50 protein-coding genes, 6 pseudogenes and 1 riboswitch (2 of these 57 cut by a window edge) are annotated in these 57671 nt (G+C 62.6%); of the genes and pseudogenes, 21 read left to right on the forward strand and 35 right to left on the reverse strand.

The window, feature by feature from the left end:
• Nucleotides 1–32 carry the start of a hypothetical protein gene (locus P7644_RS20715; protein WP_404303279.1) on the reverse strand. The gene continues 340 nt to the left of window position 1, outside the view, so the window shows 32 of its 372 coding nt (coding positions 1–32); its start codon is at nucleotides 30–32; its stop codon lies beyond the left edge, outside the window.
• Between the two features lie 1210 nt (nucleotides 33–1242).
• Here P7644_RS20715 and P7644_RS20720 point away from each other — a divergent pair.
• Nucleotides 1243–1396, forward strand: a pseudogene (locus P7644_RS20720) (DUF6691 family protein); the annotation flags it as partial.
• A 7-nt stretch (nucleotides 1397–1403) separates the two neighbouring features.
• Here the strand turns inward: P7644_RS20720 and P7644_RS20725 are convergent.
• On the reverse strand, nucleotides 1404–2765 hold the full coding sequence (locus tag P7644_RS20725) for a chloride channel protein (protein ID WP_404303306.1): 1362 nt from the start codon (nucleotides 2763–2765) through the stop codon (nucleotides 1404–1406).
• Complete coding sequence (locus P7644_RS20730) at nucleotides 2735–3685, reverse strand: LysR family transcriptional regulator (RefSeq protein ID WP_008902878.1); 951 nt, start codon at nucleotides 3683–3685, stop codon at nucleotides 2735–2737. The genes P7644_RS20725 and P7644_RS20730 overlap by 31 nt, the downstream gene beginning before the upstream one ends.
• 120 nt (nucleotides 3686–3805) lie before the next feature.
• Between P7644_RS20730 and P7644_RS20735 the strand changes: the two genes are divergently transcribed.
• The 10 genes and pseudogenes from P7644_RS20735 to P7644_RS20780 all read left to right on the forward strand — a co-directional run bounded on the left by P7644_RS20735 (nucleotide 3806) and on the right by P7644_RS20780 (nucleotide 12300).
• Complete coding sequence (locus tag P7644_RS20735) at nucleotides 3806–4921, forward strand: YeiH family protein (RefSeq protein WP_008902879.1); 1116 nt, start codon at nucleotides 3806–3808, stop codon at nucleotides 4919–4921.
• 66 nt (nucleotides 4922–4987) lie between these two features.
• On the forward strand, nucleotides 4988–6040 hold the full coding sequence (locus P7644_RS20740; protein ID WP_008902880.1) for a YncE family protein: 1053 nt from the start codon (nucleotides 4988–4990) through the stop codon (nucleotides 6038–6040).
• 50 nt (nucleotides 6041–6090) lie between these two features.
• Nucleotides 6091–6820, forward strand: a pseudogene (locus P7644_RS20745) (substrate-binding domain-containing protein).
• Nucleotides 6821–6857: 37 nt separating this feature from the next.
• Nucleotides 6858–8129: a molybdopterin-dependent oxidoreductase gene (locus tag P7644_RS20750; protein WP_404303307.1), complete on the forward strand. Its 1272-nt coding sequence runs from the start codon at nucleotides 6858–6860 to the stop codon at nucleotides 8127–8129.
• Nucleotides 8130–8138: 9 nt separating this feature from the next.
• A complete protein-coding gene (locus P7644_RS20755) occupies nucleotides 8139–8819 on the forward strand; it encodes a c-type cytochrome (RefSeq protein WP_404303283.1) in 681 nt (226 codons plus the stop codon).
• A 64-nt stretch (nucleotides 8820–8883) separates the two neighbouring features.
• Nucleotides 8884–9204, forward strand: a complete 321-nt coding sequence (locus P7644_RS20760) for a high-potential iron-sulfur protein (protein WP_404303284.1) — start codon at nucleotides 8884–8886, stop codon at nucleotides 9202–9204.
• Nucleotides 9183–9605, forward strand: coding sequence for a DUF305 domain-containing protein (locus P7644_RS20765; protein WP_404303285.1), 423 nt, complete (start codon nucleotides 9183–9185; stop codon nucleotides 9603–9605). Before P7644_RS20760 ends, P7644_RS20765 begins: the two co-directional genes overlap by 22 nt.
• 31 nt (nucleotides 9606–9636) lie before the next feature.
• Nucleotides 9637–11031, forward strand: coding sequence for a hypothetical protein (locus P7644_RS20770; RefSeq protein ID WP_404303286.1), 1395 nt, complete (start codon nucleotides 9637–9639; stop codon nucleotides 11029–11031).
• Nucleotides 11028–11618, forward strand: coding sequence for a hypothetical protein (locus P7644_RS20775; RefSeq protein WP_404303287.1), 591 nt, complete (start codon nucleotides 11028–11030; stop codon nucleotides 11616–11618). The genes P7644_RS20770 and P7644_RS20775 overlap by 4 nt, the downstream gene beginning before the upstream one ends.
• Nucleotides 11563–12300 (forward strand): hypothetical protein, encoded by a 738-nt coding sequence (locus tag P7644_RS20780; RefSeq protein WP_404303288.1) that lies wholly within the window; start codon nucleotides 11563–11565, stop codon nucleotides 12298–12300. The genes P7644_RS20775 and P7644_RS20780 overlap by 56 nt, the downstream gene beginning before the upstream one ends.
• 15 nt (nucleotides 12301–12315) lie before the next feature.
• On the opposite strand, the gene P7644_RS20785 is transcribed toward P7644_RS20780, so the two are convergent.
• From P7644_RS20785 to P7644_RS20835, 11 genes and pseudogenes are all read right to left on the reverse strand, one after another.
• Nucleotides 12316–12930 (reverse strand): class I SAM-dependent methyltransferase, encoded by a 615-nt coding sequence (locus tag P7644_RS20785; RefSeq protein WP_404303289.1) that lies wholly within the window; start codon nucleotides 12928–12930, stop codon nucleotides 12316–12318.
• Between the two features lie 57 nt (nucleotides 12931–12987).
• Nucleotides 12988–13785, reverse strand: coding sequence for an anti-sigma factor family protein (locus P7644_RS20790; protein ID WP_404303452.1), 798 nt, complete (start codon nucleotides 13783–13785; stop codon nucleotides 12988–12990).
• Between the two features lie 38 nt (nucleotides 13786–13823).
• A pseudogene (locus P7644_RS20795) lies at nucleotides 13824–14352 on the reverse strand (RNA polymerase sigma factor).
• Between the two features lie 36 nt (nucleotides 14353–14388).
• Nucleotides 14389–14766: a hypothetical protein gene (locus tag P7644_RS20800; RefSeq protein WP_404303295.1), complete on the reverse strand. Its 378-nt coding sequence runs from the start codon at nucleotides 14764–14766 to the stop codon at nucleotides 14389–14391.
• Nucleotides 14767–14845: 79 nt separating this feature from the next.
• Nucleotides 14846–15571: a 2,3-diphosphoglycerate-dependent phosphoglycerate mutase gene (locus P7644_RS20805; RefSeq protein ID WP_404303296.1), complete on the reverse strand. Its 726-nt coding sequence runs from the start codon at nucleotides 15569–15571 to the stop codon at nucleotides 14846–14848.
• 186 nt (nucleotides 15572–15757) lie between these two features.
• Entirely contained in the window at nucleotides 15758–16549 is a 792-nt protein-coding gene (locus tag P7644_RS20810) for an ABC transporter permease (RefSeq protein WP_404303308.1), read from the reverse strand.
• On the reverse strand, nucleotides 16546–17208 hold the full coding sequence (locus P7644_RS20815) for an ATP-binding cassette domain-containing protein (RefSeq protein ID WP_404303298.1): 663 nt from the start codon (nucleotides 17206–17208) through the stop codon (nucleotides 16546–16548). Before P7644_RS20815 ends, P7644_RS20810 begins: the two co-directional genes overlap by 4 nt.
• The gene (locus P7644_RS20820) at nucleotides 17195–17554 is read right to left on the reverse strand and encodes a DUF190 domain-containing protein (protein ID WP_404303300.1); all 360 of its coding nucleotides are present in this window, start codon (nucleotides 17552–17554) and stop codon (nucleotides 17195–17197) included. The genes P7644_RS20815 and P7644_RS20820 overlap by 14 nt, the downstream gene beginning before the upstream one ends.
• 58 nt (nucleotides 17555–17612) lie before the next feature.
• The gene (locus tag P7644_RS20825) at nucleotides 17613–18053 is read right to left on the reverse strand and encodes a hypothetical protein (RefSeq protein ID WP_404303309.1); all 441 of its coding nucleotides are present in this window, start codon (nucleotides 18051–18053) and stop codon (nucleotides 17613–17615) included.
• Nucleotides 18053–18481, reverse strand: coding sequence for a hypothetical protein (locus P7644_RS20830; RefSeq protein WP_404303301.1), 429 nt, complete (start codon nucleotides 18479–18481; stop codon nucleotides 18053–18055). Before P7644_RS20830 ends, P7644_RS20825 begins: the two co-directional genes overlap by 1 nt.
• Nucleotides 18478–19815, reverse strand: coding sequence for a voltage-gated chloride channel family protein (locus P7644_RS20835; protein ID WP_404303451.1), 1338 nt, complete (start codon nucleotides 19813–19815; stop codon nucleotides 18478–18480). Before P7644_RS20835 ends, P7644_RS20830 begins: the two co-directional genes overlap by 4 nt.
• 81 nt (nucleotides 19816–19896) lie before the next feature.
• Nucleotides 19897–19969, reverse strand: a riboswitch (Fluoride riboswitch).
• A gap of 500 nt (nucleotides 19970–20469) precedes the next feature.
• Here P7644_RS20835 and P7644_RS20840 point away from each other — a divergent pair.
• The 5 genes and pseudogenes from P7644_RS20840 (at nucleotide 20470) to P7644_RS20860 (ending at nucleotide 26013) form a co-directional block, all read left to right on the forward strand.
• Nucleotides 20470–21720, forward strand: coding sequence for a site-specific integrase (locus P7644_RS20840; RefSeq protein WP_235516236.1), 1251 nt, complete (start codon nucleotides 20470–20472; stop codon nucleotides 21718–21720).
• Nucleotides 21717–22718, forward strand: a complete 1002-nt coding sequence (locus P7644_RS20845) for a tyrosine-type recombinase/integrase (protein ID WP_008903160.1) — start codon at nucleotides 21717–21719, stop codon at nucleotides 22716–22718. Before P7644_RS20840 ends, P7644_RS20845 begins: the two co-directional genes overlap by 4 nt.
• Nucleotides 22711–23731, forward strand: a pseudogene (locus P7644_RS20850) (tyrosine-type recombinase/integrase). Before P7644_RS20845 ends, P7644_RS20850 begins: the two are co-directional and overlap by 8 nt.
• A gap of 202 nt (nucleotides 23732–23933) precedes the next feature.
• A pseudogene (locus tag P7644_RS20855) lies at nucleotides 23934–24376 on the forward strand (IS3 family transposase); the annotation flags it as partial.
• A 98-nt stretch (nucleotides 24377–24474) separates the two neighbouring features.
• Nucleotides 24475–26013 (forward strand): IS3 family transposase, encoded by a 1539-nt coding sequence (locus tag P7644_RS20860; RefSeq protein ID WP_404303311.1) that lies wholly within the window; start codon nucleotides 24475–24477, stop codon nucleotides 26011–26013.
• A 139-nt stretch (nucleotides 26014–26152) separates the two neighbouring features.
• On the opposite strand, the gene P7644_RS20865 is transcribed toward P7644_RS20860, so the two are convergent.
• Nucleotides 26153–26809 carry a hypothetical protein gene (locus P7644_RS20865; protein ID WP_404303313.1) on the reverse strand — a complete coding sequence of 219 codons (657 nt, stop codon included), beginning with the start codon at nucleotides 26807–26809 and terminating at the stop codon, nucleotides 26153–26155.
• 1911 nt (nucleotides 26810–28720) lie between these two features.
• Between P7644_RS20865 and P7644_RS20870 the strand changes: the two genes are divergently transcribed.
• From P7644_RS20870 to P7644_RS20885, 4 genes are all read left to right on the forward strand, one after another.
• Complete coding sequence (locus tag P7644_RS20870) at nucleotides 28721–29155, forward strand: DUF4279 domain-containing protein (protein WP_404303314.1); 435 nt, start codon at nucleotides 28721–28723, stop codon at nucleotides 29153–29155.
• Nucleotides 29156–29639: 484 nt separating this feature from the next.
• On the forward strand, nucleotides 29640–30674 hold the full coding sequence (locus P7644_RS20875; protein WP_116750462.1) for a tyrosine-type recombinase/integrase: 1035 nt from the start codon (nucleotides 29640–29642) through the stop codon (nucleotides 30672–30674).
• A gap of 208 nt (nucleotides 30675–30882) precedes the next feature.
• Nucleotides 30883–32391, forward strand: a complete 1509-nt coding sequence (locus P7644_RS20880; RefSeq protein ID WP_116750463.1) for a hypothetical protein — start codon at nucleotides 30883–30885, stop codon at nucleotides 32389–32391.
• Nucleotides 32392–32577: 186 nt separating this feature from the next.
• Nucleotides 32578–33486 (forward strand): zinc finger-like domain-containing protein, encoded by a 909-nt coding sequence (locus P7644_RS20885; RefSeq protein WP_133246264.1) that lies wholly within the window; start codon nucleotides 32578–32580, stop codon nucleotides 33484–33486.
• Nucleotides 33487–33510: 24 nt separating this feature from the next.
• Here P7644_RS20885 and P7644_RS20890 read toward each other — a convergent pair whose 3' ends face one another.
• The 6 genes and pseudogenes from P7644_RS20890 to P7644_RS20915 all read right to left on the reverse strand — a co-directional run bounded on the left by P7644_RS20890 (nucleotide 33511) and on the right by P7644_RS20915 (nucleotide 38447).
• On the reverse strand, nucleotides 33511–34071 hold the full coding sequence (locus P7644_RS20890) for a tyrosine-type recombinase/integrase (RefSeq protein WP_404303316.1): 561 nt from the start codon (nucleotides 34069–34071) through the stop codon (nucleotides 33511–33513).
• Between the two features lie 158 nt (nucleotides 34072–34229).
• Nucleotides 34230–35900 (reverse strand): annotated as a pseudogene (locus P7644_RS20895) (Tn3-like element IS1071 family transposase); the annotation flags it as partial.
• A 38-nt stretch (nucleotides 35901–35938) separates the two neighbouring features.
• The gene (locus tag P7644_RS20900) at nucleotides 35939–36400 is read right to left on the reverse strand and encodes a hypothetical protein (protein ID WP_404303318.1); all 462 of its coding nucleotides are present in this window, start codon (nucleotides 36398–36400) and stop codon (nucleotides 35939–35941) included.
• Between the two features lie 49 nt (nucleotides 36401–36449).
• Nucleotides 36450–36833, reverse strand: a complete 384-nt coding sequence (locus tag P7644_RS20905; RefSeq protein ID WP_404303320.1) for a DNA-binding protein — start codon at nucleotides 36831–36833, stop codon at nucleotides 36450–36452.
• Between the two features lie 265 nt (nucleotides 36834–37098).
• Nucleotides 37099–37416 (reverse strand): peptidyl-tRNA hydrolase, encoded by a 318-nt coding sequence (locus P7644_RS20910; protein ID WP_404303322.1) that lies wholly within the window; start codon nucleotides 37414–37416, stop codon nucleotides 37099–37101.
• Nucleotides 37417–37460: 44 nt separating this feature from the next.
• Nucleotides 37461–38447 carry a DNA-binding protein gene (locus P7644_RS20915; RefSeq protein ID WP_404303324.1) on the reverse strand — a complete coding sequence of 329 codons (987 nt, stop codon included), beginning with the start codon at nucleotides 38445–38447 and terminating at the stop codon, nucleotides 37461–37463.
• A 138-nt stretch (nucleotides 38448–38585) separates the two neighbouring features.
• On the opposite strand from P7644_RS20915, the gene P7644_RS20920 reads away from it, so the two are divergent.
• Nucleotides 38586–39755, forward strand: coding sequence for a tyrosine-type recombinase/integrase (locus P7644_RS20920; protein ID WP_404303325.1), 1170 nt, complete (start codon nucleotides 38586–38588; stop codon nucleotides 39753–39755).
• A gap of 320 nt (nucleotides 39756–40075) precedes the next feature.
• Here P7644_RS20920 and P7644_RS20925 read toward each other — a convergent pair whose 3' ends face one another.
• From P7644_RS20925 to P7644_RS20990, 14 genes are all read right to left on the reverse strand, one after another.
• Nucleotides 40076–40873, reverse strand: a complete 798-nt coding sequence (locus P7644_RS20925; protein ID WP_404303326.1) for an ABC transporter ATP-binding protein — start codon at nucleotides 40871–40873, stop codon at nucleotides 40076–40078.
• Nucleotides 40870–41859 carry a FecCD family ABC transporter permease gene (locus P7644_RS20930; RefSeq protein WP_404303327.1) on the reverse strand — a complete coding sequence of 330 codons (990 nt, stop codon included), beginning with the start codon at nucleotides 41857–41859 and terminating at the stop codon, nucleotides 40870–40872. The genes P7644_RS20925 and P7644_RS20930 overlap by 4 nt, the downstream gene beginning before the upstream one ends.
• On the reverse strand, nucleotides 41856–42827 hold the full coding sequence (locus tag P7644_RS20935) for a FecCD family ABC transporter permease (RefSeq protein ID WP_404303328.1): 972 nt from the start codon (nucleotides 42825–42827) through the stop codon (nucleotides 41856–41858). The genes P7644_RS20930 and P7644_RS20935 overlap by 4 nt, the downstream gene beginning before the upstream one ends.
• The gene (locus tag P7644_RS20940) at nucleotides 42824–43741 is read right to left on the reverse strand and encodes a Fe(3+) dicitrate ABC transporter substrate-binding protein (protein ID WP_404303329.1); all 918 of its coding nucleotides are present in this window, start codon (nucleotides 43739–43741) and stop codon (nucleotides 42824–42826) included. The genes P7644_RS20935 and P7644_RS20940 overlap by 4 nt, the downstream gene beginning before the upstream one ends.
• A gap of 465 nt (nucleotides 43742–44206) precedes the next feature.
• Nucleotides 44207–45034 carry an HpcH/HpaI aldolase/citrate lyase family protein gene (locus tag P7644_RS20945; protein WP_404303330.1) on the reverse strand — a complete coding sequence of 276 codons (828 nt, stop codon included), beginning with the start codon at nucleotides 45032–45034 and terminating at the stop codon, nucleotides 44207–44209.
• Nucleotides 45018–46244: a type III PLP-dependent enzyme gene (locus P7644_RS20950; protein ID WP_404303331.1), complete on the reverse strand. Its 1227-nt coding sequence runs from the start codon at nucleotides 46242–46244 to the stop codon at nucleotides 45018–45020. Before P7644_RS20950 ends, P7644_RS20945 begins: the two co-directional genes overlap by 17 nt.
• Nucleotides 46235–48067, reverse strand: a complete 1833-nt coding sequence (locus P7644_RS20955; protein WP_404303332.1) for an IucA/IucC family protein — start codon at nucleotides 48065–48067, stop codon at nucleotides 46235–46237. The genes P7644_RS20950 and P7644_RS20955 overlap by 10 nt, the downstream gene beginning before the upstream one ends.
• Before the next feature lie 23 nt (nucleotides 48068–48090).
• Nucleotides 48091–49272: an MFS transporter gene (locus P7644_RS20960; protein WP_404303333.1), complete on the reverse strand. Its 1182-nt coding sequence runs from the start codon at nucleotides 49270–49272 to the stop codon at nucleotides 48091–48093.
• Nucleotides 49269–51068 (reverse strand): IucA/IucC family protein, encoded by a 1800-nt coding sequence (locus P7644_RS20965; RefSeq protein WP_404303334.1) that lies wholly within the window; start codon nucleotides 51066–51068, stop codon nucleotides 49269–49271. Before P7644_RS20965 ends, P7644_RS20960 begins: the two co-directional genes overlap by 4 nt.
• Nucleotides 51065–52261, reverse strand: a complete 1197-nt coding sequence (locus tag P7644_RS20970; RefSeq protein ID WP_404303453.1) for a siderophore biosynthesis protein — start codon at nucleotides 52259–52261, stop codon at nucleotides 51065–51067. Before P7644_RS20970 ends, P7644_RS20965 begins: the two co-directional genes overlap by 4 nt.
• A gap of 33 nt (nucleotides 52262–52294) precedes the next feature.
• Nucleotides 52295–54376 (reverse strand): TonB-dependent receptor family protein, encoded by a 2082-nt coding sequence (locus tag P7644_RS20975; protein WP_404303336.1) that lies wholly within the window; start codon nucleotides 54374–54376, stop codon nucleotides 52295–52297.
• A gap of 526 nt (nucleotides 54377–54902) precedes the next feature.
• Nucleotides 54903–55379 (reverse strand): bacterioferritin, encoded by a 477-nt coding sequence (bfr, locus tag P7644_RS20980; RefSeq protein WP_404303337.1) that lies wholly within the window; start codon nucleotides 55377–55379, stop codon nucleotides 54903–54905.
• 127 nt (nucleotides 55380–55506) lie between these two features.
• The gene (locus P7644_RS20985) at nucleotides 55507–56544 is read right to left on the reverse strand and encodes an IS30 family transposase (protein WP_404303339.1); all 1038 of its coding nucleotides are present in this window, start codon (nucleotides 56542–56544) and stop codon (nucleotides 55507–55509) included.
• A 385-nt stretch (nucleotides 56545–56929) separates the two neighbouring features.
• Nucleotides 56930–57671: the 3' portion of a Tn3 family transposase gene (locus tag P7644_RS20990; RefSeq protein WP_404303340.1), read on the reverse strand. The gene runs 2201 nt beyond the window's last position; only the last 742 of its 2943 coding nucleotides appear in the window; the start codon falls outside the window, past its right edge; its stop codon occupies nucleotides 56930–56932.

The raw sequence follows: 57671 nt of genomic DNA on the forward strand, positions 1-57671 counted from the left end.
ACGCATTGATCGCGATTGTCATAGGTGACCAAGACGTTCAAATGGTTGCGGAACCGACGAAGCTCGTCACTTGTGCTGTCGCTCCACACCTCACGTCGCCTGTCTTCAATTCGGACTCCTACCGTCCCAACACCTGCATAAAAGTATTCAGTGTGCCCAGTGCATATCAGCCTTCTTGCGCAAAAATACAGGACGATATCGCCCGGATACAACTTCTCGCGCACGTTCGGCCGACACACGCCCCATGCTGCCAGCTCTGGGCGCCCGTCGTGGTACTCCGCACTGAAGAACGAAGGGTCGTCACCCCAGTCATAAACAGACCGCTCCGATCTGTATCGCTTTAATAGCTCCGCTAAATCTGGGTACCGCGTGGCAGCATCATTGACAACGTCCCAAGCGCGCGTTGCGTTTGGCAAGACCTGCCGATACACACACACGTAGACGAGAGGGGCACGGTTTGGCCTTGCTCGCACCACCGTTTCTCTGGCCAATGATCGGCGGTTACGTCCTCTGCCTTCTGAACCTGTAACTTGAGCGGCGTCTGCGACGTAACTGGATCGGGCCGGGACCGCGCTTTTCCGCTCCCTAATAGGACCACATGACGACATGCTGATTTTCCCTTTGGTTCTACCCGCCTGCACAAGCAGAGCACCTCTCGGTGTGTGAATTTCAAGGCCAATTTGGTTCGCAGAATAGCGCGCTTACCAAACGTTGAAATGGTACCCAGTGTTTCTGATCATGGCGCAGAGCCGCAAGTCCGGGAGGGGAGCGCTTTTCTTTTTTTGCCGTTTAGCGCTAGTAGGTCGCATCCCTTTGACTGGCCGCAACCGCTGCTGAGTCGGCTGTGCGGCAGGTCTGCTTCAGGCTGGTTGCGGTCAGTCGGTCTCGAGCATCGACTGACCGCTTGCACTGCAAGCGGAAATTGCGACGCGGCAAACGTATGCAAATCGAGAGCGCGCGGGCCCGAAGTGCTCCAGACCCCCTTGCGGGCCGCCGTTATCGCTCGCTTCGATTGATTTCAAGCGATGGCCTCAGGTCGGCGGCCGAGTTCAACCCGCGCGAGGCGAGCGTCCACCATTTTGGGAAGGAATCGCAGCGTCGATCGACGGAGAAGAGTGCGGGCGCACCCTCGGCGATCGAAACCCATCAAGCGGGGGAGAAAAGTCGCAGTGATGGCCATCCGTTCCGCCAATGTATCGCCGGCATCCTCCTTGGCATCAAGCAGCACCACGCTTCGCTCGGGGATTTGCGGGTTTCTGTCCCGGACCGGGTCGGGTGGCGCTCGGAATAGGGGAAAAGCAAGGCGCTTGTCTTCACGGCTGCGATGCTCACTGGAATGATCGTCTTCGAAGGCATTGAGCGTCGCAAGTCGCTGCGTGCAGAACCCGCGATCTAACACAGGCTCAGGGATTCGGCTTCTGCGCCATCGGCGATTCGATCGGATTTCCATAGAGCGGTCGGGCGCCGAATTGTGTGCTGATGGCGTAGGCCACGCCGCAGGCCAGCATCACTGGAACGGTGAGCTGGAATTGATTTGTCATCTCCAGCACCATCACGATCGCCATCAGCGGCGCATGGGTGACTGCGGCCAGCACCGCCGCCATGCCGACCACCGCGAGCAGACGCGGATCGCCCACCCATGCCGCCGGCAACCAGAGCGCTGCCACTTGGGCCAAGACACTTCCAGCGGTCGCCCCGACGAAAAGCGATGGCGTGAACACACCGCCGATCGCGCCGCTGCCAGAACTCAGTGTCGTCGCCACCACTTTTGCGAGCAGCACCCACGCGAGCCATTGCCAGGCGTGGTCACCGTGAAGCACCTGCGACACCACGCTGTAGCCATTGCCCCAGACCTGCGGCACCCAAGCCGACAACAGCCCCACGAGCAAGCCCCCGAGTCCGAGGCGCAGGACTGGCGTACGGATGCGCGCGAACCAGCTTCGCCCCAATTCGAGCAGCGCCAGCAACCCCCAGCCCAACCCGCCGAACAGCACGCCGGCGAGCAAGGCGATGCCGAGGCTCGTCGGTGCCATGACGACAGGCGGAACGTCGTAGAGCGGTTTGGGTTCGACCAGCCAGTAGATCAGTGAACTGGCCGTGGCCGACGCGATCAGCACTGGCGCGACCGTGTGGCGCGCGAGAAAACCGAGCGCCAGTTCCAGAACAAAGACAACGCCGGCGATGGGTGCGTGGTACGCCGACCCGATGCCTGCGGCGATGCCGCACACCAGCAGCGTGTTGCGTTGCTCCGGCGCCGTCGCGACGAGTCGTGCCAGCCGCGCACTGACCCAGGCAGCCAGTTGGATCATCGGCCCTTCGCGTCCGATGGAAGCGCCCGTGCCGACGGAAAAGAGCGAGGACACCGTGCGTGTCAACGTCGTTCGATCGTTCAGGTCGACTCTTCCGGCGCGCGCGGCATCGATGTAGTCGAGGTTCACCGCTCCGCCTGGCCCCCGCCTGGCCCAGACCGTTCCGCCTTGCAGGACCAGCCCTGCGATGAAGCCGCCCGCGGTGCAGACCAGCGCGCGGTGCCAGGGCGACAACGACAACGCGGCTACGACCAGTCCGCCGCGTTGTCCGGTAGCCAGTTCTTCGACCCATTGCGTCAACCACCGGAAGCCCACGACGGCAGCCGCAGCGAGCGCGCCCGTCACGCCCGCCCACGACCAGACGCGCAGCGTCTTGGCGGCCGGCCCCATGCCCCACAACCGGGCAAGGCTGCGTTTCGCTGGCACTAATTCGTCGGGTTTTTCGTTGGCAGCCACGGGGATTCCATTTCAAGACGCTCGCAGTGCGCCACAAAGCGCTGCAGGTTGCCCGAAAGGCGCTTTTTCTGATGGTGCACCAGATAGAAGCGGCGTGTCAGGCGAGGCAACGTGGTTCGCAGAATGACCAATCTGCCGAGCGTGACCAAGTCCTGCACCGCGCACAGCGACAGGCAGGCTAGCCCGAGGCCCTCGGCCGCGGCCTGCTTGATGGCCTCGGTGCTGCCCGGCTGCATGTCGCCGTTCAGGTGGTACAGGTGCGGCAGCAGCGCATGCTCCACCGCCTCGCGCGTTCCGGAGCCGGGTTCGCGAAGCAACCAACTCGCCTGACGCAAAGCCTTCAACGAGACGCGCGCCTGCGCACCGGGCTGCACCAGTGCATGCGTCGGTGCCGCCACGATGACCAGTTCGTCCTGCAGCCACGGCGAGACACGTAGCTCCGTTTCGTGGCACGGTCCCTCGATCAGACCGATGTCGACCTCCAGCCGCGCCACGGCGGCGGCGACGTCGCGCGTGTTGCCGATGACCACGTCCACCGTGGCACCGGGCCATGCCTTTCGGTAGGCCGCGACCAACGCCGGCAGCACGTAGTTGCCGATCGTCGTGCTGGCACCAACGCGAAGGCGCGTGACCAAGGGCTCGGTTGCAGGTCCCGTGCTGCCGAGCCCGAACCAGCTTTCGATCTCCTGCGCGCCGTCGAGCAAGGCCCTTGCCTGCGGAAGCAATGCACGACCGTTGTCGTTCAGAAGCAAGCGCTTGCCGATGCGGTCGAACAGTCGGGCGCCGAGCAGGCTTTCCAGCTCGTTCAGCGCACCGCTGGTCGCCGACTGCGACAGTGAGACCCGCTCTCCGGCGGCGGTGGTGCTGCCGGTGTCGGCCACGGCCGTGAAGATCAGGAGTTGACGCAATGTCAGACGCATCCAAACGCTTTCGTTACCTGTTCGACGACTAGGTTATAGCGGAAGTATCCGTTTGCCGGATAGATCGCATCGGTTCAAAGTTCGTCCATGCCTTCCGAAAACGACGCGATGGAGAAAACGATGCACACCGCCACCCTTACCGCTCAACCGATGCGCACCCCTGCTGGCATGCAGCGTGTGCGCCAGTTGGCTCCCGGCCTCGCACTGACGGGTGTCCTGGCATTCGCGTCGATCCAGCTGGGCAAGATCGGCTGGCTGCAATCCAACGGCATCAGCGCCCTGACCCTGGCCATCGTGCTGGGCATGGTGGTCGGCAATACCGTCTACCCCCGCATCGGCGCCACGGCCGGCGCCGGCGTGACCTTCTCCAAGGCCAGCCTGCTGCGCCTGGGCATCATCCTGTACGGCCTGCGCCTGACCTTCCAGGACATCGGCGACGTCGGCTGGACTGGCGTCGCGATCGACGCGACGGTGCTGTGCAGCACTTTCGGCCTAGCCTGCTTCCTCGGCACGCGGGTGTTCGGCCTCGACCGCAAGACGGCCATGCTGATCGGCGCCGGCAGTTCGATCTGCGGCGCGGCGGCGGTGATGGCGGCCGAACCCGTCGTGCGCGGCCGCGCCGAGCAGGTGATGGTCGCGGTGGCCACGGTGGTGGTGTTCGGGACGCTGGCGATCTTCCTGTATCCGGTGCTGTATCACCTGATCGCGCAATACCGGCTGTTCGACCTGTCGCCGACCGCCTACGGCGTGTTCGCTGGCTCGACGATCCATGAAGTGGCACAGGTGGTCGCTGCCGGTCGTGCCGTCGGCGAGCAGGCCGCGAACACCGCCGTCATCGCCAAGATGGTTCGCGTGATGATGCTGGCGCCGTTTCTCATCATCCTGTCGGCTTATCTCTCCCGCTCCGCTGCCAGGGACGCGGATGCGGTCGATCGCGAAGTGGAAGACAAGGCCTCGCCACGCGGCGGCATCGTGATTCCCTGGTTTGCCCTCGGGTTCGTGGCGATCGCCGGGCTCAACTCGCTCGCTGTGCTGCCCCACGCGGTGGTGAGGCAGGTGATCGACATCGACACGGTGCTGCTGGCGATGGCCATGGCCGGGCTCGGCTTGACGACGCACGTCTCGGCCCTCCGCAAGGCCGGCATCAAGCCGCTGGCGCTGGCGGCCGTGCTCTTCGTCTGGCTGGTGTGCGGCGGCTTCGCCATCAACGCGGGCATCACGTCGCTTCTGAATTGACAGGGCGGACCTGGAATAAATCGGCTCCGCCATTCGTCCACCCCTCCAGACCACCGAAAGATCCTCATGAAACTCCGTGCCCTCGCACTCTCGCTGTGCCTCGCCCTCTCGACACTCGCCTCGATTCCTTCGGCAGCTTCGGCACAACCTGCACCTGTCGCTGCATCCGCAAGCGCGACGCAGCGCTGGACCTTCGACGGCGCCATCCGCAACAACTCGCTGGCGCTCAGCCCGGACGAGGGCACGGCCGTGGTGTCGTACAGCGAACGCCCGGACGTCGTCGTCTACGACCTGAAGGCGGGCAAGGTGCGCGCGGTGCTGAACGGCTTCGTGACGCCGCGCAACATCGTGTTCGCGCCGTCGGGCGAATTCTTCTATGTCTCGGACAGCAGCCTGGGCACCGTGGCCAAGATCGCCACTTCCAGCCTGACGACGGTCGGCACCTTGCCCGCAGGCCCCGGCGCCTTCGGCACCGTGCTGAGCAAGGACGGCGCCACGATGTACGTGAACAACCAGGCAGCCAGCACCGTCACGCGCTTCGATCTCGCGAGCGGCGAGCCGCGTGCCGTCATCACGGGCTTCGCGCAGCCGCGCCAGGGCGTGCGCCTGAGTCCCGACGGATCGGCCTTGTACGTCACCAACTTCATGGGCGACAAGATCACCATCGTGAACACGGCGACCAACAAGATCGACGGGGAGATCACCGGCTTCAACAAGCTGCGCGCGATCTCGGTCACCGCCGATGGCAAGACCCTCTTCGCGGCGAACAGCGGCAGCAACACCATCGCGGTCGTCGACCTGGACAAGCGCGCCATCGATTCGACGATCGCCGTCGGCAAGGACCCGTACGGCGCGGCGCTGTCGCCCGATGGCCAGCGCATCTACGCCGGCAACCTGGGCGACAACTCGCTCTCCGTCATCGACGTCGCGAGCAGGAGCGTGGTCGCCACCATCACGGGTTTCAAGGAGCCGCGGCAGGCGATCGTCTTCACGCGCGACGGCAGGACGGCCTATGTGCTGAATGAAGACCTGGGCCTGGCCAAGGTGGACCTGGCGAGCAACCGGGTGGAGGCGACGCTGGCTGCGCCGGCGGCGAAGATGCAGAAGGCCGCACCATGAAGTGGGTGTCGCGAAGAATTGCGGTCCATTTGCTGGCCTGCGCGTCCGCGATGCTGCTGGCAGTCGGTCCAGCCTGGGCCGGTTCAACGCTCAACGTCTATGGCCCGGGCGGTCCCGCTCCCGCCATGAAGGAGGCAGCCAAGACCTTCGGCGCGCTTCAAAAACGTGGAAGTTAACGTTACAGCAGGCCCGACTCCCCAATGGGTAGAAAAGGCCAAACAGGATGCAGACGTCATTTACAGCGGCGCTGAAAACATGATGAGCGACTTTGCGAAGGCACTGCCCGGTGCGTTCGATCTGAAGGAAGCTGAACCACTGTACCTGCGACCGTCCGCCATCCTCGTTCGCCCTGGAAATCCCAAGCGCATCCGGGGATTTCGCGACCTTCTGGCCCCGGGCATCAAGGTGATGGCCGTTGCGGGCGCCGGGCAGACCGGGTTGTGGGAGGACGTGGCCGGCCGTACGGGCGACATCGCCATCGTTCGCGCATTCCGCAAGAACCTGTTGTTGCCCGAAGCCGCCAACAGTGCGGAGGCGCGTCAACGCTGGACCCAGGAGCCTGACATCGACGCCTGGTTGATCTGGAACATCTGGCAGGTGTCCAACCCCGATCTGGCGCAACTGGTGGAGATGGATGAACCCTTCCGCATTTACCGAGACGTTGGCGTCGTCATCACCCATCGCGGCGGGGCAGCGCCTCAGGCGAAAGCGTTCGTGGACTACCTGAAATCGCCTGCTGGACAAGCAATCTTCGCAAAGTGGGGTTGGAAGACACCCTGAATCGCCGCTGTATTTATCTAACAAATGGAGACAACCCATGAGATCAGGTCGCGAAACCGTACCCACCGCGCAGCAAGACGCCCAGCGCGCTTCATCCCGTCGGCGCTTCGTCCAGAGCGCCGGTCTTCTCGCGCTGGGTGCGTCGCCGCTTGCCGCGCTGGCGGCCGGTCGCGACACCGGTGACGGCGTAACCTTTGCAGACGGACCGCGGCCGCTGGTGACCTACCCGCAGAAGCGCCCGCTGATCCGCGTGACGACGCGGCCACCGCACCTCGAGACCCCGTTCTCGGTCTTCAACGAAGGGCCGATCACTGCCAACGACGCCTTCTTCGTGCGTTACCACCTGGCCAACATCCCGCTGGCGGTCGACCCTGCCACCTACCGGCTCACCGTCAAGGGAAAGGTCAACACGCCGTTGAATCTGTCGCTGGCCGAACTGAAGGCATTGGCCGAGCCGGTGGAGGTGGTGGCGGTCAACCAGTGCTCCGGCAACAGCCGCGGGTACTCGTCGCCTCGCGTCTTCGGCGCCCAGCTCGCCAATGGCGCGATGGGCAACGCCCGCTGGGTCGGCGTGCCGCTGCGCAAGGTGCTCGAGAAGGCGGGGGTGGCCGCAGGTGCGCGGCAGGTGACCTTCAACGGCCTCGATACGCCGGTGCTGCCCGCCACCTCGGACTTCCGCAAGGCGCTGGACATCGAACACGCGCTGCAGGATGAACCGATGCTCGCGTGGGACATGAATGGCAAGGACCTTCCGTTCCTCAACGGCTACCCGGTCAAGCTCATCGTGCCGGGCTACTTCGGTACCTACTGGGTCAAGCATCTCTCGGAAATCGAGGTCATCGACCATGTGTTCGACGGCCATGACGCGCTGTTCATGACGACCGCCTACCGCGTGCCCGACAACGACTGCCAGTGCGTGGCACCGGGTTCCGCAGCGGCGAAGACGCGGCCGATCTCGACGCTGCCCGTGCGCAGCTTCATCACCAGCGTCCAGGCCGGTGGCATCCTGCCCTCCGCCCGATCGATCGAACTCAAGGGCATCGCCTTCGATGCCGGTGCCGGCATCAAGACGGTGGAGGTCTCCATCGACGGCGGCCAGAGCTGGAAGGCGGCGACGCTCGGCCAGGATCTGGGGCGCTTCTCCTTTCGTGAATGGCGGGCGCCGGTGAGCTTCGCGAAGAAGGGCCGAGCCGTGCTCATGGTCCGCGCGACCAACCAGAAGGGCGAAGGCCAGCCTGCCACGGTGGACTGGAATCCGGCGGGTTACCGCCGCCATGTGGTCGAGTCCACGCCGGTCACCATCGCCTGAGGACGCGCCATGACAACCACCACTTTCCTGGCCCGCGCCGTTCTTGGCTGCTGCGTGTTGATCGCGTTCAACGCGTTGGCCGCGCCGCCCGACATCAAGCTGCAGCCCGATACGTCGAAGCTGCGCCCATCGAAGCTGCCGGGCTACGCCATCGCGATGCAGAAATGCGCGATCTGCCATTCGGCGGACTACGTCAACTACCAGCCACCCGGCATGACGCAGACGCAGTGGACCGCCGAGATGGCCAAGATGCAGCACACCTACGGTGCGCCGATCAGTGACGATGAGGTCAAGCAGGTGGGTGCCTACCTGGCGGTCGCCTACGGGTCCGCAAAGGCCACAGACGCCAGTGTGATCGCCGCATCCACACCCGCGCCAGTGCCGCCCGCTCCGCCAACGTCACCGGGTGCTGCGGCCACGCCACCGGCCGGTGGCGCGAGCGTCAATGTGCAGGCGCTTCTGGCGAGCAACGCCTGCCTGAGTTGCCATGGCCTGAACCAGAAGATCGTCGGCCCGGGCTATCACGACGTCGCCGAGAAGTACAAGGCCGACCCGCAGGCGCAGTCGAAGCTGGAGGCCAGCATCCGTGGCGGCAGCGTCGGCAAATGGGGCAGCGTGCCGATGCCGCCTTTCGCCGCATTGAAACCCGAAGAGGTGAAGGCGCTGGCTGCGTTCGTCTTGAAGCAATAAACACGTCCCCAACCACCGGAGCAAAGATTCCGGCACCTTCGAAAACCCTCACGAGATCCAAAAAATGACCCCCACGAATCGCCGCTTTTTCATCATGCAAGTTGCCGGCGCGGCAACTGCGCTGTCCGTCGCCGCCGCACACGCACAGTCCGGCGGCCCGAAGCTGGCGGAGACCGATCCTCAGGCCATGGCGCTCGGCTACAAGGAAGACACCACCAAGGTCGACGCCAGGAAATTCCCGAATCACGCGGCCAGCCAGAACTGCGCGAACTGTCAGCTGTTTCAAGGCAGGCCCAAGGAAGCGATGGGTGGCTGTCCGTTGTTCGCCGGCAAGCAGGTCGCCGCCGCGGGCTGGTGCAGTGCATGGAACAAGAAAGCGGCATGAGCCGCGGCTTCGTTCGCGCCGCTGTCATTGGGTTGATGGTCGCAGCCAGCTCGTTGGCACAGGCGGCCGATCAGCATGCGCACGGCATGGAGGCCGAAGATGCCGCACCGGCCAGCTTCGTGGCCAGCACAGCCAAACCCTTCGATGCGCTGATGAAAGACGCGATGACCGTGATGGACCGCGACATGCGCGCCGCGCCCATGAACGGCCAGCCCGCGCACGACTTCATGACCATGATGATTCCCCATCACCAAGGCGCCATCGACATGGCCAAGTCGATCCTGCTCAACACGCAAGACCCGGAAGTGCGCAACCTCGCACAGGGAATCATCACCGAGCAGGCCAACGAGATCCGGCTGATGAAGGCCTGGCTCGCACGCCACGCCTCACCCGCCAAGTAGTCGCTCGAGACACGTCGAAGAAGGACCTTCCATGAATTCACTCAAACCCCTGGTCCTTGCCACTGCGCTGGCCGTTTCATCTTTCGCTGCATCGGCCGCTTCCAATCCCGGCGACCGTGTCTACACCGCTGACCAGAACACCAACACGGTGTCGGTGATCGACCCGAACACCAACACCTTGCTCGGCCAGATCAAGCTGGGCAACCAGCGCCCCGACGTGCTGTCGCCGATCTACAAGGGCGAGATCAACGTTCATGGCCTCGGCTTCTCGCCCGACCACCGCACGCTGGTCGCCATTGCCAACGGCTCGAACTCGGTGACCTTCATCGACACGGCCACCAACAAGGTGAAGGGCGTGACCTATGTCGGGCGCTCTCCGCATGAAGCCTTCTTCACGCGCGACGGCAAAGAGGTCTGGGCCGTGGTGCGCGGAGAGAACTACGTCTCGGTGATCGATGCGAAGACCTTCAAGGAAAAACGCCGGATCGAGACTGCGCCCGGCCCCGGCATGGTGCTGTTCACGCCGGACGGTGGGCGTGCTTTCGTGGTGTCGAGCTTCACGCCCGAGGTTGCGGTGATCGACACGCGCGCGTACAAGATCGTGAAACGGATTCCGGTCGTGAGTCCGTTCTCGCCGTTCCTGCAGTTCACGCCGGAGGGCAAGGAAGTCTGGATGGGCCACAAGGACGTCGGCAAGGTCACACGCATCGACGTAAAGTCGATGAGGGTGACCGGCGTGATCGACACCGGCTTTATCACCAACCATCTCGGCTTCGCCAAAACATCGCGCGGCACGCTGGCGTATGTCGCGGTAGGTGGCGAGAACGTCGTGAAGGTCTATTCGACCGATGGCGAGGCGAAGCTGCTCAACACCATCGCGACCGGCGCGTTGCCGCACGGCGTCTGGCCGTCGGACGACAGCGAGCGCATGTACGTCGGCCTGGAAAACGGCGATGCGGTCCAGGTGATCGACACCGCCAGCGACAAAGTCACGGCGACGGTGCCGATCGGACAGGCTCCGCAGGCGCTGGTCTACGTTTCGAACGCCGTGCCTTCAGGGTCCGGCACAGACAACCTGAAGCCGCTGGCGAACGCGGTGCCGGTCAACATCCCGCTCATGCCCGATTCCGGCGACGCCAAGGGCTTCGTGGTGGCGCGAAATTTCGGCGTGGTCGATGCGCTGGAACTGTTCCTCTACAAGCTCAAGCCGGAGACGGTCTACAGCATCTATGTGGGCGATCAGAAAGTGCCCGTCGCCAGCTTCAAAACCAATCCGATGGGAATGGCCGACGGCACGGCGATCGGCGAAATCCGCGAGGTCACTCGTCTGCAGTCGGAAGCCAATCCTAAGACCGCATCGATCGTGGTCATCGAAGGCGATGGGCCGATGGATGCAGCCAAGGTGGTACTGCGCAGCCCGAAGTGATCGAAGGCCCGCGCATCTTTCGGTACGTCGTGCGGCAAGACCGCGGCGGGTCGCCGAATCCTTTTCACGGCTGGTGCTCGCTCGCGGTGTGCAAGCCGCAGATTCGTCGCTCGGCACGCGTCGGCGACTGGATCCTCGGCCTGCGCAGCCGTCACAACGACCAGCTCATCTACGCGATGCGCGTCGATGAAGTCATGGCGCTGGGCGACTACTGGGCGGACCCGCGTTTTGTCGCCAAGCAACCTGGCGGCGACGGCCCCCCGGACAATTTCTACCGTGCGATGGCGAACGGTTCGATGAAGCAGGTGGCCAACACGTTGCACGACGACAGCGAGGCCGCGCGAGACATCGCGGGCCTCAACGCACTGGTGTCATGGCATTTCTGGTACTTCGGCGACCAGAGCCCGCCGCTGCCGACCGATCTGGTGCACCTGACGCATTCGGGCCAGGGACACTCGCTGCACCGGCAGCGGCGGGCTGATGATGTCGCCGTGCTGCAGCACTGGCTGGACCACTGGCCGATGGGCCGCAATGGAGCGCCTGTCGATGCCTGGCGGCCGCGCGTGGTCGCCACGAGGCGGGCCTGAAGCCGCGGTGGTCAAGCGCTGCTCTTTTTCAATTTTTCTGATGAGACTCTCGATGACCTTCCAGCCATTTGTTGCAGCGGCATTCGCCATCGCCATCGCAGCCGGTGCCCCGCCCGTTTTTGCACATGGCGACGACAGGCCGGCCGCAGTCCCCGGTGGTGCCGAACTGCTCATACAGGGCGGGCAACTCGGCAAGTCCGTGTTTCCTGACGGCAATACCGCCCGTGGCGGCCAAGGCCAGCCGGTGGATGGCATCGAAGGTTCAAGCCAGGAGATGCTCAAGACCCATTTCCATGCCCACCTGGCCATTTACCACAAGGGCGAACAGATCGCAGTGCCACGCGGCATCGGCATCATTGCGCCGCTGCGCATCGATCGCGGTTTTGTCAGCGGCGGTAAGGGCTACTACTGGCTGCACACGCATGATGCCAGCGGCATCCTGCATGTCGAATCGCCAAACGACCGGGTGTACACGCTGGGCAACTTCTTCGACGTGTGGGGACAGCCGTTGGCGGCCGACAACGTGGCGGGGTTCAAGGGCGCGCTGCGGGTGTATGTCAACGGCAAGGTGCAATTCACGCCGGTGCGCGACCTTCCGCTGAAGCCGCACGACCAGATCGCGCTGGTGATCGGGCAACCCTCGGCGTCTCCTGTGATCTACACGTTTCCCGATGGACTGTGAAGTACGGGCCAAGCTTCAGTGCATCACGCAGTGGCAATAGACAAACTGCTGCTCCACGCCTGCGGGTGTCCGATGGGCTTCCGACGCATGTTCGACGAGTTTGAAGGCGTCGCCGAACTCGGCGTGCAGCGCATCGGGCGCATACCGCATCACCGGGAGCCCGCTGCACTGTATCGGCCCGTCCGGCCCGAACACCGCGACGATGACGTGACCGCCCGGGCGCACGGCCTGGCGCATTTGCGCGATGTAGGCATGGCGTTGCTCGGGCGTGGTCATGAAATGAAAGACGGCCCTGTCGTGCCAGATGTCGTAGGCTTGTGCGGGCAAGGCAAGCTGAGTGATGTCTCCCACAAGCCAGCGCACGAGGCCAGCGTTTGAGGCAAGCCGTTGACGGGCCACTTCGAGAGCCCGTTTTGAGATGTCGAGCACGGTGACGTCGAAGCCATCCAGTTTCAGCAGGTCGTCCGCCAGTGTCGAAGAACCGCCTCCGACGTCGATGATCCGAGTCTGCTCGCCAGCGACAATTCGCTGAATAAGGCCGAGAGACTGGTCCGCGCGCGGTTGAAACCAGCTCAACGCACTGGACGACTTTGTGCTGTAGACACGCTCCCAATGCGACTTGTACTGCATGGTTCCAATTCCTGAAGATTTGCGGATCGAAAAGATCTCGCGCGTCGAAAGACCAAATTACTTGCGCGCTTCAAGCTGGCTGTAAACCGCCTCGGCAACGCGCAGCATCTCCTGCTTGCTGTTGCCCGACGAGATGGCGTAGCCGAAGTCCTTGTCGACCCAATAGAAGACATTCACCGGACCGTCCTGACCGAACTTGAAAGCCGTCTCGCGTCCGGCGTCCTCGCGGGTGACATACAGCGTCAGGCGCTCTCCCTTCGCGCCGCCGAACATGAACTGTGCCACCGGCCCCTTGTCGCCCGGCAGCAGCCGCCCGCCGATGAGCTCGTAGCCCAGGGCGCGCAAGTCGGGCGGTTTCACTTCGGCGCCCATGCGTTTGGTCAGCCAGGTGACGAGCGCCTGCTCCTGGTCGGCGCCGACTTCCACCGGGCGACGCACGTCCGGGCTGTAGACCACGTGAGCCACGGCGGCGCGGTGGGCGAAACCATTGAGCGTGCCGGCCTTCGCAGCGGCCAGCGTGGCGCTGCGCTGCAACTGCCCGTCATAGGCGCCGCGGCCCCACCAGGCCGACCCGGTGCTGACGACCGCGATCGCCACGCCGGCCGCCAGCGATCGCCATGGCCAGTCCTGCCAGCCGGCCCCCGGCGCCGGCTTCAAAGGCAGGCGCAACGGCAAGGGCTCGGACAGGACCGGGTCGAGCATCTGCTTGAGCGCCAGGTTCTGGGCGCGCCAGTCGTCCACGCGCTGGCGTTCGGCCGGGTGGGCATCCAGGAAGGCATCGATCTCTACATGCCGCGCAGGGTCCAGAAGCTGATCCGCATAAGCATGCAGATCGGCTTCGGTCACCGGCTTGATGGTCGGAGGAAATGGGTTTGAGTGGGGGAGCGTCCATGTCACTTGATCCTACGCAGGGGCGCGGCAACTTGGGCTGATGGCGCACGGCCTTGCAGTTCCTGTCGCAGCCTGTCGCGGCCGCGCGCCAGCCGCGACATCACCGTGCCGATGGGCACGCCCAGCGCTGTGGCGGCTTCCGCATAGCTCATTTCCTCGACCGCGATGAGCAGCATCACCTCGCGTTGCTCCACAGGCAACCGCTGCAGGACACGGTCCAAATCGCGGACCTCGATGCCGTCGGACTGGCTGGCGCGCTGCGGGATGTCGGGCAGGTCGTCGCCCGCGCTGTCCTCGGGTCGGCTACTCCTGGCGCGTACGCCGTCGATGAAGTGGTTGTGCATGATGCCGAACATCCAGGCGCGGATGTCGCCGCGTTTCTGCCAGAGCGATAAGCGGCTCCAAGCCCGCTCCAGCGTGTCCTGCACCAGGTCGTCGGCCCGCGCGGTGTCTGCCACCAGCCATCCCGCGCGCGTAACGGCGCAGGCTGGGAATGCAGGCGACGATCGCGGCTTCGTCCTGTGCGCGCATGGGCTGAGGCGTTGTGCTCTCTGCGGTTCTGGTCGATCAGGGCTTGATGACGTGCCAGACGTTCTTAAAGTTGTCGCCAGTCATGTCGCCGACCTTCATGTCGGACTTGTACAGGTACACCGGCTTGCCCTTGTAGGCCCATTGCTTGGTGCCGTCGTCGCGGGTGACGATGCTCATGTCGCCTTCGGGCTTGGCATCGGCCTCTGCCATGACCGGCGGCCACAGGCCGGCGCACGGGCCGTTGCAGGCGCTCTTGCCGCTGCCCGCGACGTCGTTGTCGAAGGTGTAGAGCGTCATGCCGCTGGTGTTGACCAGCATGCCGCCGGCCGTCTTGACCGGAGCGGCGGCCATGGCGGCGCCAGAGGCGAGTGCGGCGAGCGCAAGAATCACGGTGGGCAGAAGGGAAGATTTCATGGGAAGTCCTGTGGAAGATGGAATTGATCAGAGCTGACATCCATACAGACGCTTAGCCGCCTGCGTTTATTCCGCTGTCTCAAAGAATTTTTGAGATAGGCGCCAGCACAGATGGCTGCCAGATGCATTGCAGATGCAGTGTGCGACCAGCGCCTGACTCATAGGCACGCATTTCGCCGTTGGCGATCTCCAGACACGAGACCGCGTGTTCACTGAGTTCTTCAAGCTGCATCACCAGCGCCCGCAGGCTGTTGCCATGACCAACGACAGCTACCGTTTGGGCCGACGCCAATGATGGTTCGATCAGCTCCTGCCAGAGCGCGGTCACCCGCAGAACGGTTTGCGCGAGTGATTCCGCCAAGGGCAGGGGTTCCAGCCCTGTGCAGGGTGGTTCCATCGATGGATCCATCGCCACCCGACCGACATTGTTCTGAGTCCACGGCGGCGGTACCGCGCGGTAGGACCTGCGCCAGGCTTGCACCTGATCGGCACCGTACCGGGCGATGGCTTCGGCCTTGGATGACCCCGTCAATGCACCATAGTGCCGCTCGTTCAAGCGCCAGTCGGCTGTGCGTGGCGCCGATGGACTTCCTGCTGCGAGCAGCAAGCAGTCGACAGACCGTATGCAACGGACCAGCATGGAAGAGAAGACGCGGTCGACGACCAGACCTGACCGCCGAATCGCACGGCCGGCCTCCTGCATCTGACGCACACCCCGCGGCGTGAGACCCACGTCGGCCCAGCCGGTGAAACGCTGTGCCAGGTTCCATTCGGACTCACCGTGCCGGATGAGCAGCAGTTGCACCTGCGATCGTGGCGCCGACACGTTCAATCGCCCTGCCTGTCGGCATGCGGATCCAGCGGCGTGGGTGTCCTCAGCCGGGCCAGTGAACATCGCAGATGCGGCGGCGATGCCCAGACGAGCGCGCAAGCAAGGTGCCTGTTCATGATCTTCTTTAGATTCGGGATTTTTCGAAACATGATCTGAGTGCTACTTCAGACGATCTGCCCGCAGGCGCTGTCGGTCGTCGGTGACGGCCCTCGCCGCCAGATAGACCGCGCCCGCCGACGCGAGACCGCCGGCGCCTGTGAGCAGGAAAAGCAGCAGGATCTGGTATTTCACGGCTTCGAGTGGATCCATGCCGGCCAGCAACTGCCCCGTCATGATGCCGGGCAGCGTGATGACACCCGCGGCCGACATCTGGTTGATGATTGGAATCATCCCGCGGCGGATCGCATGGCGGATCGGTGCGGCCAGCGCTTGGTGGATGCTGACGCCGAGCGCCAGCTGCGCCTCGATCGCCGGGCGCCCAGTGCTGATGCCTTCGAAGAAGCTGTCGAGACCCAGGCTGGCCGAATTGAGCACACTGCCGAGCACGATGCCCATCAGCGGGATGGCGTAGCGCGGGTCGTACCAGGGCTGCGGGCGGATCGCCGTCATCAATGCGAGCAACACGGTGGCGATGCTCGAGAAGCCGACGACCACCGCCGCGATGCGGTAACTCCCGGCACCCTTGAGACGCTGAATTGGACGCACGGCGACTTCGCGCGCGGCCGCCAGCAGCATGAGCGCGACGATCCCGAGAGTGGCCGCCGGCGACGCCGCCTGGAACACGAAGCGCAGCACCAGGCCGACCAGCAGGAGCTGGACGACCATGCGGGTAGCGGCCCAGAGCACCTGCCGATGCAACTGCAGGTGCAGGAGCAAGGACGCAAGGGCGTTGATAAGCACCAGCAACGTGGCGAGCGCCACGTCCGTGGCGTGGAGATGGATGGTGCTCATAACGGATGCAGCCTGCCGTCACGCATCTCGAAGTGGCGCTGGCTCATCCGCGCTGCCTGCTCGCGCGAATGGGTAACCATCACGATGCCGAGGCCAAACCGGAGCTGTTGCAGAAGCAGGGATTCCATCGCCAGCGTCGACGCGCCGTCGAGCGAGGCCGTCGGCTCGTCGAGCAGCAACACCTTGGGCTCCCGCACCATCGAGCGGACGAGCGCCAAGCGTTGGCGCTCGCCTGTCGAAAGGCGCGCGATGTCGACGTCCAGCACATCGGAACCAAGTCCCAGCGCGGCCATCAGTTCGGCGACGCGTTTTGTAGCGGCCGGCGGAAAGTGCGCTGCCGGTGTCGGCGCCCACCACGCGGGCTCAGCTGCCTGGTAGATCACTTGACCTCGCCAGGCCGGCGCTGCGAATGCCTCCCGTCGCTTGCCGGCCAAGCTCACGTCGCCGGTGCCGGGGTCCATGTCGGCTATCAGGCGCAGCAGGACGCTCTTGCCCGATCCCGATCTGCCGAGCACGCAGACACATTCGCCGGCGTTCAAGGCCAAATCGAACGGACCGCCGAACGGCGACGCAAGACCGGAGAGCGCCAGCAAGCAGTTGTCGACAGTCATTCGTAAACGGTCCTCGGCGAAGTCAACGCTGCGGTCAATCGTCGGCATCAGCGGCATCGCCGGCCAACGCGGGCGGCGTTGCTTTGCCGATCCGCCCGTAGACCATTGGCACCTGGATGTAGAACACCGTGACCGGCTCAAGCGCAATCGCTGCAAGCAGTCGTTCGGCGACCTCTTCCGTGGCCGATACGGTCACCGCCACAGGCTGCTGGGCCAGTTCGAAAAAGTGGGTGGAATGCATTTTTCCGGCGGCTCCGAAACCCGTTGCCGCGCCCATCAAGCTTCCGCCCAGCGCACCGTTGTCCTGGGCAAATTGCAAAAGCCAGTCTCCCATGGGGGTGTGGCCGTGTCGATGTTCCTGCTCGGCAAAGAACGTGATCTGAAAACCCTTCATGATGAACTCCTGGTGAGCGTGAACGAAATAGAGAAACCGACGCCAATGACTGGCACTCTCATGAGACGCATGCCGTTGATGGCGGCACTGGCGGCCGGCACGATTGGGCGTTGGTTGGCGACTCCGAATCGCCGTCGGTCATTGGAAGCTCGCAAGCGAACAGAACGGCCCGCACCTTGCCCAACTCCTCCGCGTGCTCCTGCATGAAGGTCCGAAGCCGAGTTTCAGAGTCAAGCAACTCCAGACATTGCGGATGTCGCAAAGCATGGCCTTCAAGGTGGTGGTGCGTGAGCCGCTCTCCTGGCAGGTAGCCCGATCCGATGGGGTACAGCAAGGCTTGCTGAATACCCGAGCGACGAGCAACCTCCAACAGGTGCTGCGCCAGCGCGGGCGCGCCCAAGCGGTGCCAGAAACGCGTGGCCTTGGCGCGGCTGTTGGCGGGAAAGTACAGACGCAAAACGGTCAGGTCGTGCGTATGAGTGGGGCCCTGAGTCGTCATTACTTTGTCTCCTCCAAAACAGCGTCCTGCTTCTCCTGCTTCTGCTTGCGCCGGAACTGAGCGATGTCCACCTGCCGATGGTTTTTGGGCAAGGATTGGCGATGCTTGCCATGGCGGACGCGCTGCGCGTGACAGATGAACGCCCGCAGCTGCATTTCGGTGTCGATCAGCTCCAGGCACTGCGGATGCAGTATGTGGGAGCCGTCGATCTGGTGATGTGTCACGCGCTCTCGTTTGAGGTGGCCCGATGCGACGTGGTAGAGCAGCGCCGACTGCAGGTGCGCGCGCTTTGCCGAGGCCAACAGTTGCTGCGCAAGCCCTGGAACGCTCAAGTGGTACCAGATACGGGTTGGGTTCGCATGGCTGCCGGCTGGGAAATACAGCCGCAGTGCCATCACCGTTGACAGATAGTTTTCAGCGCGACTCATGAGTGGTCATCTTTGGTTGCGGAGACGTGCTGGGTCTGCTGCTTTTTACGGAATTGCGGGACATCGGCGATACGCAGTTCTTCCGGGGGACCGCCATGGTGTTTGCTGTGGCCGACGCGCTGTGCGTGGTAGATCCCGGTGTGGCCGGAGCAGAGGTAGCTGGTGATGCAGCCGATGGCTGCGAGCGGTCCGATCTGCGGCCCAAACAGTTCGATTGCCATGACGATGGTGGTTAGTGGCGTGTTGGCCGCGCCCGCGAACACGGCCACGAAGCCGATGCCGGCGAGCATGGCGAAGGGCAGCTGCAGCATGGGCGCCAGGGCGTTGCCCAAGGTCGCGCCGATGTAGAACAGCGGCGTGACCTCGCCGCCCTTGAAGCCTGTGCCGAGCGAAGCGACGGTGAAGGCCAGCTTGCCAAAAAAATCCCACGGCGCCGAAGGTTCCTGGAAGGCGTTGACGATGCTAGGAATGCCCAGCCCGATGTAGCGATGCGCATCGAAGCCCGCTCTGCCGAGAGCCCAGAGGGCGAGCGCGATCACGATGCCGCCCAACATCGGGCGCAGCGGCGGATAGGAGATCCATCGCTTGACAAGCCCTCCGAGCTGGTGCGTCGCGGTCGCAAACACGAGGCCGACGAGACCGAAAATCACACCAGCGATCACGACGGCTCCGACGCTCCAAGGCGTCACCGCGACCACCTCTCCGATCGCGTAGTGCATGTGGTGCACGCCCCAGGCCATGCCGACCTGGTCGGCCACGATGCCAGCGACCACGCAGGGCAATAGGGCGTCGTAGCGCATCCGGCCAATGGCCAGCACCTCGAGGCCGAAGAGCGCCCCCGCCAGCGGGGTCCCGAACACGGAGGCGAAGCCAGCGCTGATGCCCGCCATCAGCAGGATGCGGCGATCGGCAGGCTGGAATCGAAAGACGTGCGTGAGCTGGTCCGCCAGTGCGCCGCCCATCTGCACCGCCGTCCCCTCGCGACCGACGGACGCGCCGAAGAGATGTGAGATGACGGTGCCGCCCAGGACGAGCGGGACCATGCGCAGCGGCACGACCTTCTTAGGGTCGTGGATCTCGTCGATCAGCAGGTTGTTGCCGGCCTCGACCTGCTTGCCAAGCTTGAAGTACACCCAGCCGACCGCGCCACCAGCAAGCGGCAGCAACCAGGTGATCCAACGGTTGGCCTCGCGCCAGGCGGTGGCGCGGTCGAGCGCGAAGAGGAAAAGTGCGGAAGCGCTGCCGGCCAGGAAGGCCACAACGGAGGCGATCACGAGCCACTTGCCGATGTACGGCAGCAGGTCGAACTGTTCAGGTCGTCTAAATCGGCTCATGCGGGTCAAGGAAACGAATCAATCGGCCTGACCAAGCAAAGAATCTGAGCGCGAACGCCTACAGCCCTGTAATGTGATCAGGTGTCTGTAGGCATCATTAGCCCCGGGCGATGCCAGGGCGGTTCACGGAAGGAATGCCATCTCCGTCGAAAAATTATAGCGAGATGGACCGGTGAAAGTAAAACGGTGCGGCATGCGGTTGAGGCAGCTTCAGATCACAAGGCAAACATCAACTCGGCAAGTCATGAAGAGGTCGTACTTGCAACATACCCTGCCTGACATTTCCGTCACCTGGGGCCGCTGGCGCAGGGAGCATCGCACTCGCCGGCAGCAATGGCGACGTCAGGAACATTGACGTGGGCGACGCCGCACAGTAGGGATGTTCGTCCGAAATAAGCAGTCACCCGTCAGCAAAGGGCAGCTACCCCGCCTTGAGCAGACACTGATCGGCTGACGGCCGCCGGCAGCAATCGCTGCTTATGGAGAGCTCTCCATAAGCAGCGTTATGCACAGCACGCAGTTATGGACAGTTGGCCAGTCTGAACGCGCCAGAGGCTGTGATCGCCCTGGTAGATCGCAAGGAGGCGGTGCCGTTGAACTGGACATAAGTTCGCAGTCGGCGCATGAATGGTGATCTCACAACTGGAGATCACCATGGACTTGATTCTTTCGATGCACCCGATGGCCAGGGCATGGCTGCTCGATGGCCCGCTGTCTTCATACGTCGGGGCGTTCCAGGCATTGCTGGAGCGCGGCCGGTACGCCGAAGGCAGCTCGGAGACTGCCCTTCGTGCCTGGTCGCACTTTGCCCACTGGATGGCGAAGTGCCAGGTATCTGCCGAACAGATCGACGAAGCCCTCGTCGAGCAGTTTCTGGATTCGCATCTGCCGCGCTGCGACTGCCATCCCGCGGCTCTGCGTACACGCAGCGGCTTGAGCGCCAGTCTCGGACACCTGCTCGCCTTGTTGCGGGAACAGCATGTCATCGTGGAACTGCCAGGCCCCAGCGGTCCCATTGCAGAAGAACTGAACCGTTACAACGTCCACATGCGCGACGCCCGCGGCCTGGCGATAGGCACGCGCGAGGATCGGCTGGTACTCGTAGGTCGTCTGCTGCAATGCAAGTTCGCGGGCAAGGCCATCGCCATCGGCGAGTTGCAGCCGGAAGACGTTCGCGGCTTCATCGCAACCGAGCTCACGCGGGTCAGCAGCGGGTCGCATTCCAGCGCGGTCACTGCTGCGCTGCGGGCCTACTTCCGATACCGCGGGACCTGCGGTGACGCAGTGAACAGCCTGCTCGGCGCTATCTCGTCGCCGGTGCGATGGAGCCAAGCATCGTTGCCGCGCGCGCTGACGACCGAGGAGGTCCAGCGCCTCGAAGCGCATTGCGCCGAGGCCAAGCGGGCTCCGCTGCGCCTGCTGGCCATGGTGCGCCTGGCCTTGGATCTCGGACTGCGCGTGGGCGAGATCGCCAAGCTGGAGATCGGCGACTTCGATTGGCGTGCCGGAACGGTGACCTTGAAGCGAACAAAGTCCCAGCGCCAGGATGTCCTACCGCTGCCGGTGCTCACCGGGCAGGCTCTGGCGGAGTACATGAGACACGAGCGGCCCGCAACCACGCTGCCATCGCTGTTCGTCCGTCGGTTGGCGCCACACGACAAGCCCATCGGCGTCGATGCAGTGAGCCAGGCAATCGGGCGTGCCCTGCGAGGTGCCGGCATCTCACGCGGTTGCCATTCGTTGCGTCACACGCTGGCCTGTCGCCTGGTCAACAGCGGCAGTTCGATCAAGGAGGTCGCCGATGTGCTTCGGCATCGATCGCTGGACACCTCGTTGATCTACGCCAAGCTCGACTTGCAACTGCTTGCCGAGGTCGCTCTGCCTTGGCCTGGGAGTGCATCATGAGCGCCGCAGCATCGGCGAACATCGACCTCACCGCCAAGGTGGAGCAATACCTGACTGAACGCCTGCGCCTCGGGTTCAAGCCGTGCTCCTCTGATCTCGCTGTGCGCAGCTTCACTCGCTTCATGGTCGGAGAGGGACGCGACATCGCGTTGACGGTAGACGTGATGGTCCAGTGGGCGCACCAGGTACAGCCTCGGTATCTCGTGGGCGGCCGGGCCAATGTCGACACGGCAGCGCGCCGACTGGCAACGCTGCGCCCCTTCATGCGCTGGCTCCAGCAGTTCGATCCGACTGTCGAAGTTCCTGACGATTCCAGCTTCGGTCCGATCCCGCGCCGCGTGGCGCCTCACATCTACAGCGAAGCCGAGATCGCGGCATTGATCGTCGCTGCCCGCCGACTCGGCCCCTCGGATGGCCTTCGTGCCACCACCTATGCAACGCTGTTCGGTCTGATCGCATCGGCCGGGCTTCGGGTCTCTGAAGCGATCAACCTGGCCGACTCGGATGCAGATCTGGACGGCGGCATCCTGACCATACAGCAGACCAAGTTTGGCAAGTCCCGCATGGTGCCGCTGCACCCCAGCGTGATCGGTCCGATGGCAGCCTACCGGGCCTTGCGCCGCCAGTACGTGCCTGCGAAGCCGCAGATGACATTCTTCGTGGGCTCGCGTGGCGTGCACCGGGGTGAACCGCTGGGAGATCGGCAGGTGCATCGAGTGTTCTGTCAGCTGCGCGAGCAATTGGGTTGGATCGATCGCGGCGGCCATGGCCGACCGCGGGTGCATGACCTGCGCCATAGCTTCGCCGTGAGACGGATGATCCTGTGGCACCAGCAGGGAGCGAACCTTGACCAACGAATGCTGGCCCTGTCCACGTACATGGGCCACATCAATATCTCCAGCACGTACTGGTACCTGAGCGGCGTGCCGGAGTTGATGGCGTTGGCCGGCGCTCGATTCGAACGCTTCGCCGACGTCGCGGAGAACGACGATGAGTAGTTCTGAACACCGCAAGCCCGCTCCGCCGAGCTTCGCGACGCTGGTCCAGTCCTTCTTCGCCGAGCACCTGACGCAGCAGCGCGCGTTGAGCCCGCAGACCGTTGCGGCCTATCGGGACGCGTTCGTGCTGTTCCTGGACTTCGCCCAGGCGCAACTGCACAAGACGCCCACGACGCTGTCGCTCGCCGACCTGACGCCCGCGCTGATCCTGGACTTCCTCGATCATCTCGAACGCGATCGGCACAACACCGTTCGCAGCCGCAATGCGCGACTGGCCGCGCTGCGCTCGTTCCTGAAGTTCGCGGCCCGGCGAGACGTGACGGCACTTCAGGTCGTCGAGCAGGCGCTCGGCGTGCCGATGAAGCGCTTCGAGCGGCCGATGTTCGAGTTCCTGACACGCGAGGAGATGCTGGCCGTGATCGGCGCGCCAGGAGCGGATTGGATGGGCCAGCGAGACAAGCTGCTGCTGGCCCTGCTGTACAACACCGGTGCCCGCGTGTCGGAGGCAATCGGCGTAAAAGTGGGCGACGTCGTGCTGGCACCCGCCGCCTGCGTGCATCTGCATGGCAAAGGGACGCAAGCAGCGGTCGGTGCCGCTCTGGCGATCGACGGTCAAGGTGATCCGCGCCTGGCTGAAGTTCAACCCGGACCTGACTCCCACGTCGGCGCTGCTGCCCAACCGTGGCGGACAGGCGATGACGCGGTCCAACGTGACGCAGCGCCTGGCATTGGCCGTCAAGAAAGCCGCGCTCACGACGCCGAGCCTGGCCGGAAGAACGATCTCTCCACACTGCCTGCGTCACTCGACCGCCATGCACCTTCTGCAGTCGGGCGTGGAAATCAGCGTGATCGCTCTGTGGCTCGGACACGAGAGTCCGGCGACAACGCATCAGTACATAGAGGCCGATCTCGCCATGAAGGAAAAGGCACTGGCCAGGCTTCAGGATCCCAATGTGGTCCCACAGCGGTTCCGGGCAGAAGACGATCTGTTGAAGTTCCTCAAGACCTTGTGATTACGTGAAGTTCAAAGACGCGACCGCAGCCCTCTTGCGAGGGCGGCGACGCCGCGCTGCCGGACCAACTGTGCATAACTGCGTGCTGTGCATAACGCTGCTTATGGAGAGCTCTCCATAAGCAGCGATTGCTGTCGGCCGTATGCTCGATCCGAACACCCGGTGTTGGCCAGTGAGCAGTCATTGCACACATTCGCGCAGGTACCTGAGCGCCGTCATCGACCTGTTCTCCAGGCAGGTGATCGGCTGGTCCATGGGGCACCGCATCGACACTGAGTTAGTGATCAACGCGCTGCTGATGGCATTGTGGCGCCGACACCCAAAGCTGCTGACACCGTCCACTCTGATCAGGGCAGTCAGTTCGCTGGGCATGCATGGCAAGACTTCCTGCGCGCTCACAACCTGGTTTCCAGCATGAGCCGTCGGGGCAATTGCCATGACAACGCCGTGGCCGAAAGCTTCTTCCAACTTTTGAAACGAGAGCGAATCCGTCGCCAAATCTACCCAACCCGCGATCAAGCCAGAGCCGATGTCTTCAACTACATCGAGATGTTTTACAACCCTAAGCGACGCCACGGCACTGCCGGAGATACTTCACCGGTAGAGTTCGAAAGACGCCATTTCCAACGGATCAAAAGTGTCTAGGGAATCCGGGGCGATTCAACACCCTGCCCCCTGCGATCAACGGTGAGTGTGCTGCAATGGGGGTGCGGACGAAAACTTGGACTACTAGAAGGTAGTTCATGTATTCCTACGAAGACAGAATCCGAGCAGTTGAGCTCTTCATCAAGTTGGGCATGCGAGTCAGGCCCACCATCAGGCAGTTGGGATACCCGACCAAGAATTCATTGAAAGGTTGGTATCGGGAATATCAGCAGCGCCAGGACTTGCCTAAAAGCTATGCAGGGCGTGAGCCCAAGTTCTCACAGGCGCAAAAGGCTGCCGCCCTTGAGCACTACCTCACCCATGATCGATGCATTGCAGCCACCATGAGAGCCCTGGGCTATCCCGGTCGTGGAACGCTCACCAAGTGGATTCGCGAGGCCATTCCTGAGGCCAGGAAAGCAATCGTCGGTAGTGTTGGGCAGCGAAGGTATCCTGAGTCGTTGAAGCAAACGGGAGTGGTGGAGCTCTGCACGCGGCAGGAAAGCGCGCAGGCTGTTGCCGACAAGATCGGCGTGTGTCGGCCAACGTTGTACAACTGGAAGAACCAGCTTCTGGGGCGTGAGGCACCCGCATCCATGAAACACAACGATCAATCCCCTCAGGCGCGAGAGCGCGATGAGCTTGAACGCCAGGTTGAGATACTGCGCCGCGAAGTCAGGCAACTGCGCATTGAGCAGGACCTCTTGAACAAGGCCAATGAACTGTTAAAAAAAGGCCTGGGCGTCGATCTGCAGCTCCTGTCCAACCGGGAGAAGACACTGCTGATTGATGCCCTCAAGGAGAACTATGGCCTGCCAGAGCTCCTTGCACAGTTGGGTCTTGCGCGTAGCTCGTACTTCTACCATCGGGCCCGCGCGGCAATCGGAGACAAGTACGTGAGGGTGCGCCAGTCCATCACCGAGATCTTCGAGTCCAATCACCGCTGCTACGGCTACCGCAGGCTGCAAGCCTCACTGGCCAGAGAGCAAGGCCCGATCTCCGAGAAGGTGATACAGCGGCTGATGAAGCAAGAGAGCCTGGTCGTTGCAAAACCCAAGAGGCGTCGGTATGCGTCTTACCTGGGCGAGATCAGCCCCGCGCCCGAGAACATCATCAACCGTGACTTCCAGGCGGCAGCGCCGAACGAGAAATGGCTGACCGACATCACGGAGTTCCAGATCCCTGCAGGCAAGGTCTACCTGTCTCCGATCATCGATTGCTTCGACGGGATGGTAGTGAGCTGGACCATTGGCACGAGCCCAGACGCTGAGTTGGTCAACACCATGCTGGATGCCGCCATAGAGACTGTGACGGAGACCAGCGATCGACCAGTAGTCCACTCAGACCGCGGAGGGCATTACCGCTGGCCAGGCTGGCTATCAAGAATGAGCGAGGCCAACCTCACCCGCTCCATGTCCCGCAAGGCCTGCTCTCCAGACAATGCGGCGTGCGAGGGCTTCTTCGGTCGGTTGAAGAATGAGCTGTTCTATCCTCGGGACTGGAAAGGCACGACCATCGAGCAGTTCATTGAGGCGGTCGACGACTACATCCGCTGGTACAACGAGAAGCGGATCAAGATCTCCCTTGGCTCTCTCAGCCCGATTGAATACCGGGTGAGCCTTGGACTTGTGACATAAACCAGTCCAAGTTTTTATCCGCACCCCCGGTGGGTCAGCTTTGCGTGGAAATCAACAGCCTGCAGGTCACATGAGCTTTCACAGCAAATGGGTTTCATACTGGGGCCAGCGATCCACAAACCGCTGGACTGTGGGTCGTTCAGCTCGCAATTCCAAAGGAACCAACTGCACGAAGATTCGCACGGTCATCACCTGCTTTGATCTGTAGTTCCACCTCGACGAGATCTCCCTGCTCCCACCCGTAAGGAGGACACCCTACCGCAGCACCCATAAGCACACGCTCCTTCAGCAAACCACGGGGTAGTTGTTCACCAGGAGCCGACAAGCGACCGCTCAAGGGTTTTGTCCCAAGCAACTGCTCGACGAAATACGTTTCCCGCACTCGTGCATCGACAAAATGACCTAAGAACCATGTTTCAGCCCAGCCCATGAACATGTCCCCATAGACTAGGTTGTAGGTGTCGCGCAGTCTTTCCCTGTCGCCCAGTCCAGAGATCCCTACCTTTCTTAGCCTCACCGAACCAACTTCTAGACCACGCGGAAGGTCATTCGTACCGCTACGGATAGAAAAGAGAACAATTAAATTGTCGCAAGACGGAGCTTCGTAGTGCAATGCTACTCGTGGCATGTTGTCCGCATAGGGGCTGACGTGGAGCTCAAGGTGGCGCAGTTCGAGCAGGCTCTGCCTAGATGGGGCTGAGGGCAGAGCACCACACGCGCATAGTCCCAGCACGATCACCGAGGCGACCAAGAATGTGCGTAGCGTGCGAGCAGGCTCTTTAACTGGTTGGTTCACGGTGACCACGTATGACATCACCAAGCATCGAAGGTCACAACTTCGGGCATACAAGGCGATTTAATGTTCGGAACAAGGCTATGCCTGAAGAGGCATTTCACGGAACTCTCCACGGACAGTGTTTCAGAGTTCATCGAGTCTCACCAAGTGTGGAGCGTCGATTGCACATCGATCACACTCTGTGCGCAAGGTTTGATTGGCGGCATTAGATGCCTTGAGCATCCTTACCTTTAGCTCGATGTGGAGGTGTGCGCATTCCGGTAGTGATGACCGGCCAGTCCAGCAGCATCAACACTCGTAGAAATTATGCTCAGTCTCCTGTCGCAATCGGCTACAAACCGACATCGGCCCAAGGCACGATTTAGGGCATCTGGATGGCTGTTCTAGTCGGGCAAAGCGAAGTGCGAGGCAGATCAAACCGGAAAATATTTCCTATTGGCTCAATCTCGCGGGAGTGGAGCGTTGTCGCCCGTGTTCCCTGCAGCCATCTACCTACCCAATTTACGACATCGGCACAGGTAACGAACATGCCATCTTTCCGAGTCAGAGCACGGTACACGCCCCCGCCGGGAATGGACTGGATCATACGTGCCCCTGCCACAGGCTGGAGGCCCACCCATACGCTGGAGTCTGGCGTTCGATTGCGCTGGATAAGCATTCTTCTTCCCGATAATTCGAGAGGTATTCGCGTTAACGCTGGTGACTCTCATGCATTCGAACTGTTGGTCCAGTTTACTGAAGAAGTTATTGCAGTCGGTACAGTTTGGAAAGTTTGGCACTCGACGGTTCATTTCGCCCAGTTTGAAGTCGAAGAGGTGCTTGAGGTTGCGCGTGGTGGAGAAACGATCAGTCCACCGAGCCATGGCGGAAACACTTGGATGGTTTTTTGCTGATCGATCCCGTAAGAAGCTGGGTTTGCAATGCTCCAGGTTCGCGCTCTGCTACCAATGCCTGTGTCTGAGGGGTGTAAGGGACCGGGTTGGGCCCGCTAGGGGCCCTCGGTGTGGGGCAGAATCCGGCCAGGAACAGTCAGTGTCGGCAGGTGAAAGCAGCCCTTAAACAACGACGGGCAAGACGGTGCAAGGGCGTAGACCATCTAGATGTGAAAACGTCCAGCGTGAAACGAACTCTCTGCCGCGTAACAATGCCCGGCCACCTCAGCCCCGGACAGCGAACGCTTTCGCTCTGACCGTCTGTAGCTAACAAACTCCAGTCGCAGTCAGCTGTTGCTTATCACAGCCATATTGTGAGGGACCCATTCTGTTCCACGCCCCTCCTCGTGCTGCAAATTAAAAGTTGTGCCGGTAGTGGATTGCATGTTCAATCAAAGTAGACCGTGACCTCTGTCTGTCTTTGCTCTACACGAAATATCCCGCACACACCCTTGCACTGCCGAGATGAAGTTATTTCTTGAACACTTTGGACTATTAATTTTTGTTGCCATCCTTGTAGTCTGGTTGTTGATACTGCTCGTGCGATATCCACTGCAAAACGAAAACGAAAGTGTCCTCAAATACCTGTCTCGATTCTGCAAAAAATACGAAGGCTTGCCCTGCTTGCAGATGAAAATTGTCATTTGGACATGTTCTTTGGGGACAATTTTTGCAACTCTAATGAATAGTTTTATTCGACCTTGAATGGCTCCAGGTCAAGTCATGGGGGGGACCTGTACCGGTCACTTAGGCTACCAAACATCCCAAGGCAATTCACACGCATCTTTCAATGATCGCTTTGAGGCACGCAACTGAGAGACCGCTCAGGGCCCAAAGCGGCCGGTCGGAAGTGCTGCCCGCAAGCCGCCATTGACTTGCAGCAGCGGGTGCTGGAAATCCAGGTGTTTGCTTACGGCAAGCTAAAGTTTACTTACCTGCTGCGAGCCGGATTAGTCTCAACGTTAGGCGCCTCAAGTACATGCAAAGCTACTCTTTTTCTGTCGCCCTAAGAATCTGGCATCCAAACATCGATCCGGATGTGATTTCCCGCAACCTCGGACTTAAGGCAAAGCACGCTGCAATGGCCGGTGCGGAACGGATTACGCCGAAGGGCCGAAAGCTCTCCGGGGTGCACGCTGAAAGCTACTGGCACTCTGATCCGTTCGAAAGGGGCGACTACGCGTCCACCGATGACCTGGCAGAAGATGTCCTCGCAAGCGTGGTTGAAGTGCTTGCTCCTAAAAAGGCGTTCCTGCTGCTGCTTCGCGAGCAGGGAGCAAGGCTCCACCTCCAATTCGCATCGTTCAGCCATCGAAACTACGCCGTCGAGTTCTCGCCAGACTTCCTTGGAATTTGTGGTGAGCTTGGCTTGAGCGTGGTTCACGACGTCTATCCGTGCGCACAAGGCATCTAGGCGCAGCCGCCTGCCCCTTCCATCGAGCTGACATGCCCTGCAAGCCGGGTTATGCAGCTGATGTCAAACGTTGAGCGTCCGCTTTCACCAGCCACCACCGACTGCTCCTGGCCGATAGTACTCATTCGCGCGAGCTGCGCGAGCGTCTGCAACCAGCCTGAAGCAGCCCACCCAACCCTTGGCATTCTTCTGAGCCTCACCATCCAGGGCGAGAGCACTTGAACGATTGATGACGTCCAACAGCTCAACACGTTTCGAAACCATGTTTATTTTTTGAGACTTTTTTCAGCTCCCCTCTGTGGACGCCGTGTTAAATTTGGATATAGTGAATATTTGGATTACATGCATTGGCTAATACAGAAATTAATAAGGTCACCAGCGATAAGCTTCTACAGATCATTCAATAGCCTATGCATGCGGTAGGGAAATTGCATTGCAACCGCAAAGGCTCATAACGCAACAAGCTACGACAATTCAATTGATCATGAATTCCACCGTTGAATTGAGCGCTGACGAGTTTTTTGAGCAATGGCTAGAACATTGCTCAAATGATGACCAGCGGGCCATCAACGACTTTGATTTTTTCAGGTACTTTTGGATCTCGTGGACCAAATTTTTGGCAAAAGGTGGGGACCCTGATAACCCAAGATGGGTTCACTGGACCGATGCAGACCCAGTGTTGGTCAAAGGCTATCTGACCGGTGGAATCAAAGTGCGCGGGAGTGGCGTCAAAATCAGCGAGATCACCAAACGCAGGTACTGGCGCCTGCTGGAACGGGTGTATGACTACGCCATGGAGCGCGGTTTGGTCGCTACAAATCCAGCAGCAGGCATTGCCGACAAGGAAAAGCCTCCTTCCGAAGATCCGAAGGGGGCCATCCTTTCACCTGTGGTCTGGGAGCAGTGCATCAAGATGCTTCGGGAAGACTCGGGTGAAGCCTTGAATCTGAAGGCCAGCGACATCCGCAACCGCGCGCTCTTGCTGGTCCTTTTTGAGCTGGGGTTGACCTCGGCGGAAGTCCGCGCGCTCTCGCACGAATCCTTCGTGGACGGCAGGGGAGGGAAGGGTGCCTCGATCCGCATCACTTCGGGTGGCGTCAACCAACTGCGCACGATGGTCGTGTCGGATGAGGTGCGTTCGGCCGTGGCATCGTGGCTGCAGGTGCGCGCGACGGCTGGCAAACACGCGATGACGCCAGCTCTTTTCAGCTCGCAGACTGGCAAACCGATGACGGACGAAAACCTGTTGGTGCTGGTGCGCGCGCACCTGCTGGCCGCCAGTCGGGCCGCTGGCCAGGGTGACCCGGTTCGCGCTGGGCCACAGATCGTCAGGAACACCAGGCTGGTGCAATGGATGCTGTCTGGCATGCCCCAGCCGGAAGTGGCACTTCGCGCCGGTCTCAAGAACGTCCGGGGGCTCTTGCATTTGCGCCAGCATTTGCCGGATGGACCGCGCCTGGAACTCGCGCGCGCGTCCAGCCGAAAGGACGACGAACCGCTGCGCCCAGCCTACGCGTAGCTGCTCTCGGGGTGATCCGCTGGGGCTCAACCATGGGTCTTCACCCTGAGCACGGGCAACACGCCCGATCTCGGCATTCAGTCATCCTGGAAACGCTGGCGCCAACTGGACTATCCCTTCGTCCTCTGGGCCCAGTCAATTTCGACATAGGATCACCACCATGGTTCGCGGGCCAAAGCCTGCACTTGGCATTGATCGGGAGACTTGAGTGAGTGCAAGAGAGAGGGTAACGCGCAACACGCACGAGTTCTGGAAGGCGACGTGCGGCATCGACACCCACGCCAGGGGCTCTGGGAATGCTCGCAACGACACACCGTGGGTCGCCTTCACGGCGGATCGGAAAGCTCTGGTTTGCACGGTCTGGGAAGACCAGATCGCCAAAGTCGTTGATCCCATCGACAACCGGACCCGCAGCTTCGTGATGCTCGGCGGGAAATCAGCAAAGTGGAAGGGCGGGGCGGTCAAGCGGGGCCGCGAAGCGGAAGCCGCCATAAGCGAGGCGGTGAAGTCTCGCGTGCCGATATTTGGCTTTCGTGCAGTGGCGTCTGGCGACGATCCCGCCCACATGACCCGCCATGTGAAGCACATCAACCTCGATCATGTCTCCGTCCTCAAGCCTCAGTTCGGACGCGCCCCCGATGACCCACGGCAACGCCTGGGCCTGGAAAAGGAGCTTCGGGACCGTTGGAAGAGCCCGGACGTTGATGCGCTCAATACTGCGACTCTCTTCGAATTGGTGGATGCCACTGGCAATGTGCCCGGTGCCGACTGGAACCCTTTGCTTGCGCCTGCTACAGGGACCGACGACGCTGCTGAGCTTCGTGGCAATGCGCTGGCCGCGCGCATCGTGCTGCCCTACCTGGTAGAGCACGTCCGCAGACAGACCGATGGCATCATCGAGCCTCTGACCTACTCCGACCTGGCGACGATGCTGGGCCGGGTCAAGGCCGATGGAAATGCCTTTGCTCAGGGGATGGGGAAAGTCCTGGGTCTAGTGACCCGTCTGGTGGAGGCAGGCACGCGCGATTGGCCTGAGGAACTTCGCCCCCCTCACATCACATGCATTGTGGTCGCCAAATCGGGTGCCACTGCCGGTCTTCCCAGCGATGGCGTCAAGGACTACTGGCCCGGATTCGAGGTGCTGACACCGGCTGAAAAGCGGGCCAAGGTGCGATATGAATTCGACCGCATCCTCGCCTACGGTGATCGATGGCTCCAGGTCCTCGAAAGTGTGGGCCTTGGCTCCGCAGCAACGCCGGCAGACCTCGATTCAGCCAACGGCAAAGACAAACGCTACTACGGCTGGGGTGGCGGCGAGTCCGAGGAGCACAAGCAGCTGCGCCTCAATGTCATGGCCAGGCCGGAGCTGTTCGGCCTGAAGAACACGCTCCACGCGGAGACGGAGTATCCGCTCCTGTCGGGTGATCGCTTGGATGTATTTTTCCGAACGGAGGCACGTTTGGTCGGCGTCGAGGTCAAATCCATCCGGTCGGCTGACGATGACCTGGAACGTGGCATCTACCAGTGCGTGAAGTACCTGGCCGTCATGCGCGCTCAGGCGTTCATCAACGAACCTGCGGGCGCATTGATCCAAGTCATGGCGTTACTGGTGGTGCAAAAGCAGCTCCCAGCTGCCCTGGAGGAACTCGCCACGAAGCTGGGCGTGAAATGGATGGTGCTGCCCCCAGGGCATTTTGCGCAGGAAATACAAGCTTGAACTTCAAGTCGATCCATGTCGCGATCACGCGAAGCTCATAGAGCGCATAAAACTTGATCTGGGTAGTTCCATACAGCGACAATGGATTTCAACATAACCTGCGGTTTCTACGATAATGTTGTCCAGTCAGATATTGTTGTAATGTCGATAATGAATGGCATACACGACAAAAACAGGCGACCTTGAATGGCCAATAGCGAGCGACATCAAAAGCTGTATGAAGCAATTAAGGACAAGCATGGGCTACCTGCGAGCATAGCAATGACTCTTGCGATCTCATCAGGTGCCGGTTCAGTTGATGAAATCCGGTTTCTTGCTGACCTGATACTGTCATTTCGAAATATACGATTCCAGGGCTACGCCAATGGCGCCAAAGGGGTTATTCTTCGGGCAGATTATTCTGATGGTGGTTTAGACGCAAACTATTACATCGACTTTTCGTTTCAACAGAGATTTAGGAATGCAGCTCCAAAAACGACGGACTGGAGAGTTGACTTAGCCATTTACGTGTATTCAAAGTTCCCAAAAGAAGCGCAACTCATTCATTCGCTTGCTCTCGAATACGATGGGCACCCATCACACTACTTAGAGACAAAAGTTAAAAGTCAAATGGTAAGAGATGCGTACATCCTGAAGGATCAGTGTATGCAGGTTTCCAGAATCAGTGCAGATATGGCGAAGGACGACCCCGGCCTAATCAAGAAAGCAATTAGAAGCAGCATTCGCTTCCACGTCAAAACACATAAAATGACGGTCGCCGAAACCGCTCGATTAGCCAAAAACGGCGTCGCAATATTACGAACCGATTTTCCAGAGAACAAGATCACGGGTCGCAAGACCCGAGATCCATGGGTTGACTGCCCCATATGCAAGGGCAAAGGCGAATTCGGTTATTATCCATGCAAATTATGCGAAAGCCATGGAACCCTTCCCACGAGCAAGCTTAGTTCTATCAACATCGCAGATTTTTTTGAAGTAAGATGCCCTGCCTGCGGATTGACCCCTCGAAAATCGTGCACACAATGTAATGGCAGGGGCACCATGGATCACTTAAAAGCTCTTCAGTACACCATCAAGCACTACAGGGATAATTGACGGTATTAGCTGCAAGCCGAGACCTCAGACGCTCGACTTGAGTTTTTCCGCCACCCTGATCCGCTCGGACATGTCGGCTTTCACATAGATGGCGGTGGTGTTGATGTTCTTGTGTCCCAGCAGCCCTTGCACCACGCTGAGATCACCTTCTGACGACTTCAGCGCCTTGTGCGCATAGGTGTGGCGAAGCCAGTGGGTAGAGGCCCGCATGAAAGGCCCCTTGCCCTCGCCCGGTTTTTCACCAGCGGTGGCAGAGCACATCGCAAAGAATCCTTTGAGGATCTGATACAGCATGTGGGCGGACAAGGCACCGTTCTCGTTGACGGTGTACTTGAGCTGGCCTGCCACGGATATGCCTTCGATCTCAATCGTCGGCAGCGCTTTGACCTGTGATGCCAGGGCTTTCTCGTCCCGTTCCTTTTTCAGCCTCTTGTCTTTCGCCCAGATCCACCGGTCATCTAACACCCCGATCAGCGGCTGGTCCTCGGGCTTGACGTGAGAGAAGTATTTCAGCCTGCCCTGGATCACCAGCTCCTCGCGATCCTTGCGGTGCTCGCGCAAGGCCTCCATGGTCTCTGCGTTCAAGGGCACTTGCCGTTTGGGGTCCCCTCGTTTTCAGTGCAATAACTGGCGGTACGCAAACCCAGCACTGGCGCGGGGGTGGTGTTGGTAGATCGTTGATTCTGTTGGCTTTCCTGTTCACCTTCAAATCCGGGATTCGTGGCGTCAAACCGTGATCGGTTTCATCCGTTGGTGCCAGTTATCGGTGCTCCCTGCCGCGAGGGCAGGATTTGGTCGGCATAACGGTCAACCGGGAAGCGAAACACACCCCGCAAGTTGATGCTCTCCAGCCTGGTGGGCGCAATCTTCCCGATCAGTTCCGGTGGAATGACCTGGCGGCGGTTCGACCAGCGATCCAGGACCGCCTGCATCTGTGAGGTATTCCACGCCATCACGATGTTGGCCATCAGGCTCAACGCATCGGCCACAGCCTGCATTTCATCGACACGTTTGGCCTGCGCCGGGCTGATCCGGCCGGTATAAATGGCGCGCTTGAGGGCGTTAACAGCCTCGCCCCGATTGAGCACCCGGCGCAACTCGTTCCTGAAAGCGTCCTTGACAAAGTAGTCAGCCAAAAACGCCGTACGCAGCAACCGCCCCAATTGCACGCCAGCCTCATAGATTGGATCGCCCTGGGCGGCAGAACCGAACCGCGCAAGAGCTGCCACCGCACTGGCATGTCCGCTCATGACCGAGGCTGCCAGGTGCACCAGACTATCCCAATGCTTTTCGATCAAAGCGACGTCGACATTGGCTTCGCACACCGCAGCGATTTCTGCGGGCACTTTGGTGCCGCGTGGCACAAAGAGGTGGCGCTGTTTGAGTTCCTTCAACCGCGGGCAAAGATCAAAACCAAGCAAACGGGCATGTGACATGGCAAAGTCGGTGTAGCCATGGGTATCCACAGCAAGCTGGCTGGTCTCCAGCTTTTCTTGGCGGATGACACCTTCAATGGCCACGCCCGCCTGGCGCTCATTGAGCACAAAGGGCTGCGCATGGAAGATGCCCCACCGGTCTTTTACATGGGAGTAGATTCCAATGGAAGGTGTGTTGCGCCGAGGATCAAGCCGGGCTTGCCACACCCGTTTGGTGGTCTCCATGCTCATCATGTCAGAAGATGCCAAATCGGACCGCCCCCAGGTGGCGGCAATCGGGTGTCGCTGCATGAATTCCAGCACAGCCTGGCAGGCCTGGCTCAGACGCCGTTCGTCCCGCGCCCAGCGCATGGCCTGGCGAATGCTGGTGGCAGACAATTGCGGAATCATGCGCGCGCATTCGACCGCAGTCAGACTGGTGCCGTGGGCCATGATGCCGGCATAGACCATCAGCAGCTCGTCGGTAGAGCGCGGCTCACGTCCGAGCATGATCCAGCTAAAGCGCACCTGGGCGTCAACGGCCAGAATCACTTCCGGCAATTGAACCTCACCGATGCGGTGATCCAAAGCCGCGCGCAGCTTGGTCACTTCTGGGTCTTCGTCCTCTGCGGGCAATGGCGACAAATGGAGTTCATCATCCACGCGCAGTACGCCACTGCGGGCTGCAGCGGCCACCGCATCGACACCGGCAGTTACTCTGGCCAGCAAAGGCTTCAAGAAAGTGGCAGCCTTGCTGGGTAACGATAGACGGGCATAGTGTTTCTTGGACTCTGCCTGCCAACGCTCGTCCGTGAAGAACAAGCGCGCACGACCCCGAAAGCTCAGGCTGTGCTCAATCCAGACCGAGCCATTGCGCACCGCGCGGCGCAGGGCAAACAGGGTGGCCACCTCCAACGCCTGAAACGCCCGTTCCCGGTCTGGGCTGGAGATCGAAACCTGCCAGATCATTCCCAGACTTGGTGCCACCACTTCAAGAGGGTCGGCAGGGATTCATGTAAAACCCAGCAGAAACAGGCTTAAGTGCCTGTCCCCGTTGACTTTTTCGACTCTCTCTTCCCTGGACGACCGGCCTCTTCAACCGGGTTCGCAACCAAATTAGGGCCAGTCGCCGGCGTACTGAAGCGCTCAAGCATGCTGGCCACGACCTGCTCCTGGGCCGTGACGGATGACCTGGCCGTCGCCAGCGCCAGTTCCAGCTGTTGTTTGGCGGAAAGCAGCTCGTCGACCTTGGCCTGCAACTGCTCTTTGGAAGTGCTGAGCTGCTGGACGGCCGCGTCCTGCTCAACCAGGCGCCGGCCCAATTCCTCGGAGCGCCTTTGCGCAAACCCCAGTTCATCCTTGAGCGGCCGCAGGCCTCGCACCTCTTCCTGAGCCTGGTGCAGATCGCCCTGGGCGCGCGACAAATCGCCCAGGAGGCGTGCGTTTTCCTGAAGGGTATGGACGGCTTCCTGCTGCTTGGTGGCCAAGGTCTCGTTCACGGTGCGCAACTCGGCCTGCAGGGGGTAGTCTCACTCTTGCTGTCGATATTTACTCTGCGGATAAAGGGTTAACCCCTAGCCTATTTTGCGGCTTTGGGCTTCGTTTGACGGGGTGCTCGTCCTTTCGGTGCAAATTGACACGCTCAAGGACTTCGGCGGCCAGCACTTGCGCGCGGGCTTCCTCGCGAAGTTGCACCAGCGCCTCCTGCGCTACAGCCTGGGCTCGCTGCCACAGGGCGCCCACCATCTCGCCGGCCGCCTCGCGCAGCGGCTCCGGCAGATCGGGGTGTTCGATCCGGATGCGGCTTTTCTCACGCAGGGTTTCCCAGAACTTGGTTAGCGCCTCCGCCGGCGCGCTCATGCTGCCCTTGCGCACCAGCTGGTACAGCTTGTTGGCCGTGGGCGTGATCCCGTGCCGGAAAAACAGCAGCACGCACACCTCGCGGTACAGCTCCTGGGTGTCTGGATACTGGGCACGCAGGGGTGATCGTCCTTTGCGTGCAGATTGACGCGCTTGGCTAAAAAATCCCCTTCAAAATCAGACACTTGGGATATAGGAGATTTCCAGAGTCGCGTCCTCTCGGTGCAATGACACGGTGCAATCCAAGGAAGCCGCCTCCGGGCGCGGAGGACGGTCCTGCTGTCCGTTTATCCTGAATTAGTCGATCCGGATAATTATCAGTTCTGGATAATTCAGGCTAAACGGCCGGCGGTTCGCGGTACAGCCTCAGGAACTTGAACATCTTGGGCCATTCAGGCCGCGGTTTGAACACGATCGCGACCTCCTGGTCTCCGAGTGCCGATTCGGTGAGCACGACGTGATCGGCCACCTGCTTGGCGTTCTCGAACTCCTTGGCGTTGACCTTGCAGACCGCCTTGAAGAACGGCCCTTGCAGCCATTCGCGCACCTCTGGCTCGTCCTGAAACTTCAGGTAGCCGGCAAGCGAGGCGTGCGCGACCGCCACCATGGCAAATCCCAGCGGGATGTCGTCGCGAACGAGGATGTACATCTTCATTTCCCGATTCTGCGCGAGCGGCGTCGATGAATGGTCGGCAACCCTCAGGGCGCGCGAGACGGTTTGGTGGCCCCGCCCTTCGCTGCACGGACGCCGGACACTCGCTTGCCGCCAACCGCTTCCAGGCGCAGCCGTGTCGCCTGGAGCTCCTGGCTCAGTTGATCCCGCTGTTCTAGCAGCTGGGCGGCCCGGCCCTCCAACTCGCCGCTGCGCTGGTGCAGCGCTTCGATTTGCTGCTGCCGCTGGAGGGTGGCCTCGCGGTGCGCCTGCGCCTGGCTGGCCAGGTCGCGCCGGGCTTGCTCAACTTCCTTCTGCAGCTTGGCAGCGTTGCCGCGTTCGCGATCGACGTCCAGTAGTGCGCGTCGGACTTCGGCCCCATGGCGCTCGTCGGCCGCTGCCGCCGCGGCGCGCTGCTGCTCGAGTTCTCCGGTGAAGCGTTCCTGAGCGGCGCTCAGCGCCGCCTGAAGTTCCTGCCGCTGACCGGCGCCGGCATCCAACTGGCGCTGCAATGCTGCAACCTCGCCCTGCGCGCGGCCCAGCTCGCTTTGCAGCGATGTCACCCGCTCTTGGTTCGCGCGCAGGGCGTCTCTCACCATGCCGAGAGACGCATCCGCGGCATCTGCGCGTGCGCTGGCGGACTGGGCCAGTCCATCGGCTGCGACGACGGCCGCGCGCGCCTCCTCGCGCAGCTGCGCAAGGGTGTCCTGAGCCTCGGCTTGGGCACGCTGCCACAGCTGCCCCACCATTTCGCCGGCTGCGTCTCGAAGGGATTGCGGCAGATCAGGGTGCTCGATGCGAAGGCGGCTTTTCTCGCGCAGCGTTTCCCAGAACTTGGCCAGCGCCTCGGCCGGCGCGCTCATGCTGCCCTTGCGCACCAACTGGTACAGCTTGTTGGCCGTGGGCGTGAGGCCGTAGCGGAAGAACAGCAGCACGCACACCTCTCGGTACAGGTCCTGCGTATCGGGGTGCTGCGCACGCAGGGCCTCGATTTCGGCCTGCATCCGGGCCTCAGTCGCGGGTAGAGTGTCCATGGGTGCTGCCCCTTTCATGAATGAAGAAAATAATACAACGTAATACGTTGGATAATTTCCTATTTTTACAGGTCTATGGACATAATCAATCTAATGTCCATAATATTGGCTCATGCCTATATTCGCGCGTAGCTCGTCATGAATACCCTCGTCCGCTTGGATGAATTAGCCGTTCCCACCCACCTCGACGGTAGCCAGGGCCGCAATCGGGCGACTTCGCGATCCCAGTTGGCCGCCGGCGATGATCGGTCCGCCGTGCTGGCATGGTTGGCCCGCTATGTCGATTCGCCCGCCACGCTGGCCAGCTACCGCAAGGAAGCCGAGCGCCTCCTGCTGTGGTGCACCCTGCAGCACGGCGTCGCGCTGTCCGATCTCTCGCATGAAGATTTACTCGTCTATCAGCGCTTCCTCAACGATCCCCAGCCTGCCGAGCGCTGGGTGATGCAGCCGGGCCAAAAGCCCGGGCGGGATTCTGCGCGATGGCGGCCGTTTGCGGGACCGTTGGGCCCGTCAAGCCAGCGCCAAGCGCTGTCAATTCTCAATGCGATGTTTTCCTGGCTGGTGGAGGCGGGGTACCTCGCTGGCAATCCGTTGGCCTTGAGTCGCCGCAAGCGCAGGATGGCAGCGCCACGTGTGAGTCGGTTCCTGCCGGTGGAGCATTGGGAGGTCGTCAAGGCGACTATTGAGGCAATGCCGGTGGTTAGCGAACGCGAGAAGCTGCATGCCTCGCGCTGCAGATGGCTGTTTTCACTGCTGTATATCGGTGGCTTGCGTGTTTCGGAGATTTGCAGCGCGACCATGGGTGGATTTTTCAGCCGGCGCAGCACCGACGCGCGCGAGCGTTGGTGGCTGGAGATCACAGGCAAGGGAGGCAAGACGCGTTTGGTGCCCGCAACCGGCGAGCTGATGACCGAACTGATGCGATACCGCAATGTCCAAGGGCTGAGCATGCTTCCCTTGGAGGGAGAGAACACGCCGCTGGTAATACCCCTCATCGGTCCCAACAAACCAATGGCGCGCAGCGCCATTCACGAGATCGTCAAGGCCGTCTTCCGGGAGAGCGCGGGCCGACTGCGTCAGCGAGGTCCTGAGCTTGACGCGGCCGCAGCGCACCTTGAGCAGGCATCCACCCACTGGATGCGCCACACTGCAGGAAGCCACTTGAGCGAAAAGGCCGACCTGAAAGTGGTCCGAGATAACTTGGGCCATGCAAACATCAGTACGACAAGCATCTACCTGCATTCAGAGGACGATGTCCGGCATGACGCTACTTCAGCGGGGCACAGCGTTGGATGGCGGTCGTCATAGCTCCACTCGGTCTCTAAAAAGCGAAAGTTCTGGGCAGAACAACGAAGACCGAAAGCAACAATTTGCAAGGCAAACCGTATCAGTTTACTGAGATGGACCCGACGCCTCCCTTCGGGGGAAACTGAGCGTCTCATCAACCGTTATTGCATGGAGGGTCTACCATGGAAATCGATACTCTGGGCATCGACTTGGCCAAGCGGGTGTTTCAACTTCACGGTGCCGATCGTCGCGGCCAGGCAGTGCACCGCTGAAGTAGCGTCATGCCGGGTATCACTGCGCCACGAAAGAGCTGCGGCTCGATCACGCAGTCAAAGTCCGGTTTAGCAGCCCTTGAGACCACCTGTAAGCGGCGTGACCCGTGGCCTGGCGCTGACGGGATCGGTGTCGACATGGCAGGCCAGGCCGAAAATCGCCTGCATCATCGCAGCGGTCATCACCCGTTGTGGTGGTCCCTGGTCATAAATACGCCCATCAGGGCTCAGTGCCACCATCACGTCCGCGTAACGGGCGGCTTGGTTGAGATCATGCAGCACCGCCACGAGTGTTCGCCCCTGCAGCCGCAATCCGGCCAACAGCTCCATCAGCTCGTGCTGGTGGTTGATGTCCAGGAAGGTTGTTGGCTCGTCCAGTAACACGATGGGTGTCTCCTGCGCAAGCACCATCGCCAGCCACGCGCGTTGACGCTGACCGCCGGATAACTCATGCAGCGGACGCTCGGCCAATTCCGCCACACCCGTGTGCGTCATCGCCTGCGCCACAGCCGATCGGTCTTCGGGGCCCGCGCGTCCCCACCACGACTGATAGGGCGCGCGCCCGTAGTGCACCAGCTCTTCTACGGTGAGTCCTTCCGGCGATTCCGCTCCCTGCGGCAACAGCGCAACCTGCCGCGACACCGTCCGGGGGGAGATGCCCGCCAGGTCGCGTCCGTCCAGCAGTACCTTGCCTTGCCTTGGCACGAGCAGCCGCAGCAGGGTCTTGAGCAGCGTGGACTTGCCGCAGCCGTTGGGACCTACGATAGCGGTAAAAGCACCCTCTGCGATCGCCAGAGTGATTTCGTCCAGTACGCGCCTTGAGCCGTAATCCAGTGTCAGGCGCTCGACACATAGCCTTGCTTTCATATCACTCCCCGGTAGCGCGACAACAGGTAAAGGAAATACGGCGCGCCCAGAAGCGCCGTCATGATGCCGGCCGGCACCTCCAGTGGCGACAGCAGGCTGCGGCCCAGCGTATCGGCAACCAGGAGCAGCAAGCCGCCAAGCAACGCTGACAACGGCAGTAGCCGGCGGTGATCGGCACCGACCAGCAAGCGCGCCAAGTGCGGTGCCAGCAGCCCGATGAAAGCTACAGTGCCCGCAACGGCCACCGCGCCGCTGGCCAGCAGCACTGCCAGCAGCAGGGCCTGCCTGCGGGTACTGTTGACGGACACGCCCAGCGCCTGTGCTGCTGCGTCTCCCAGCGCCAGCAGATTGAGTCGCTGGGCGAGCAACAGCGACGCCGGCAACAGCGGGACCAGCGGCAATGCCAGCATCAGATGGTCCCAATTGCGCCCCCACAGCGAGCCACGAAGCCAAATAACCGCCAGGGCTACCCGGTCTGCCTGGGCGCTAGCCAGGTAGTCGATTCCCGCTGCGAACAGTTGCGTCACCGCGACGCCAACCAGCGCCAAATGCATGGGGCTGACACCGCCGCGCCACGCCAGCCGGTATACCAGCAGCGCTGCGGCTAGGCCACCGGCGAACGCCGACAGCGGCAGGGTCCACAGAGGCATGTCGCCGAGCACCAGCACCACGAAGGCTGCGGCCAGGCCGGCACCGCTGGTGACGCCGATCACGTCCGGCGCAGCCAGCGGATTGCGTGTCACCCCTTGCACCAGTGCGCCAGAGACGGCCAGCGCGGCACCGACTGGCCATGCCAGCAGGGTGCGCGGCAATCGCAGCTGCAGCACCAGATGGCTGTAGGGACTGGTGTCGGACCAGGCGGCATGCCAGGTGTCGTGCAGTGTCAGCGGGACCGCACCGACAGCCAGCGATAGCAGCGTCAGCAACACCAGGCCCGGCAAGGCGATAGCCAGCAGCAGCGGGGCATGGGTGGAGCTTGCTTTCATCGCCGCTGCTTCCAGGTCAGGTAGAGAAAAAACGGAGCGCCGATCAGGGCGGTGACGATGCCCACCGGCGACTCGAAGGGGTAGTTGACCAAGCGAGACAGCGCGTCGGACAGCAGCATCAGCACACCGCCCAGCAGACCGGCCAGTGGCAGCACCAGTCGGTAGTCCTGCCGCCCAAGCAATGCGCGCGCCGTGTGCGGCACGATCAGGCAGACGAACGGAATGGCGCCTACATAGGTGACGACAGCGCCGGCCACCACCACGACCAGCAGCGCGCACAGTACGCTCACCGTGCGGGTCTTCAGGCCCAGGGCGTGAGCGGCTTCATCGCCCAATTGCAGCAAATTGAGCGGGTGGGCGAGCAACAGCGCGCCCAGGGTGGCGCCAAGAACCCACGGCCATAGCCCGGCGACCTGTTGCCAGGTCATGCCGTCCACCGAGCCGGCCATGAAGGCGACGATGCTGACGCCCAGCTCGTCGTTGAGCATCACCGCGCCGTCAGTCATCGCCGCAAGCAGCGACGACAACGCCACACCGGACAGCACCAGTCGCACCCCGCTGGCCCGGCCGCGGTGCAGGCCGGAAAGTAACATCACCAGTGCGCCGGACAGCGTTGCGCCGGCGCAGGCCATCGCCAACGTCGGCAATTGCCAGCGCTGCAGCACGCCCAGCGACAGCGCAACGAACAGTCCCGCGCCCTGGTTGATGCCCAGCACGTGGGGGGAAGCCAGCGCGTTGCGGGTCACGGCCTGGAGCAGACTGCCCGCCATCCCCAGCCCCACGCCCACCAACGCGCAGGCCAACATGCGGGGCAGGCGGACGTCGCGCACGATCAGCGCCGACATGTCGTCGCCCCGCCACAGCCCTGACAGCATCAGGGGGTGCTCGGAAAACGCCAGCAGCGACAGCCAGGCCGCCAGCAACAGCGCCAGCAGCGTCAGCGAATAGACCAGCAGCGCTCGCGTCATTGCCGCAGCAGGCTATGCAGCTGCGCCGTCATCAGCTCGGCGGAAATCAGGCCGCGCGAGCGCGCCCATATATTGCCGTCCACCCAGTACACACGCTTATTCTGTACCGCCTTCAGCCCGCGCCACAGCGGACTTTTCGCCCAGCTGTCGATCTGGGCTGGCTGGCTGTAGCGCCCGAGCAGCAGGATGTCTGGGTTGACCGCCAACAATTGCTCCAGTCCTGTTTTGACGTAAGGCTCGGACCCCATCCGATTGCGACCGTGCTTCAGTGGTGTGTCGAAACCAAGTCGCTTAAGCACTCCGGCAGCATAAGTCGCCTCGGTATGCAGCCAACTGCCCTTGTCGCTGGAGACGCCAAACACCGCAGTGAGCTTCTGATCGTTCTCTATTGAGCGGGCGTACTTGTCCATCACCTCCGCGTGGCGCCGCAGCCGTTGCCGCATCTGCTCCTCTTTGCCCAGCGCTCGCGCCACCACCGGCAGTGTCTCCAGGTCCTCCTGGTAGGTGGAGGAGCGAACGTCGACGACCAATGTCGGAGCAATGGCCTGCAACTCGCTGTACACCGCCTGGTGCAGCCGCTGGTCTGCGATGATGAGGTCGGGCTTGAGCGCGGCAATCGCCTCCAGGCTTGGCTGGTAGCGACTGCCAACCGAGGCATAGCCCTTCACTGCGTCGCGTAGCGGCCCGATGATACGTTCGGGCTGCCGGTCGTCAGCGATACCGGTCGGCACCATGCCGACAGCCACCAAGGCGTCGACGAAGGAAAACTCCAGCGCCACCACGCGCTTGGGCGGCTGCGGCAACACCAGCTCGCCCTGGGCGTGCCGGATGCGTATCTCGGCGCGGACAGGCGCCAGCCACGCGGTTGCCAGCGTCAGCGCCGGCAGCAGAATTCGTACGCAACGTGCGTTCATTTAATCGTTCCTCGCTCAAATTCAGATGTGCGTCTCGCCGTGTCCAGATGACCGGAATCTGCCCTCGGTGGTTCGCCTCGACGCGCGGACTGGACCAGACCGCGTGTGAGTCGGGTGCGGTGTGCCTCGTCCCTGAACTGTCGAATGGGTTTATTTCTCTTTCAATGAACTTGTGCGGCTGCGTGATGCCACAACAGGCGGGCTGGCCACCCAGTGACATACAAATGATTCTCACTTGCATTCTCTATTCTATCGTGAATCCTCACCGAAAACACTATGCGGAGCACTCGCATCGATTTGCGCAATGTCTGCCGCAGAGAACGACACGGCTGCGCCACAGGCCAGGCGGGGTGTTCCGCCCGCCGCCTCCGGCGGCCATCAAGGGCAAGGAGCGCGTAGCCGCGAAGCTGTGCCTCCTCCAAAGAAAACAGCAGGCCCTTCGATACGATCCATCCCGCTCCGCGCTCAGGTGCCAGGCCGACCTACCTTGGCCTGGGTTGGCATCGCTCGCACTATTTCCACGCCTTCAGGAGGCCGGCAGGTGCCGAGATGCGCCTTGAGCGCACGAAAGCCCAGGCCACGGTCGTCGCCGAGCAGAAATGCCCTGACACCAGCCTCGGACCACGCTTCATGCTGGCCGTCGGCTCGCGGAATGGCACAGAAAGGCACCTTGTGTAACGAGCAGGCCGCCGCTACGCGGTGGATCGCCGCCTGTACGTCGGGATGCTGCGCCTGCCCCGGAACACCCAGGGACTGGGACAGGTCGACCGCGCCCTCCAGAATCATGTCGATGCCGGGCACGGCCGCGATGGCGTCGATGTTCTCGACGCCAGCCCTGTCCTCGATCATCGCCACCACCATGATCTCGCGGTTGGCAAGCGCCATGTAATCCTGCAGGCCGAGGGTCCCGAAGCCCGTGGTGCGGCCGCCGCTGATGCCGCGCTCACCCAGCGGGTGGTAGCGGCTCGCCAGGACCGCCTGCCGCGCCTGTTCGCCGTCCTGCACGCAGGGCACGACGATGCCCTGGGCGCCGGTGTCGAGCACGCGCAGGATGGTCTTGGGCTCGACGCCCGGCACCCGGACCAGCGGCGTGAGCCCGCAGCCCTCGGCGGCGCGGATCATGTTCTCCAGCGTCTGCGGATTGACGCCCGCGTGCTCCAGGTCGAGGATCACGAAGTCGTAACCCGCGTAACCGATCATTTCCACCAGCAGCGGCGCGGGAATCGAATTGAGCAGGCCGTACACCCGCTGCCCCGCTTCGAGCCGGGCCCTGAGCTTATTCGTCCGCAGCATCGGCGTGCTCCATCGGCAGGTACCAGTGCTGCGGATGCGGGTGGCGCAGGAAGTCATGGTGCGAGATGTGCCAGGCGTAGGCGCCGGCATACGGAAAGACCAGCAGGTCGCCCACCCGCACCCGTTCCACCGGCGCGTCGAAGGCCAGCAGATCCTTGGGCGTGCACAGCTGGCCGACCACGTGGACGGTGGCGTCGCGCAGTTCGGGCCGGGCCCAGGGATACGGCCAGTGCTCGACCGGCAGGACGTGGAACGGATGGCTGTGGCCCTGCGCGTAGGGCGTGCGGAAATGGTGGGTGCCGCCGCGTGCGACCACGTAGTCGCGGCCGAACGTGTGCTTGAGGTCCAGCACCTGCATGGCGTAATAGCCGCAGGCGGCCGTGATGTAGCGGCCACATTCGAAGCGCAGGCGCGGCAGGCCCGGCCGGCTTGCCCGCAAGCGCTGCAGTCCGGCGCCGAAGGCCGCGAGGTCGAACTGCTGCTGCGGCTGCCGGTAGTTGACGCCGATGCCGCCGCCGACGTTGACATGGTCGATGTCGAGCCCGTACGCCCCGCACCAGCGCTCGACCTGCTCGAGGTAGGCGGCGATCAGCTCGACGTGGGCAGCGGCGTCGAGCTGGTGCGACAGCAGGTGGAAATGAAAGCCGCGCAGGCGCAGGCCCCGTGCCTCGCGCAGGCTGGCCAGGCAGGCGGGCAATTGGTCGACGGCGATGCCGAACGGTGTCGCTTTGCCACCCATCATCAGCGTCGTCGCGGCCAGCCCGGGCAGCGGCAGGTTGACGCGCAGCAGCACGGGAGCGGTTTTGCCGGCCGCCTTGGCCAGCCAGGCGAGCCGCTGCAGCTCGTGCGGACTTTCCACGTGGATGGCCTCGACGTCGCTGTCCAGCGCCAGCCGGAGCTCGGCGTCGGTCTTGCCGGGGCCGCTGAAGATCAGCGGCGTGCTGGGGAAATGCTCGCGCACCCAGGCCAACTCGCCGCCCGAAGACACCTCGAAGCCGGCCACGCGCGGTGCCAGCGTCCGCAGGATGGGCAGGTCCGAATTGGCCTTGATCGCGTAGAACAGCTCACAGCCTGCGGGCAGCGCCGCGACCACGGCCTGACTGTGCCGGCGCAGCGCCTCGAGGTCATAGAGGTAGGCGCACAGCGGTTGCGTGGCGTCAGCCAGCGCCGCCCTCAGGTGGCGCGCCACCGTGTCCACTCTCAGTTCCATGGGGAGCCCTCGCCCGCGGCGGCGATCGGGTTGCCGACCGGCACATAGGTGGATGCGCGGTCGGCGCGCTGGAAAAAGCGGTTGCTCAGATTGGTCTTGCCGGGGAAGGGTTCCCCGGCCAGCAACGCGTTGATGCGCCGCGCCGAGGCCGGGCTGCCCCACTGCGCCTGGTAGCGCTGCAGGTGATGCCGGACCAGGGCCCACAGCCTCGGCTGCAGCGCCGGCTGGTCGGCCGAGAGCTGGCCGATGGCCTCGGCGAAATTGTTGACGAAGAGGCAGTAGCCGATGCGCCTCCAGCCCTGCTCCTCGTCGTACCACAGCGCCTCCCGCGCACGCGCGCTGATCTCGTTCAGCGCCTGCGCCGGGTAGTGCCCGGGCAGCAGCTTGACGCCCTCGAAATCGCGCAGGAACAGCTGGCATGGCCAGCCTGCCTGCAACCCGACCAGCACGTTCTGCAGATGCGGCTCGAACACCAGTCCGTGCGCGAAATAGCAGTGAAGCACCGGGTACATCAGCTGTGCGACGTAGTCGGAAAACCAGCGCTCGGTCACGCTGGCGAGCGGGCTGCGCTCGCGTGCGGCGATGTCGCCGAGCAGATGGCGCATGCGCATTTCACCGTACACATGGTTGCCGAACAGCGCGCCAGCCAGCAAGGCGGTTGCGCCGGGCCGCAGCAAGGCCTCGACGTTGCGGCGCAGGATCATGCCGAATCCCTCGGTCACCTCACGGTTGCCCGCCGGGTCGGCATTGCGCAGGTCAACCGACAGGAAGGCCGGCTCCTCCAACACCTCCAGCCCGGCAAACTCGCGCTGCAGCCCGGGCAGCAACCCACGCATGATGCGGCTCACCTGGGTCGCCCCTTCCAGTTCGTACCAGGCGTTCTTGCGCACACAGTTGGTCAGCCGGACGTTCAGCGAGAACTTGTAGAAATAGGGATTGCCTGGCTGGTACAGCGTGCGCACCGACGAGGTCGCGTAGAACGGCGCGCCATGTGCGCCGAGGTGGCGCAGCCGGCCCTCGTGGATGGCCTGCCTGACCAGCGGGTGCGTCAGCAGGTGGCCCGCCTGCCAGGGATGCACCGGGACCGCGACGCAACCGGGTTCGACCGCCGGCGCGCCCGCCGCGACGACCTCCTCGCAACGCTGCCCCAGCAGCGACTGCTGCACGACGTCCTCGGCGCGCACCGCGAAGTAGTGCAGCGGGAAGCACGCCCCCAGCTCCGGCGAGTAGCAGCCCAGGTCCCCGTCGGTAAAACCCTGGCGGCTCTTCGGCGCGGGGTGAAAGGGGTGGCCGAACACCAGCGACTGCTCGGAATCGATATAGGCTTCGACCGGGTCGGCGGGCAGGCGCGCAGCCGGCGGGCACAACAGTGCTCGCGTGGTCATGGCCACGCTGTTGCAAACCTGCTCCATCAGCTCGGTGTTGGGCGGCAACCCGTGCCTGAGCGCCATCTCGCGCAGCAGCAGCGCCGCCTGCGCCGCCCAGTCGAGCAGGGCCCAGGGCTTGCCGGGCGCCTTGTGAAAAAACGGCGAACGGTAGCGGTAGTTGCCGGTGAGCGAGGCCGCCGCGACCACCACCAGCAAGCGCTCGCCAGTGTGCGGCAGCTGCACATGCAGCACCTGGCCGCCTTCGCGCTGCAGCGCCATCTTGACCGCGGCCGGCCAGTCGTTTTGCCAGAACAGCGGACCGACGCTGAGTTCGCCGGCGGGACCGGCCACTTCGCGGCAATAGCAGTTGAGCAGCGTCTCCTGGCTGCGCTGGCCGGCTTCGTGTGCAGCCGGGCTCGTCAGTTCGGCGCGCTGGGCATTGGATGTGTGTTGCATGGATTCTCCTGGGTAGGGATGAGTCACGTGCTGGCGCGCAACCGGTGGCGCGGCGCCAGTGTCAGGTAAGCCGCGGCGCAGGCCACCATGGCTGCGCCGAGGAAAAACGGCGCGCCCAGACCGAAAGCCTGGGCGACGAAGCCGGCCGACAGGCCTGCCGCCACCGCGCCCCATTTGGAGCTGCTTTCAAACCAGCCGAAGGCGCGACCGGCGCTGCTGCCATGCACAACCCCGGCGATCAGCCCGTGCAGCGCAATAAAACCGGCTGTCATCGCCAGCCCCATCACCAGCCGCCACGCGACCAGCGCGGCGAGCGAGCCGGCCAGGGCCTGGCCCACCAGGCACAGCGCCAGCGCGGCAAACGCCGCAGCCAGGATGACGGTCTGCCTGCCGCGGGCGAGCCAGCGGGTCAGCGGCAGCGCCGCGAGCAGGTAGACGGCATGCGGCAGGCCGAACAACAGGCCGGCCATGCCAGTGGACAGTCCGGCGAAGCGCTGCTGCACATGCGGCGCGAAGTAGGGAAAGGTCACCACCGTCGCGAACACAAAGGCGAACTGCAGCGCATAGACCTGCCGTGGCGTGGCCTCGGCCACCGCCGCAGCGTCGTGCGCGGCTGGCGTTTTCTGCGCTGCGGCGCCCGCAGGCAGGCAGACGGCCAGCGCCGCGGCGGCCAGCGGCAGCAGTGCCAGCCAGCGGTACATTTCGATCGGCGAACTGGCGCCCGCCTGCAACGCCAGTCCCAGCGCCAGCGGCGCGGCCACCAGCGCGGCGCGCGCCGACCACTGCATGGCGGTCAGGCCGCGTGCCAGCGCCGGACCGCTGGCGATGGTCGCGAGGTAGGCATTGGAGGCCGCAAAGGTGCCGCCCAGCACGCCTTGCAGTGCCAGTGCCGCGAAGAACACCCAGGTGTTCGTGGCAAAGCCGGCCAGCAGAAAGCTGGCGGCCAGCCCGAGCTGGGCGCGGATCAGCAGCCTCTTCTTGCCATAACGGTCCGCCAGCCGGCCCCACCAGGGACTGCTCAGCGCGGCGAACGCGGTCGGCACCACGTAGAACCAGCCGGCCAGATAGCGCGCCTCGTTGTGCAGCGACTGCTCCAGGATCAGCGCGAAGAACGGCGGCATGCCGAGCGCGGCGAAAGCGGCCACGAAATGGCCCGCCATCACCGCCAGCACGATGGTGCGCGGCACAGGCGGCGGCGTCATCATGCGGCCTTCAGGAAGTTGGGCGCGCTCTTGCCATAGAACTTGTTGACGTCCGCCGCGCCGGTCGCGCTCTTGTCGAGCAGGGTCGCCGCGGTCAGCAGGTACTTGATGTACAGCCAGTCGTCGTCGAGGAGGGTCTGGCGCGCCAGCGCCACGTCCTCCCCCTCGGCCGCCAGTTCGTCGAGGATGGCGGCCGTACGCTCGCGCAGCCGGGCATAGGTCTGTTCACGGTTGAATCCCGGCACGCACCCGGCCAGCCCCTCGGTCGGCACCGCCAGGTTCAGCTGCAGCGTGATGGTGGTGAACATCTGCGCCAGCGGCAGGTCGTGGTCGACCACCAGGCGCGCGTCCTCCAGGGCCTCGATGTGCGCGGCCAGCGCTGGCGCGACACGTTCCAGCCGGGCGCGGTGCAGGCGCGCCGCGTCGTTGTCCTTGAGCAGCAGCCGCAGCCGCGGCGCCTCGTCGGCAAACACCAGCACCGAGTTCTGCTGGTTCGACTCCAGGGCGATGCCATAGCGCACCCACAGGGTTAGATGCAGGCGCAGCGTCAGCGCCAGGTAGTCGTCGAACAGCGCCACCGTATCACCGCCGTAAAAGCGCGCCGCAAGCTCTTCGGCCACGCAGCCGCCGGCCGGACTCGGCGCCAGCAGGCCCGCCACCGGAACCAGCGTGGCGTGCCGCAGGGCGGCTTCGGGGTAGCGGCGGACGATGTAGCCGAGGAAGGTCTTGCCATCGACGTGCGCGCCGGTGTCCTCGGCGGTCAGCAACAGGCGTCCCCGGATGGCCGGCTCGCGCTCGGCGATCGCGCCCAGCAGGTCCTGCACGCGCTGCCCGTCGCGAATCGTGCTGGGCTTGATGGTGCGAATGTTCTTTGCACCCAGGGTGCGTATGGTCAGCGGCAGCTTGAGGTGCCAGGCCGGAGCCTCGGCCAGCACCAGCGAGCGCACCGACAGCGTGGGTGTCACCGACAAATGGCTGCGCGGGGCGCGGATCACCTGCTCGCTCAGGCCGCTGCCGGCCAGGAAGGCGTCCAGCTCGCCTTGCCAGACGAACGGGTGCACCGGCACCAGCGCATGGTCCGCGGCCAGTGTGTCGGGCAGTCCGACGTCGGAAAAACCAGGCCAGCCGGGCGGCAGGCGATCGCCGCTCGGGTGGTACAGCGCGCGCGGCACGGCCAGCCAGTTCAATTCGAAGGCGCAGGGAAATTCCGGTGCATAGCGGCGCAGGTGCGCCACCTCGAAGCCCAGCTTGGCGCGCGCGGTCGGATAGAGCGGATGGTCCAGGTAGGACGCCAGCCGGTCGTAGCGCAGCATGCGCTCGTGCCAGTGAACGGGTTCGTGCCCGGGCCCCGCCTCGAACCAGTCACGCCGCGCCGCCTCGGCCGCATGGCGGTGTTCTACCGCCGCCGCGCATTCGCGCTCGAAGTCGGCAAAACGCGCGCGGGTGTCGCTGTCCGCCCCGGCACTGAAACTCGCCAGGATGTCGGCCACATGGAACAAGGGCTGCACCTGGCCGCCCTCCTCGACCAGCAGCGGCAGCCGGGTCAGCCGCCAGCTTTGCATGAAACGCTCCGGCGTGACCGGGATCCACATCCGTCCTGCCCCGAAGTGGCCAATTTCCAGCCAGCGCTGCGTCAGTGAAAAGTCAGTGCGGGCAGGCAGTTCCTCGCCGCGCACCAGGCGGGCGCGCGTGACACAGCCGCGCACGTCCTCGCGCAGCAGGGCGTCGACCACGCGGGTGCAGACATAGCTTGCGTCGGCGTCCGGCTGGCAGTGTCCTTCCATGGCGCGTTGGTTCATGCCGTGATCTCCCAGGACAGGCGCTGCGCGGCAGCGTCCATGGCCAGGGCCAGCGTACCGGCGTCAGGGCCGGCGCCGCGCAGCACGCCCAGGTAGTCCTTGTTCGAGTGGGTCAGCGCGATCGCATCGCCGACCGCGCGCAGCGGCTGGTAGGTCAGGCGCACCGCGTCGCCGCGCTCGGCGAAGGCCGCCGGCGCCCGGGCCACCGTCCCCGCTTCGCAGGCCACGAAATAGCGGATGTGCGCGGCACGATCGGCCAGTTGCAGCGCAGGCAGCGGCTGACCCAGATAAAGGCGCAGCACCGTTTCGAACAGCGCCATGTCCAGCGCGTCCTGCAGCAGGAACTCGCGGTAGTCGCCGATGTTGCGGTAGTTGATCTCGATCAGGCGCGGCCCCCGCGAGCTCATCACGAACTCGGTGTGGCAGGCGCCGAAACCGACGCCGAAGGCGCACACGATCTCGAGCACGCGGGCCGCCTCGCCCTGCGGCGGGCCGGGCACCCACACGGCTTCGTGCTCGATGAAGTGCGGCGGTGGCGACAGTCGCACCTGGAAGCCGCCCAGCACCACCAGCGACTTGCCGTCGCCCAGCGTCTCCAGCGTGTGGAGCGGACCATCGATGTACTCCTCGATCAGCATCGGCCGGCCCGGATGATCGGCCCACACGGCCGCGCACTGTGACTGCAGTTCCGCGCGATCACGGGCGAGGCTGACCTGCAGGCTGGCCACGCCCTCGCGCGGCTTGACCACCGCCGGGAACGGCACCTCGGGCAGCGCGCTGAGCATGGCCGGGTCGCAGACCGTCGCGTGCCACAGCGTGTCGATACCCAGCGCCTGCAGGTGGACACGCATTTGCGCCTTGTTCTTGGCGCGGTAGGTGGTGTGCCAGTCCTTGCGGGGCAGGCCGAAATAGTCGGCCGCCACCGAGGTGCTGGTCTGCAGATGGTCGCTGTTCGAAAAAATCGCGGCCGGACGAACCGCGCGCTGGGTCAGCGCATCGATCACCGCCAGCGGGTTGAACACATCGCAGGACAGGATGTCGTCGGGATAGGCCGGCAGCCCGCTCCTGGCGAAATGCGCGCGATGCGCGTCGGCACAGTCGGTCAGCAAGGTCACCGACAGGCCGAGCGACCTGGCCGCCGGCAGGAAGCCCTCGTTCACCGAATCGGTGGGCACATGGGCCAGCACAATCATATTTTGCACGGTCAACCTTTGTCTTGTGTGTATTTACAGATCCATCTGCAGGCTCGCCAGAACCGCTCGGCCCGGTTGCGGCATGCGACCCTGGCTGTAGTCGACCCCGCGGAAGTAGTAGTCACGGTTGAACAGGTTGTTGAGCGCAAGACCGGCCTTCATGCGCGTGCCGTTCCACTTGAAGGCATAGCCGACCTGCGCATTCCACAGCCAGTAGGACGGGATCCGGCCGACCGAGCCGCTCGCGTTCTCGGCGACCGTGTTGGCGCCGTCGCTGAACATCCCGCTCTGGTAATGCCCGTTCAGGTTCCAGGTCCAGCCCTGGCTTCGGTAAGTGGTGTCCAGCGCCAGCTGGTGGCGCGGCGCGTAGGGCAGCTCATTGCCCTTGAACGAACCGGACTGCTGCTCGGTGTCCACCCGCGTGTAGGCGGTCTTGAACTCGAGCCCACGAACCGCCTGGGGTCGCCACTTCATCTCAAGTTCCGCACCCTGGTGACGCGCCTGGCCGAGGTTGCGGAATCCGACGGTGGCGTTGACAAATTCCAGCTTGTTGTCGAACTGGAAGCGAAACCCCGTCAGCGCCAGATCCAGCTCGGGCGTCGCGGCCCAGCGCGCGCCGGCTTCAAGGTTTTTCGCACGCTCTGCCGCCAGGTCGCCGCCGAAGGTGATTTGGGTAAACTGGACCGGTCGCAGGGACTTGTGCGCATTGGCAAACAAAAACACATCGTTGCTCGCCTGATAGCCCACATCCAGGCCCGGCAGCCAGTCCTTGGTCGTGTCACGCGTCTGCACGCCAGTGGCGTTGTTACGGTAGGAAAGCCTGACATCCTCGTGACGCACACCCGGGGTGATCTTCAGCTTGCCGTTCAGCAACGAAAAGGTGTCGCTGACGTAGGTCGCGTAAGCGTCGTTTTCGAAGCGCCAGTCGCGGGTGACGCTGTAGGCGCCGCTGGCCAGCGTGGTGCTGTCAGCCTTGTAGTCCACCTCCTCGCGCATGTAGCGCATGCCAAGCATGATTTTTTGCTTGACCGGCCCATTGATGTCGAAGCTTAACCTGGGCTCGGTGCCGTACACCCAGAATTCCCGCGGCGATGACTGCCGCTGGGTGGATGCCGTGTCGGCGTTGCTCGCGTTGCCGAAGGCGAAGGTGCGCAGGCTGCGATGGCCGAAATTGTTCCAGCTGAGTTCGGTGCCATCGCCGAATTGATGCGTGTAAGTCGCGTAGGCGCGCGTGGTGTCGCCATCGAAACGATCCTGCGGGCGAGTCGATTGCGTGCGATCCTGGGCATAGGCTCGCGGGGTGAGCGCGCCGGGCAGTTCGTTACGGGTCGTGTAACGCTGCAGTCCCGCCTTGATCTCTGTCGCATCGCTCACAAGCCAGTCGGCATCGAGCATCAGGTTGCGGGTTGAGGTGTCGGAATGTGCGCGCTCGCCCTGCCCGTCGATCACATTCGCCTGCACCTGCAGCCCCAAGCGGTCGCTGACGAAGCCGCCGGCCCTCGCGTAGCTGTCGCTCAATATCCGGCCGTTTTTGGCAATGGACAGCGTCTCCTTGAGCGTGAACGAAGGCTTCACCGGAATGCGCTTGGTCACGAAGTTGATCACCCCGCCGACGTTGTTGGGGCCGTAGTGCACCGCCACGCCTCCGCGCGCCACATCCACCGCCTCGACAGCATTGAGCGTGAGAGGAAACAGCGAGGCGCCGGTTTGGCCGTAGGGCGCGAGCGTCATCGGGATGCCGTCCTGCAGCAACAGCACCTGTTCGCTGCGCAGCGGATTGAGGCCGCGCACGCCGATGTTCGGCAATATACCCGTACCACTCTCGTCGAGGACAGTCACACCGGGCACTTGCCGCAGGGTTTCATCCAGGGAGCGTGCACCGGTGTTTGCCAGGTCATCTTCGCTGATGACGGAGCGGGCGCCGGGGTGCTTCTTCGCGGCACTGGAACTTGGTGCACCCAGCCAGTCAGCGGTGACATGCACCGTTGGCAGAGTCGCTATTGGCGAAGTTTCCTTCGCCGTTTCAGCTACCTCGGCAGCCACAGCATTCGCCCCAACGGAAGCAAGCATCAAGTGGATGGCGACTAGTACGGGATGGCGGGCAAAGTTACGCATTTTTCTCCAGGTATTGGTTGTTTTGAAAGCTTTCTGACACCAATGAGGCCTGCCCCTCCGGACAAACGCATGGCACATCTACGACTGCAAATAGGAATGATTCGCATTACTTAATGATAGCATGTCTTTTTTGCAAAAGATGCTCAATTCAAGAAGCGTTGGCGCATGCATGGCGCATGCTTGCCGATCAGGCTTAACGGCTTGATCAAAAAATCGCGGCTGAGCAAGGCCGGCCCCACCGCATCGGTGGCGCATTGGCGAACGCAAAGGCAATGCGGGAAGTTGCGAGGGCAACTGGGTCAATTGCTTCGCAAGAAGGATGGCCTGCAACTACGCCCGCAGAGCTTGCCCACGGCGAAACCGGCTTGGGTGGGCCGCGTGAAGAGGGTCCAGGCCAGCGCTGCCAACACCAAGCGAGCGAAAAGAGCCCTGTGCGCTGGAACCCCGGCCCATAACCTTGTCAACGCCCATCAATCAAGATCACCCCCGGCCGAATCGGGCTTCTCGAGAATGGGGAAGCAGGCGCTCAGCTAACCTCACCCGTCTGGCTTTGCAGGTAATTTTGAATGCCGACTTTGTCGACCAGATCGATTTGGGTTTCCAGAAAGTCGATGTGTTCTTCGGTGTCGTCGAGGATTTCCTGCAGCAGATCGCGCGAGACATAGTCACGCACGGTCTCGCAATGCGCAATGCCGTCCTTGATCGTGGCTTGGGCGCCTTGCTCGCTTTTGAGGTCGCAGTTCAGGATCTCGGGCACGTCTTCACCGATCATCAGCTTGCCCAGGTCCTGCAGGTTGGGCAGGCCCTCGAGCACGAAGATGCGGTCCATCAGCTTGTCGGCATGCTTCATTTCGCCGATGGATTCCTCGTATTCCTTCTTGGCCAGCTTGTCCAGGCCCCAGTGTTTGTACATCCGGTAGTGCAGGAAGTACTGGTTGATGGCCGTCAGCTCGTTTTTGAGCTGGGCCTGCAGGTGTTCAATGACTTTGGCGTCGCCTTGCATGTGATCTCCTTGGATTTTTTAATGTGCCATTGTCCGGGCTCCGCGCACCGCTAGCAAGTTTCAACCAATTGCAGGGCCCTCTCCTTTCCAAGGGCGGATTCAAGTCTGAAGTGCAACACCCTGGGGTTCAATGAACGAGGGTGGATTGCTGCGGGCTGTTGAGCAGGAGCTCTCGATAGACCGCTAGCGGGGATCGTACGCCCAGACCCTTACGAGGTCGGTTGTTGATCTGATCGGCAATGGCATCGAGCTGCTCCTGGCTGTAGCCTGAGAGGTCAGTCCCTTTGGGCAGGTACTGACGCACAAGTCCGTTGGTGTTCTCGTTGGAGCCGCGTTGCCAAGGGCTGTGCGGGTCACAGAAGTACACCGCCATCTCTGTGCGGCGGCTCAGCTCCTTGTGCATAGCCATCTCTCTGCCCTGGTCGTACGTCATGCTCTGGCGCATGGGCGCGGCAATGCCCAGCAGCTTGTCAGTGAAGGCCTGCATCACATTGGCCGCGCTGGCGGGTTTGAACTCGGGCAGCTTGACGAGCATGAGCAATCGGCTGGTGCGCTCGACCAGGGTGCCCACCGCGCTGGCGTTGGCCGCGCCCTTGATGAGGTCGCCTTCCCAGTGGCCGGGGAACTGCCGATCCTCAATCTCGGGCGGGCGCATGTGGATGCTCACCATGTCAGGGATCTGACCTCTGCGGTCTTGTCCTTTGCTGCGGGGCACGCGCTTGTTGTGCGCGTGGCGCAGGGTGGCGATGAGTTCGCGCTTGAGCTCGCCTACTGGCTGGGCGTAGATGCAGTTGTAGATGGTCTCGTGTGACACGCGATGCTCATGGCCTTTGGGGAAGATGCGGGCCAGTGTCAGGGCAATCTGTTCGGGTGACCAGCGCTCGCACAGGAAGTGGCGCATCAGGCCAAACAGGATGCCATCACTGTGGAGCTTGCTCGGTGGGCGGCCCTGTAGGCGCCGCCGCTGTGCGCAGGTGCGCGCCCAGGCGCTGGCGTAGCCTGCGGGCTGTGCGTTGCGGCGCAACTCTCGACTGATGGTGCTCGGTGATCGCCCCAGGACCTGGGCCATGGCGCGAACGCTGAATTTCTGCTGGACCAGGCTGGCCAGCGTCACGCGGTCTTCAGGCTGGAGTTGTTGGTAACGCCTGGCTGGGGTGCTTTGCATCTGCGGACCTTACTCGGTGGCAGGTGTTGCACTTCAGACTTGAATCCGCCAAGTTTTAGATTGACTTTCCAAACAGTGGTTGCTCAAAAAGCGAAAGGTAGAATTATGAATAGGCACGAAAACAAGTAACAAAATTACCGGCTCTTGCGGTTTCATGCGTGAAACCACGTCTGTCAATCGGAATGCCGATTTCGGCTCACCGTAAAAATCGACAGCTGAATTGAGCGGCCTAAATTTTATGCAGTCGGGGGTGGACGTAAGTTATTGATTTTATTGAACCTAATTTGAGCCGCCGTAAAAATCGACACCTGAATTGAGCTGCCCAAAAAATAGGCGAATTTTTTGAGATCGGCAAAAATGCCATCAGAGGCGCCTACAAAAAGATTCAAGCAAGGACCGCTTTGCGTCTGGAAACACGTTCCAAAAGTTCATCCACGTAAGCTTCGACGGGAAATTCCATGGTGCCCCGGAAGTTGATGCCTGCGTAGTGCACCGGGCCCATGTGGGCCAGCCAATCTTCCTCGATCGGATGCTTCTCCTTGGCGAACCGATTGACCACTTCTTGCATCTTGTGCGTGTTCCACGCGATCACGACGTTCGTCAGTAGAGCGTGGCAGCCACTGATGGCGGTCATTTCATCTTCCCGGCGGCCGCGTTTGGGCGCAACCCGCCCGGAGTAGATGGCGCGCTGCAACTGGTGCACAGACTCACCGCGGTTCAGGACAGTGTGAATTTCCCGGCGGAAGGACTCGTTGGTGAAGTAGTCGCACAAGAACACCGTTCGCAAGAGCCGGCCCAATCCATCCAGCGCCTTGAAAACGGGCGAAGCGGCGGCGTGCGAGCCGAGCCGTTCAAGCAGCTGGCGCGGGGTAACCCTGCCGATTTGGAGCGATGCGACGACTCGCATGGCTTGGTCCCAGCCCTCAACAATTGACTTCTCGGTGACGTACTTGACTTTCAGGCGCTCCAGATTTTCCGGAATCTTCATGCCGTGGAGCAGCATCAGCTTGCGCTCGGACAAGCGTGAAAGTTGAGGACACAGATCAAACCCACTGAGCTTGGCGGTGGCCATGGCCACATTGGTGTATCCGTGCGTGTCGACGGCAAGCCAGGCGAGCCTCTTGTCC

Source organism: Alicycliphilus denitrificans, from assembly GCF_044792555.1.
GTDB lineage: Bacteria > Pseudomonadota > Gammaproteobacteria > Burkholderiales > Burkholderiaceae_C > Alicycliphilus > Alicycliphilus denitrificans_A.

Coding starts and splice junctions, on each gene's coding strand:
- P7644_RS20770 (WP_404303286.1), top strand. CDS start 9,637: ATGAATTCACTCAAACCCCTGGTCCTTGCCACTGCGCTGGCCGTTTCA.
- P7644_RS20975 (WP_404303336.1), bottom strand. CDS start 54,376: ATGCGTAACTTTGCCCGCCATCCCGTACTAGTCGCCATCCACTTGATG.
- P7644_RS20735 (WP_008902879.1), top strand. CDS start 3,806: ATGCACACCGCCACCCTTACCGCTCAACCGATGCGCACCCCTGCTGGC.
- P7644_RS20825 (WP_404303309.1), bottom strand. CDS start 18,053: ATGACGACTCAGGGCCCCACTCATACGCACGACCTGACCGTTTTGCGT.
- P7644_RS20800 (WP_404303295.1), bottom strand. CDS start 14,766: ATGAAATCTTCCCTTCTGCCCACCGTGATTCTTGCGCTCGCCGCACTC.
- P7644_RS20860 (WP_404303311.1), top strand. CDS start 24,475: ATGTATTCCTACGAAGACAGAATCCGAGCAGTTGAGCTCTTCATCAAG.
- P7644_RS20780 (WP_404303288.1), top strand. CDS start 11,563: ATGGAGCGCCTGTCGATGCCTGGCGGCCGCGCGTGGTCGCCACGAGGC.
- P7644_RS20840 (WP_235516236.1), top strand. CDS start 20,470: ATGGACTTGATTCTTTCGATGCACCCGATGGCCAGGGCATGGCTGCTC.
- P7644_RS20875 (WP_116750462.1), top strand. CDS start 29,640: ATGAATTCCACCGTTGAATTGAGCGCTGACGAGTTTTTTGAGCAATGG.
- P7644_RS20815 (WP_404303298.1), bottom strand. CDS start 17,208: ATGCCGACGATTGACCGCAGCGTTGACTTCGCCGAGGACCGTTTACGA.
- P7644_RS20940 (WP_404303329.1), bottom strand. CDS start 43,741: ATGAACGCACGTTGCGTACGAATTCTGCTGCCGGCGCTGACGCTGGCA.
- P7644_RS20830 (WP_404303301.1), bottom strand. CDS start 18,481: ATGAGTCGCGCTGAAAACTATCTGTCAACGGTGATGGCACTGCGGCTG.
- P7644_RS20835 (WP_404303451.1), bottom strand. CDS start 19,815: ATGAGCCGATTTAGACGACCTGAACAGTTCGACCTGCTGCCGTACATC.
- P7644_RS20740 (WP_008902880.1), top strand. CDS start 4,988: ATGAAACTCCGTGCCCTCGCACTCTCGCTGTGCCTCGCCCTCTCGACA.
- P7644_RS20750 (WP_404303307.1), top strand. CDS start 6,858: ATGAGATCAGGTCGCGAAACCGTACCCACCGCGCAGCAAGACGCCCAG.
- P7644_RS20910 (WP_404303322.1), bottom strand. CDS start 37,416: ATGAAGATGTACATCCTCGTTCGCGACGACATCCCGCTGGGATTTGCC.
- P7644_RS20925 (WP_404303326.1), bottom strand. CDS start 40,873: ATGAAAGCAAGGCTATGTGTCGAGCGCCTGACACTGGATTACGGCTCA.
- P7644_RS20760 (WP_404303284.1), top strand. CDS start 8,884: ATGACCCCCACGAATCGCCGCTTTTTCATCATGCAAGTTGCCGGCGCG.
- P7644_RS20755 (WP_404303283.1), top strand. CDS start 8,139: ATGACAACCACCACTTTCCTGGCCCGCGCCGTTCTTGGCTGCTGCGTG.
- P7644_RS20945 (WP_404303330.1), bottom strand. CDS start 45,034: ATGCTGCGGACGAATAAGCTCAGGGCCCGGCTCGAAGCGGGGCAGCGG.
- P7644_RS20870 (WP_404303314.1), top strand. CDS start 28,721: ATGCAAAGCTACTCTTTTTCTGTCGCCCTAAGAATCTGGCATCCAAAC.
- P7644_RS20820 (WP_404303300.1), bottom strand. CDS start 17,554: ATGAAGGGTTTTCAGATCACGTTCTTTGCCGAGCAGGAACATCGACAC.
- P7644_RS20765 (WP_404303285.1), top strand. CDS start 9,183: ATGGAACAAGAAAGCGGCATGAGCCGCGGCTTCGTTCGCGCCGCTGTC.
- P7644_RS20785 (WP_404303289.1), bottom strand. CDS start 12,930: ATGCAGTACAAGTCGCATTGGGAGCGTGTCTACAGCACAAAGTCGTCC.
- bfr (WP_404303337.1), bottom strand. CDS start 55,379: ATGCAAGGCGACGCCAAAGTCATTGAACACCTGCAGGCCCAGCTCAAA.
- P7644_RS20920 (WP_404303325.1), top strand. CDS start 38,586: ATGAATACCCTCGTCCGCTTGGATGAATTAGCCGTTCCCACCCACCTC.
- P7644_RS20960 (WP_404303333.1), bottom strand. CDS start 49,272: ATGATGACGCCGCCGCCTGTGCCGCGCACCATCGTGCTGGCGGTGATG.
- P7644_RS20915 (WP_404303324.1), bottom strand. CDS start 38,447: ATGGACACTCTACCCGCGACTGAGGCCCGGATGCAGGCCGAAATCGAG.
- P7644_RS20950 (WP_404303331.1), bottom strand. CDS start 46,244: ATGGAACTGAGAGTGGACACGGTGGCGCGCCACCTGAGGGCGGCGCTG.
- P7644_RS20930 (WP_404303327.1), bottom strand. CDS start 41,859: ATGAAAGCAAGCTCCACCCATGCCCCGCTGCTGCTGGCTATCGCCTTG.
- P7644_RS20970 (WP_404303453.1), bottom strand. CDS start 52,261: ATGATTGTGCTGGCCCATGTGCCCACCGATTCGGTGAACGAGGGCTTC.
- P7644_RS20810 (WP_404303308.1), bottom strand. CDS start 16,549: ATGAGCACCATCCATCTCCACGCCACGGACGTGGCGCTCGCCACGTTG.
- P7644_RS20985 (WP_404303339.1), bottom strand. CDS start 56,544: ATGCAAAGCACCCCAGCCAGGCGTTACCAACAACTCCAGCCTGAAGAC.
- P7644_RS20955 (WP_404303332.1), bottom strand. CDS start 48,067: ATGCAACACACATCCAATGCCCAGCGCGCCGAACTGACGAGCCCGGCT.
- P7644_RS20885 (WP_133246264.1), top strand. CDS start 32,578: ATGGCCAATAGCGAGCGACATCAAAAGCTGTATGAAGCAATTAAGGAC.
- P7644_RS20845 (WP_008903160.1), top strand. CDS start 21,717: ATGAGCGCCGCAGCATCGGCGAACATCGACCTCACCGCCAAGGTGGAG.
- P7644_RS20965 (WP_404303334.1), bottom strand. CDS start 51,068: ATGAACCAACGCGCCATGGAAGGACACTGCCAGCCGGACGCCGACGCA.
- P7644_RS20935 (WP_404303328.1), bottom strand. CDS start 42,827: ATGACGCGAGCGCTGCTGGTCTATTCGCTGACGCTGCTGGCGCTGTTG.
- P7644_RS20730 (WP_008902878.1), bottom strand. CDS start 3,685: ATGCGTCTGACATTGCGTCAACTCCTGATCTTCACGGCCGTGGCCGAC.